This is a genomic window from Enterobacter sp. PTB, assembly GCF_051130085.1.
Lineage (GTDB): Bacteria > Pseudomonadota > Gammaproteobacteria > Enterobacterales > Enterobacteriaceae > Enterobacter > Enterobacter ludwigii.
Window position 1 is genome coordinate 284,236 of record NZ_JBDKEE010000003.1, and the last position, 57,030, is coordinate 341,265.

The 57,030-nt window shown below is 54.5% G+C and carries 60 protein-coding genes (2 of these 60 cut by a window edge); 20 read left to right on the forward strand and 40 right to left on the reverse strand.

Annotation, left to right across the window (positions count from 1 at the left end; genetic code table 11):
• The 5 genes in view from nagZ to hinT are tightly spaced (at most 11 nt apart) and all read right to left on the reverse strand, a layout consistent with a single transcriptional unit that may run on beyond the window.
• A protein-coding gene (nagZ, locus tag AAIR21_RS05560; protein WP_020884661.1) for a beta-N-acetylhexosaminidase crosses the window boundary here: on the reverse strand, positions 1–691 show its 5' portion. Its footprint begins 335 nt before the window's first position; only the first 691 of its 1,026 coding nucleotides appear in the window; its start codon is at positions 689–691; its stop codon lies beyond the left edge, outside the window.
• Between the two features lie 11 nt (positions 692–702).
• On the reverse strand, positions 703–1,527 hold the full coding sequence (thiK, locus tag AAIR21_RS05565; RefSeq protein ID WP_032677888.1) for a thiamine kinase: 825 nt from the start codon (positions 1,525–1,527) through the stop codon (positions 703–705).
• Positions 1,508–2,155, reverse strand: coding sequence for a penicillin-binding protein activator LpoB (lpoB, locus tag AAIR21_RS05570; RefSeq protein WP_032677887.1), 648 nt, complete (start codon positions 2,153–2,155; stop codon positions 1,508–1,510). The genes thiK and lpoB overlap by 20 nt, the downstream gene beginning before the upstream one ends.
• Before the next feature lie 10 nt (positions 2,156–2,165).
• Positions 2,166–2,540, reverse strand: a complete 375-nt coding sequence (locus tag AAIR21_RS05575) for a YcfL family protein (protein ID WP_014169585.1) — start codon at positions 2,538–2,540, stop codon at positions 2,166–2,168.
• A 1-nt stretch (position 2,541) separates the two neighbouring features.
• The gene (gene hinT / locus AAIR21_RS05580; RefSeq protein ID WP_032677886.1) at positions 2,542–2,901 is read right to left on the reverse strand and encodes a purine nucleoside phosphoramidase; all 360 of its coding nucleotides are present in this window, start codon (positions 2,899–2,901) and stop codon (positions 2,542–2,544) included.
• Positions 2,902–3,251: 350 nt separating this feature from the next.
• On the opposite strand from hinT, the gene fhuE reads away from it, so the two are divergent.
• Positions 3,252–5,441: a ferric-rhodotorulic acid/ferric-coprogen receptor FhuE gene (gene fhuE / locus AAIR21_RS05585; protein ID WP_183516452.1), complete on the forward strand. Its 2,190-nt coding sequence runs from the start codon at positions 3,252–3,254 to the stop codon at positions 5,439–5,441.
• A 57-nt stretch (positions 5,442–5,498) separates the two neighbouring features.
• On the opposite strand, the gene ptsG is transcribed toward fhuE, so the two are convergent.
• The 14 genes from ptsG to yceD all read right to left on the reverse strand — a co-directional run bounded on the left by ptsG (position 5,499) and on the right by yceD (position 17,823).
• Entirely contained in the window at positions 5,499–6,932 is a 1,434-nt protein-coding gene (ptsG, locus tag AAIR21_RS05590) for a PTS glucose transporter subunit IIBC (RefSeq protein WP_014169582.1), read from the reverse strand.
• Positions 6,933–7,229: 297 nt separating this feature from the next.
• Positions 7,230–8,024 carry a metal-dependent hydrolase gene (locus tag AAIR21_RS05595; RefSeq protein WP_032677884.1) on the reverse strand — a complete coding sequence of 265 codons (795 nt, stop codon included), beginning with the start codon at positions 8,022–8,024 and terminating at the stop codon, positions 7,230–7,232.
• A gap of 10 nt (positions 8,025–8,034) precedes the next feature.
• On the reverse strand, positions 8,035–9,039 hold the full coding sequence (gene holB, locus AAIR21_RS05600) for a DNA polymerase III subunit delta' (RefSeq protein WP_020884665.1): 1,005 nt from the start codon (positions 9,037–9,039) through the stop codon (positions 8,035–8,037).
• On the reverse strand, positions 9,036–9,677 hold the full coding sequence (gene tmk, locus AAIR21_RS05605; RefSeq protein ID WP_014169579.1) for a dTMP kinase: 642 nt from the start codon (positions 9,675–9,677) through the stop codon (positions 9,036–9,038). The genes holB and tmk overlap by 4 nt, the downstream gene beginning before the upstream one ends.
• Positions 9,667–10,689, reverse strand: coding sequence for a cell division protein YceG (gene yceG, locus AAIR21_RS05610; protein ID WP_020884666.1), 1,023 nt, complete (start codon positions 10,687–10,689; stop codon positions 9,667–9,669). Before yceG ends, tmk begins: the two co-directional genes overlap by 11 nt.
• Before the next feature lie 2 nt (positions 10,690–10,691).
• On the reverse strand, positions 10,692–11,501 hold the full coding sequence (gene pabC, locus AAIR21_RS05615) for an aminodeoxychorismate lyase (RefSeq protein WP_047357235.1): 810 nt from the start codon (positions 11,499–11,501) through the stop codon (positions 10,692–10,694).
• A gap of 121 nt (positions 11,502–11,622) precedes the next feature.
• Positions 11,623–12,864 (reverse strand): beta-ketoacyl-ACP synthase II, encoded by a 1,242-nt coding sequence (gene fabF, locus AAIR21_RS05620; RefSeq protein ID WP_014169576.1) that lies wholly within the window; start codon positions 12,862–12,864, stop codon positions 11,623–11,625.
• Positions 12,865–12,953: 89 nt separating this feature from the next.
• On the reverse strand, positions 12,954–13,190 hold the full coding sequence (gene acpP / locus AAIR21_RS05625) for an acyl carrier protein (RefSeq protein ID WP_003857954.1): 237 nt from the start codon (positions 13,188–13,190) through the stop codon (positions 12,954–12,956).
• Positions 13,191–13,344: 154 nt separating this feature from the next.
• Positions 13,345–14,079, reverse strand: a complete 735-nt coding sequence (gene fabG, locus AAIR21_RS05630) for a 3-oxoacyl-ACP reductase FabG (protein WP_014169575.1) — start codon at positions 14,077–14,079, stop codon at positions 13,345–13,347.
• A gap of 12 nt (positions 14,080–14,091) precedes the next feature.
• A complete protein-coding gene (fabD, locus tag AAIR21_RS05635) occupies positions 14,092–15,021 on the reverse strand; it encodes an ACP S-malonyltransferase (RefSeq protein WP_113656776.1) in 930 nt (309 codons plus the stop codon).
• Between the two features lie 15 nt (positions 15,022–15,036).
• Entirely contained in the window at positions 15,037–15,990 is a 954-nt protein-coding gene (locus tag AAIR21_RS05640; RefSeq protein WP_014169572.1) for a beta-ketoacyl-ACP synthase III, read from the reverse strand.
• A gap of 6 nt (positions 15,991–15,996) precedes the next feature.
• Entirely contained in the window at positions 15,997–17,031 is a 1,035-nt protein-coding gene (gene plsX / locus AAIR21_RS05645; protein ID WP_065240342.1) for a phosphate acyltransferase PlsX, read from the reverse strand.
• Between the two features lie 80 nt (positions 17,032–17,111).
• The gene (gene rpmF, locus AAIR21_RS05650) at positions 17,112–17,285 is read right to left on the reverse strand and encodes a 50S ribosomal protein L32 (protein ID WP_003857964.1); all 174 of its coding nucleotides are present in this window, start codon (positions 17,283–17,285) and stop codon (positions 17,112–17,114) included.
• A 16-nt stretch (positions 17,286–17,301) separates the two neighbouring features.
• On the reverse strand, positions 17,302–17,823 hold the full coding sequence (yceD, locus tag AAIR21_RS05655) for a 23S rRNA accumulation protein YceD (protein ID WP_183516453.1): 522 nt from the start codon (positions 17,821–17,823) through the stop codon (positions 17,302–17,304).
• Between the two features lie 140 nt (positions 17,824–17,963).
• On the opposite strand from yceD, the gene AAIR21_RS05660 reads away from it, so the two are divergent.
• Entirely contained in the window at positions 17,964–18,548 is a 585-nt protein-coding gene (locus tag AAIR21_RS05660) for a Maf family protein (RefSeq protein WP_020884671.1), read from the forward strand.
• 63 nt (positions 18,549–18,611) lie between these two features.
• Here the strand turns inward: AAIR21_RS05660 and rluC are convergent, their stop codons facing one another.
• Positions 18,612–19,559 (reverse strand): 23S rRNA pseudouridine(955/2504/2580) synthase RluC, encoded by a 948-nt coding sequence (gene rluC, locus AAIR21_RS05665; RefSeq protein WP_014169568.1) that lies wholly within the window; start codon positions 19,557–19,559, stop codon positions 18,612–18,614.
• 572 nt (positions 19,560–20,131) lie between these two features.
• Between rluC and rne the strand changes: the two genes are divergently transcribed.
• On the forward strand, positions 20,132–23,242 hold the full coding sequence (rne, locus tag AAIR21_RS05670) for a ribonuclease E (RefSeq protein ID WP_020884673.1): 3,111 nt from the start codon (positions 20,132–20,134) through the stop codon (positions 23,240–23,242).
• A gap of 40 nt (positions 23,243–23,282) precedes the next feature.
• Here rne and AAIR21_RS05675 read toward each other — a convergent pair whose 3' ends face one another.
• The gene (locus tag AAIR21_RS05675; protein ID WP_410379983.1) at positions 23,283–24,308 is read right to left on the reverse strand and encodes a LysR family transcriptional regulator; all 1,026 of its coding nucleotides are present in this window, start codon (positions 24,306–24,308) and stop codon (positions 23,283–23,285) included.
• Positions 24,309–24,327: 19 nt separating this feature from the next.
• Here AAIR21_RS05675 and AAIR21_RS05680 point away from each other — a divergent pair, with 19 nt between their 5' ends.
• Complete coding sequence (locus AAIR21_RS05680) at positions 24,328–25,542, forward strand: MFS transporter (protein ID WP_032681257.1); 1,215 nt, start codon at positions 24,328–24,330, stop codon at positions 25,540–25,542.
• A 75-nt stretch (positions 25,543–25,617) separates the two neighbouring features.
• On the opposite strand, the gene flgL is transcribed toward AAIR21_RS05680, so the two are convergent.
• From flgL to flgB, 11 genes are all read right to left on the reverse strand, one after another.
• Complete coding sequence (flgL, locus tag AAIR21_RS05685) at positions 25,618–26,571, reverse strand: flagellar hook-associated protein FlgL (RefSeq protein WP_014169564.1); 954 nt, start codon at positions 26,569–26,571, stop codon at positions 25,618–25,620.
• A 14-nt stretch (positions 26,572–26,585) separates the two neighbouring features.
• Positions 26,586–28,226, reverse strand: a complete 1,641-nt coding sequence (gene flgK, locus AAIR21_RS05690) for a flagellar hook-associated protein FlgK (RefSeq protein ID WP_020884676.1) — start codon at positions 28,224–28,226, stop codon at positions 26,586–26,588.
• 75 nt (positions 28,227–28,301) lie between these two features.
• Entirely contained in the window at positions 28,302–29,255 is a 954-nt protein-coding gene (gene flgJ / locus AAIR21_RS05695; protein ID WP_183516455.1) for a flagellar assembly peptidoglycan hydrolase FlgJ, read from the reverse strand.
• Positions 29,255–30,352 (reverse strand): flagellar basal body P-ring protein FlgI, encoded by a 1,098-nt coding sequence (locus tag AAIR21_RS05700; RefSeq protein ID WP_014169561.1) that lies wholly within the window; start codon positions 30,350–30,352, stop codon positions 29,255–29,257. Before AAIR21_RS05700 ends, flgJ begins: the two co-directional genes overlap by 1 nt.
• 12 nt (positions 30,353–30,364) lie before the next feature.
• Entirely contained in the window at positions 30,365–31,063 is a 699-nt protein-coding gene (gene flgH / locus AAIR21_RS05705; protein WP_023311139.1) for a flagellar basal body L-ring protein FlgH, read from the reverse strand.
• Positions 31,064–31,120: 57 nt separating this feature from the next.
• A complete protein-coding gene (gene flgG / locus AAIR21_RS05710) occupies positions 31,121–31,903 on the reverse strand; it encodes a flagellar basal-body rod protein FlgG (RefSeq protein WP_008500810.1) in 783 nt (260 codons plus the stop codon).
• A gap of 11 nt (positions 31,904–31,914) precedes the next feature.
• On the reverse strand, positions 31,915–32,670 hold the full coding sequence (locus AAIR21_RS05715) for a flagellar basal body rod protein FlgF (RefSeq protein ID WP_014169559.1): 756 nt from the start codon (positions 32,668–32,670) through the stop codon (positions 31,915–31,917).
• Between the two features lie 20 nt (positions 32,671–32,690).
• Entirely contained in the window at positions 32,691–33,899 is a 1,209-nt protein-coding gene (gene flgE, locus AAIR21_RS05720; protein WP_014169558.1) for a flagellar hook protein FlgE, read from the reverse strand.
• A 26-nt stretch (positions 33,900–33,925) separates the two neighbouring features.
• Positions 33,926–34,636 (reverse strand): flagellar hook assembly protein FlgD, encoded by a 711-nt coding sequence (gene flgD / locus AAIR21_RS05725; RefSeq protein WP_014169557.1) that lies wholly within the window; start codon positions 34,634–34,636, stop codon positions 33,926–33,928.
• 11 nt (positions 34,637–34,647) lie between these two features.
• Complete coding sequence (gene flgC, locus AAIR21_RS05730) at positions 34,648–35,052, reverse strand: flagellar basal body rod protein FlgC (protein WP_013097138.1); 405 nt, start codon at positions 35,050–35,052, stop codon at positions 34,648–34,650.
• Positions 35,053–35,055: 3 nt separating this feature from the next.
• A complete protein-coding gene (gene flgB / locus AAIR21_RS05735; RefSeq protein WP_014169556.1) occupies positions 35,056–35,472 on the reverse strand; it encodes a flagellar basal body rod protein FlgB in 417 nt (138 codons plus the stop codon).
• A gap of 157 nt (positions 35,473–35,629) precedes the next feature.
• Between flgB and flgA the strand changes: the two genes are divergently transcribed.
• The 3 genes from flgA (at position 35,630) to flgN (ending at position 37,106) form a co-directional block, all read left to right on the forward strand.
• Positions 35,630–36,289: a flagellar basal body P-ring formation chaperone FlgA gene (gene flgA, locus AAIR21_RS05740; protein WP_183516456.1), complete on the forward strand. Its 660-nt coding sequence runs from the start codon at positions 35,630–35,632 to the stop codon at positions 36,287–36,289.
• Positions 36,290–36,382: 93 nt separating this feature from the next.
• A complete protein-coding gene (gene flgM, locus AAIR21_RS05745; RefSeq protein WP_014169554.1) occupies positions 36,383–36,676 on the forward strand; it encodes a flagellar biosynthesis anti-sigma factor FlgM in 294 nt (97 codons plus the stop codon).
• A 4-nt stretch (positions 36,677–36,680) separates the two neighbouring features.
• Complete coding sequence (flgN, locus tag AAIR21_RS05750) at positions 36,681–37,106, forward strand: flagella biosynthesis chaperone FlgN (RefSeq protein ID WP_183516457.1); 426 nt, start codon at positions 36,681–36,683, stop codon at positions 37,104–37,106.
• Positions 37,107–37,165: 59 nt separating this feature from the next.
• On the opposite strand, the gene murJ is transcribed toward flgN, so the two are convergent.
• From murJ to rimJ, 4 genes are all read right to left on the reverse strand, one after another.
• Positions 37,166–38,701 (reverse strand): murein biosynthesis integral membrane protein MurJ, encoded by a 1,536-nt coding sequence (gene murJ, locus AAIR21_RS05755; protein WP_020884681.1) that lies wholly within the window; start codon positions 38,699–38,701, stop codon positions 37,166–37,168.
• 191 nt (positions 38,702–38,892) lie between these two features.
• Positions 38,893–39,816, reverse strand: a complete 924-nt coding sequence (locus AAIR21_RS05760) for a Gfo/Idh/MocA family protein (protein WP_183516458.1) — start codon at positions 39,814–39,816, stop codon at positions 38,893–38,895.
• 2 nt (positions 39,817–39,818) lie between these two features.
• A complete protein-coding gene (locus AAIR21_RS05765) occupies positions 39,819–40,469 on the reverse strand; it encodes a YceH family protein (RefSeq protein ID WP_020884684.1) in 651 nt (216 codons plus the stop codon).
• A 9-nt stretch (positions 40,470–40,478) separates the two neighbouring features.
• Entirely contained in the window at positions 40,479–41,063 is a 585-nt protein-coding gene (gene rimJ / locus AAIR21_RS05770) for a ribosomal protein S5-alanine N-acetyltransferase (protein WP_013097146.1), read from the reverse strand.
• 236 nt (positions 41,064–41,299) lie between these two features.
• On the opposite strand from rimJ, the gene mdtH reads away from it, so the two are divergent.
• From mdtH to AAIR21_RS05815, 9 genes are all read left to right on the forward strand, one after another.
• Positions 41,300–42,508, forward strand: a complete 1,209-nt coding sequence (gene mdtH, locus AAIR21_RS05775) for a multidrug efflux MFS transporter MdtH (RefSeq protein WP_014169547.1) — start codon at positions 41,300–41,302, stop codon at positions 42,506–42,508.
• Between the two features lie 124 nt (positions 42,509–42,632).
• Positions 42,633–43,193: a lipoprotein gene (locus AAIR21_RS05780; RefSeq protein ID WP_020884685.1), complete on the forward strand. Its 561-nt coding sequence runs from the start codon at positions 42,633–42,635 to the stop codon at positions 43,191–43,193.
• Positions 43,194–43,318: 125 nt separating this feature from the next.
• Positions 43,319–44,365, forward strand: a complete 1,047-nt coding sequence (pyrC, locus tag AAIR21_RS05785; protein WP_149376674.1) for a dihydroorotase — start codon at positions 43,319–43,321, stop codon at positions 44,363–44,365.
• Positions 44,366–44,439: 74 nt separating this feature from the next.
• The gene (dinI, locus tag AAIR21_RS05790; RefSeq protein ID WP_020884687.1) at positions 44,440–44,685 is read left to right on the forward strand and encodes a DNA damage-inducible protein I; all 246 of its coding nucleotides are present in this window, start codon (positions 44,440–44,442) and stop codon (positions 44,683–44,685) included.
• Positions 44,686–44,958: 273 nt separating this feature from the next.
• The gene (bssS, locus tag AAIR21_RS05795; RefSeq protein WP_008500827.1) at positions 44,959–45,213 is read left to right on the forward strand and encodes a biofilm formation regulator BssS; all 255 of its coding nucleotides are present in this window, start codon (positions 44,959–44,961) and stop codon (positions 45,211–45,213) included.
• Between the two features lie 116 nt (positions 45,214–45,329).
• Entirely contained in the window at positions 45,330–46,448 is a 1,119-nt protein-coding gene (gene solA, locus AAIR21_RS05800) for an N-methyl-L-tryptophan oxidase (RefSeq protein ID WP_020884688.1), read from the forward strand.
• 59 nt (positions 46,449–46,507) lie between these two features.
• Positions 46,508–46,621 (forward strand): DUF2770 family protein, encoded by a 114-nt coding sequence (locus AAIR21_RS05805; protein ID WP_032670549.1) that lies wholly within the window; start codon positions 46,508–46,510, stop codon positions 46,619–46,621.
• Positions 46,622–46,849: 228 nt separating this feature from the next.
• On the forward strand, positions 46,850–47,416 hold the full coding sequence (locus tag AAIR21_RS05810; protein ID WP_032670551.1) for a cytochrome b: 567 nt from the start codon (positions 46,850–46,852) through the stop codon (positions 47,414–47,416).
• Between the two features lies 1 nt (position 47,417).
• The gene (locus AAIR21_RS05815) at positions 47,418–47,996 is read left to right on the forward strand and encodes a YceI family protein (RefSeq protein WP_020884691.1); all 579 of its coding nucleotides are present in this window, start codon (positions 47,418–47,420) and stop codon (positions 47,994–47,996) included.
• Between the two features lie 41 nt (positions 47,997–48,037).
• Here AAIR21_RS05815 and AAIR21_RS05820 read toward each other — a convergent pair whose 3' ends face one another.
• A complete protein-coding gene (locus AAIR21_RS05820) occupies positions 48,038–49,087 on the reverse strand; it encodes a rhodanese-related sulfurtransferase (protein ID WP_020884692.1) in 1,050 nt (349 codons plus the stop codon).
• Between the two features lie 222 nt (positions 49,088–49,309).
• On the opposite strand from AAIR21_RS05820, the gene AAIR21_RS05825 reads away from it, so the two are divergent.
• The 3 genes from AAIR21_RS05825 (at position 49,310) to AAIR21_RS05835 (ending at position 52,066) form a co-directional block, all read left to right on the forward strand.
• Positions 49,310–50,236, forward strand: a complete 927-nt coding sequence (locus AAIR21_RS05825) for a Kdo(2)-lipid IV(A) acyltransferase (RefSeq protein ID WP_014169534.1) — start codon at positions 49,310–49,312, stop codon at positions 50,234–50,236.
• A 141-nt stretch (positions 50,237–50,377) separates the two neighbouring features.
• On the forward strand, positions 50,378–51,607 hold the full coding sequence (gene mdtG / locus AAIR21_RS05830; RefSeq protein ID WP_183516459.1) for a multidrug efflux MFS transporter MdtG: 1,230 nt from the start codon (positions 50,378–50,380) through the stop codon (positions 51,605–51,607).
• An 84-nt stretch (positions 51,608–51,691) separates the two neighbouring features.
• Complete coding sequence (locus AAIR21_RS05835) at positions 51,692–52,066, forward strand: MysB family protein (protein ID WP_020884694.1); 375 nt, start codon at positions 51,692–51,694, stop codon at positions 52,064–52,066.
• A gap of 6 nt (positions 52,067–52,072) precedes the next feature.
• Here the strand turns inward: AAIR21_RS05835 and AAIR21_RS05840 are convergent, their stop codons facing one another.
• The 3 genes from AAIR21_RS05840 to mdoG form a co-directional block, all read right to left on the reverse strand.
• A complete protein-coding gene (locus tag AAIR21_RS05840; RefSeq protein ID WP_020884695.1) occupies positions 52,073–52,300 on the reverse strand; it encodes a YceK/YidQ family lipoprotein in 228 nt (75 codons plus the stop codon).
• A gap of 81 nt (positions 52,301–52,381) precedes the next feature.
• Complete coding sequence (gene mdoH / locus AAIR21_RS05845; protein WP_032681268.1) at positions 52,382–54,910, reverse strand: glucans biosynthesis glucosyltransferase MdoH; 2,529 nt, start codon at positions 54,908–54,910, stop codon at positions 52,382–52,384.
• Complete coding sequence (mdoG, locus tag AAIR21_RS05850) at positions 54,903–56,456, reverse strand: glucans biosynthesis protein MdoG (protein ID WP_025204472.1); 1,554 nt, start codon at positions 56,454–56,456, stop codon at positions 54,903–54,905. The genes mdoH and mdoG overlap by 8 nt, the downstream gene beginning before the upstream one ends.
• A gap of 255 nt (positions 56,457–56,711) precedes the next feature.
• Here mdoG and mdoC point away from each other — a divergent pair, with 255 nt between their 5' ends.
• On the forward strand, positions 56,712–57,030 hold the 5' portion of the coding sequence (gene mdoC / locus AAIR21_RS05855; RefSeq protein ID WP_014169528.1) for a glucans biosynthesis protein MdoC. It continues 821 nt past the right edge of the window; only the first 319 of its 1,140 coding nucleotides appear in the window; the start codon lies at positions 56,712–56,714; the stop codon falls past the right edge of the window.

Below are 57,030 nucleotides of genomic sequence, written 5' to 3' on the forward strand. Positions count from 1 at the left end.
GCCAGTGCGCGGACCCGCTTGCAGGACGCGGGTCGACGTCGCTGTAAATCACGTGTGCTGGCATGATGGCGTCCAGCTTGTTATCGGTAATCAGGGAGCGGAACACCGACATATCTTTGGCACGAATGTCAGCTTCCGGACGCGGATCGCGCGGCGTCTCTTTGTGCGAGTCGGCGGTCACCGCACCGTGTCCCGGGAAATGTTTCCCGGTGGTTTTCATTCCCGCGTCGTGCATACCGTCAATGAAACAGCTCGCTATCGCCAGCGCAATACGCGGATCTTCATGGTATGAGCGTTCGCCAATGGCGGCGCTGATATGCCCCACGTCCAGAACCGGCGCAAAACTGATGTCGATATCCATGGCAATCATCTCGCTGGCCATCAGCCAGCCGGCCTCTTGCGCCAGTTTGCCACCCTCTTCCGTGCCCAGTAATGCCGCAAAAGATTGGGCGGCAGGCAGGCGAGTAAAGCCTTCGCGGAACCGCTGTACGCGTCCGCCTTCCTGATCGACGGCCACCACCAGATGATTGCGCGATGCAGCACGGATCTGGCGCACCAGTTCTCGCAGCTGCGCTGGATCGTGATAGTTGCGGGTGAACAGGATCAAGCCTCCCACCAGCGGGTGCGCCAGAATTTCACGCTCCTCCGCATCCAGCTCAAACCCTTCTACATCCAACATGACTGGACCCACACCAACCTCTCTTATCCTTTAGTTTGTAACTGACGCCAGGCATCATCTGCCAGCGCAATAAATTGTTTATCTCGGGATTGCTGAAAGCGCATTTCAAACCAGCCAGCCATCAGCATGACGACCCACGGTCGCCAGCGCCTCACCTGACGCCTCAGGGCGTCGGCATTCATGTGCGCTATCCGGGCGTAGTCGGTGATGAGCCGCTGCCGCGCAGCATCATCTTCCGACCAGACGGCCGCCAGCTCCAGCGCCACGTCTCCGTCACCGGCATACTCCCAGTCGATAAGCCTCGCACCGAGGGACGTATGAACAATATTTCCGGCATGAACATCCATATGCAGCGGCGAGAGCCGAAGCGGCTGCGGTTCGCCCGTTTTACGCAGCCGTTTTAGCTGTGCCAGCCAGAATGGGGTTCGCCTGTCGGCCGAAGCCTGCTGCCAGTATTGTTCAAGCAACGGCAGCAGCGTCACCCGCCACCCCAGGCGCGGTTGCCGGTGCAGATGACAGAGCATAGCCGCAAGCACTGCCGTTTCCGGTAGCGTGTTGCCGATCTCCCCTGCCAGATACTCCACGGCCATCCAGCCCTGGCGGTAAAAACGGGGCTTTGGCACCAGATCCGCCGGAAGGCGTTTCAGTGCCCGAAACTGACGGCGGAAATGGGATGAAGACGCTAAGGGATCGTGATTCTGCCGCAATACCAGACGTTGCTCGCCCTGCTCTATAATGCAACTCGCGCCGCCAAGCCCGGAAGGGGCCTGCGGCGCGATAAGGCGATACTGTGGAAAATAACGCGTCAGGATCTCTTCACGCGTACAGTCAGAGTTGCGTAACGGCACCTTTACCTGACCAGATAATCTCGCCTGTCTGAACCAGCATCAGCTGCATTTGCAGGGCTGGCGTATTCACGTTACCGGTGGCACTGGAGTAAAGCACATACTGCGCACCGACGTTACGGGCAATCCCAATCGCCTTGCTGCGTGAACCGAGGCTGTCCTGCGGTGACAGGCCCAACTGCTGCTTGGCTACCGCGAGCTGCTGTGCCGAGACCAGCGTAAACTTACCGTTATTGGCCAGGGCATTGCGCAGGGTTTCTGTCGCTTCGCCCGTGTTCAGCGAACCGTTGGTACGGTTATTCACGCTATCAACCAGCAATACGCTGCCCGCGGTCACACCCTGAGCCTGCAGCATTTTGCCGACCATCGGTTGCATCGCACCGTTCCAGTCGTAATGGCGAACGCGCGGCGCAGGCTGCGATGTCTGATCCGGATGTTCAATTGGACCAGGCTGCGACGGAATAGACGGCACAGTCGGTACGGTTGGCGGCGGCTGCGTTGGCTGTGTCGGCTGCTCGGTACCCGGTTTGGCCTCTTCCACAGGCGCAGGTTCTTCAGTTCGGGTCACACACCCTGCGAGGAACAGAGCGAAAGCAGTCACGAGCGCATAACGGCTCAAATTTTTAATCAAGGTTCACCCCTTACAAATAAAGATAAAGTCTCACCTTATGTGCACCCAGATAGTTGGCGCTGCCATAGAGCGTTACCGACGATCTTGCCGGAATAGTGACGCTGCGCGGCGCTTCCAGCGGATGCATTTCAAGACCTCGTACGTCATACCAGAAAAAACGGTAGTGCACCGTCACTGGTTCTTGTCTTTCATTAAAGAGCGTAGAGGAAGCAGAAGAGTTGATTTCACTGATCGACAACGCAGGTTGTTGCGCCGTGATGCCCGCAGCAAGTACGGAGGATTCCATCACCAGCGTCTGTTCATCGCTGACGGGGATCGCCGGACGCGTGCTGCACCCTACGATCAACATCGTCATTACCAGCGCTGCAATACGCCCTTTAAGCATGTCAAAGACCTTTATGTGCCAGCATCGGCCCCAGAGGACGTCCACCCAGCAGATGCATGTGAATATGATAAACTTCCTGACCACCGTGGCGATTACAGTTCATGATGAGACGGTAACCGTCTTCAGCAATCCCTTCCTGCTCAGCAATTTTTGCGGCCACTGTCAGCATACGACCTAACGCTACTTCATGCTCGGTTTTTACGTCGTTTATGGTCGGAATCAGAATATTAGGAATAATAAGGATATGTGTCGGAGCCTGAGGAGAAATGTCCCGGAAAGCCGTCACCAGCTCATCCTGATAAACGATATCCGAAGGGATTTCGCGGCGGATAATTTTACTAAAAATCGTTTCTTCAGCCATGACCTTTTCCTTTTTTGTTTAATCTGGCGTAGTGCGCCGCCATTAACACATTCTCAGTATTACTGTGTGACACAACACAAGAGTATGAGCGAGATTCTCCTGTCCTTTCAACCTTCTCCACCGATTTCTTTCCTGAATGTCCTCCAGCTGCCTGGAGAGTGAGCGCTGACGCGTCGCGATCGCCTGAAACATTATTTCAGTTCCTTTTGACACATCTGTTTACACCGTTAATCTCAATGCGTATATTTCGCATTTGCATTTTCATGCGCATTTTCAACATAGAAAACGACATTAGCCCGCACACGCGGGACTGATGCAGACCACCTTCACCATTCATTAAGGGTTTGATGATGTCTTTCATTACTCATACCAGGGATGGGCAACGCCAGCCTGTCGCAACACCTTCGTTGCTGACAGCCTGTATTGCTATGGCATTGATGCCAACCGTCAGTTTTGCCGCCTCCACGACCGAAGATACGGTAGTTGTGGAGGGTGGCTTTGATAACGCACAGGATCCCTCCAGCGGACAGGATCAGGACTACAGCGTAAAAACCACCACCACCGGGACCAAACTGTTACTTGTTCCCCGCGATATCCCCCAGTCCGTCAGCGTGATTAGCCAGCAGCGCATGGCAGATCAGAACCTGCAGTCAGTCGGCCAGGTGTTAACCAACACCACCGGCGTAACGGCCCAGGTGCAGGACAGCGACCGCACCGTATTTTACTCGCGCGGATTCTTCGTCAGTAACTATGCGTTCGATGACCTGCCGACCTCCATCAGCGAAGTATGGAACTTTGGCGACACCGCCGCCGACACCGCCATTTATGACCGTATAGAGGTGGTTCGCGGCGCTACCGGGCTGATGTCCGGCACCGGTAACCCATCCGCCTACGTCAATATGGTGCGCAAGCACGCAGACAGTAACGTATTCAAAGGGAACGTCTCCGCCAGCTACGGCAGCTGGGACAAGCAGCGCTATGTGCTGGATTTACAGGCCCCGCTGGTAGAATCCGGCAAGGTGCGCGGTCGTCTGATCACCGGTTACCAGGACAACGACAGCGCTGTGGATAACTACCACTACCGTAAAAAATTCCTCTATGGCGTGGTGGATGCCGACGTCACCGATAGCACGACCCTCTCCGTAGGCTATGAATACCAGGAAAGTCACACCGCCGATCCCACCTGGGGCGGTCTGCCAACCTGGTATAGCGACGGAAGCAAAACCCATTACGACCGCAGCCAGACCGTTGCGCCTGACTGGGCTTACTCGGATAAAGACAACACCCGTATCTTTGCCAACCTGACCCAACGTTTTGACAACGGCTGGGAAGCGCACATCAACGGCATGCATGCGGAAACCCATTTCGACAGCAAACTGATGTATATGTCAGGCTATCCGGATAAAGAGACCGGGGCGGGCATGGTCGGCTACGGCGGCTGGAACCGTGGTGAACGTAAGCAGGATGCCATCGACGCCTTCCTGCGTGGCGATTTCAGCCTTTTTGGTCGTCAGCATGAGATGATGTTTGGCGGGAGCTTCAGCCGCCAGCGTAACCATTACGATAACAGCATGCCGGATGCGTTATACGGTATGGTGGATGTGGGTAATTTTAAAAACTGGAATGGCACTATCGCCGACCCGCAGTGGACACCGTGGAAGCTCTATAGCCAGGACGACATTCGCCAGTCATCGGCGTATACCTCGGCCCGATTCTCGCTGGCCGACCCGCTGCACCTGATCCTTGGCGCGCGTTACACCAACTATAACATTCGCTACAACCCTGCAGGTTCCCCGGATACCCGTCTGGAAAGTTCCAAAGATGACGTAACGCCTTATGCAGGACTGGTTTATGACATCAATGAAGACTGGTCGACCTATGTCAGCTACACCTCTATTTTCCAGCCACAGGACAAGCGTGACGCGAGCGGCCGTTACCTCGACCCTACGACCGGGAAAAGCTACGAAGCGGGGGTGAAAGCGGACTGGTTCAACACCCGCCTGACCACCTCACTGGCCGTTTTCCGTATTGAACAGGATAACGTGGCGAGCAATACCTACACCTATATGCCGAGCGGCGAATCTATTTATGAATCACTGGATGGCGTGGTCAGCAAAGGGATTGAATTTGAGCTAAACGGTGCACTGACCGACAACTGGCAGTTAACCTTCGGGGCGACACGGTTTATTGCAGAAGATAAGCGCGGGAATGCCATCAGTTCCGATCAGCCACGTACGACCATGAAGCTGTTTACCCGTTATCAACTGCCTATGCTGCCGGAACTGGCGGTGGGCGGCGGGGTGAACTGGCAGAATAAAGTGTGGACGGATGTAGAGGGTGGCCCGGCAGGCCAGTCCCGTGCAGAACAGGGCAGCTATGCGCTGGTGAATCTCTTCAGCCGTTATCAGGTCACCAGGGATCTGGCCTTGCAGGCCAACGTTAACAACCTGTTTGATAAAAAATACTACGACTACGTCGGGTCATACGTTGTCTATGGCGCGCCGCTGAACGTCTCCGTCAGCGCGAATTACTCTTTTTAAGTTTCTACCCATAAAAAAGGCAGCCATTCGGCTGCCTTAGTCTCCCCAGGTCACAGCTTAGCTGTTGCGGATGTACTCATCCATTTCGGTTTTCAGGTTATCGGATTTAGTCCCGAAGATTGCCTGAACGCCCGAACCAGCAACAACAACCCCTGCTGCACCCAGTTTTTTCAGACCCGGCTGGTCTACTTTCGCGACGTCGGCAACGCTAACACGCAGACGAGTAATGCACGCGTCCAGGTTAGTGATGTTCTCTTTCCCGCCGAATGCGGCAACCAGAGCCGGAGCCATTTCGCTTGTCGCGGTGGCTTTGCTGTCTTCTGACGCATCTTCACGACCTGGTGTTTTCAGGTCCAGTGCTTTGATCAGCACGCGGAAGATGGTGTAGTAAACAACGGCATAGCACGCACCAACGATTGGGAACAGCCACAGTTTGCTGCTGTTACCGGACAGAACGATGAAGTCGATCAGGCCGTGAGAGAAGGACGTACCGTCACGCATACCCAGCAGGATACAGATTGGGAACGCCAGACCCGCCAGAACCGCGTGAATGATGTACAGGATCGGCGCAACGAACATGAAGGAGAACTCGATCGGCTCGGTGATACCGGTCAGGAACGAGGTCAACGCTGCGGAGATCATGATACCGCCCACTTTTGCACGGTTCTCTGGTTTAGCAGAGTGCCAGATAGCAATTGCCGCTGCCGGCAGACCGTACATTTTGAACAGGAAGCCACCAGACAGTTTACCTGCAGTTGGGTCACCCGCCATGTAACGTGGGATATCACCGTGGAATACCTGACCTGCTGCGTTGGTGAATTCACCAATCTGCATCTGGAATGGAACGTTCCAGATGTGGTGCAGACCAAATGGTACCAGGCAACGCTCGATGAAGCCGTAGATACCAAACGCCACAACCGGGTTCTGATAAGCAGCCCACTGAGAGAAGGTCTGGATAGCGGAACCGATTGGTGGCCAGATGAAGGACAGGATCACGCCAGTGAAAATCGCTGCCAGACCAGAAATAATCGGAACAAAACGCTTGCCCGCGAAGAAGCCCAGATACTCAGGCAGCTTGATGCGATAGAAGCGGTTGAACATGTACGCTGCAATCGCACCGGAGATGATACCGCCCAGAACACCGGTGTCTGCCAGGTGTTTCGCAGCGATCTCTTCTGCCGGTAAATGCAGAACCAGTGGCGCAACCACTGCCATGGTTTTCACCATGATGCCGTAGGCAACAACTGCAGCCAGCGCAGAAACGCCGTCGTTATTGGTGAAGCCCAGCGCCACACCGATAGCGAAGATCAGAGGCATGTTAGCAAAGACGGAACCGCCTGCTTCGGCCATCACGTGGGAAACTACGGCTGGCAGCCAGCTGAAGTTAGCAGAACCGACACCCAGCAGGATACCTGCGATAGGCAGTACGGATACTGGCAGCATCAGCGATTTACCGACCTTTTGCAGGTTAGCAAATGCATTCTTAAACATAATTGAGAGTGCTCCTGAGTATTTGTGCTTTTTTTACGCTTTCACGCATTGGCCCGGGGGGAGTACCGTGCCGTGGACAGGACATCTAAGCGCCCTTTATTTATTACACAGAGTAAAATAATTCCCTCTGAGTTTGTTTGACGGCTATCACGTTTCAGCTTAAGACGGTCGAAAAACTTTCAGTTATTTACAAAAAGCGTTTCTGGATGTGTCTAAATACACCTTCACCGCCCCAAATGAGGCGGTGAACTTTACTCGTTTTATGTATTAATTACGAGCCTAAAAAAAACAGGCGTATCAAACAGATTGCAGGCGGGCGGGGTCGATATGGAACAGCGTAGAGAAGTTGTCCGTCGTGACGCGGGCCAGCTCTTCAATGCTGACGCCTTTAAGCACGGCCATGTACTCGGCTACGTCTCTCGTCATGGCTGGCTGATTTTCTTTACCGCGATGCGGCACCGGTGCCAGATACGGAGAGTCTGTTTCCACGAGGATGCGATCGAGCGGAACATAGCGCGCAGCCTCGCGGAGTTGCTCAGCGTTACGGAACGTCACGATCCCCGAAAACGAGATATAAAACCCTAAATCAAGCAGTTTACCCGCTGTTTCTCTGTCTTCTGTGAAACAGTGTAGTACGCCACCGCAATCCGTCACCTTTTCTTCCTTCAGGATCGCCAGCGTATCGGCGCGCGCATCACGGGTATGGACAATCACCGGCTTGTTGAGCTCGCGACCAATGCGAATATGATGGCGGAACGACGCTTGCTGGCGCGGTTTCGTTTCCGGCGTGTAGTAGTAATCCAGCCCGGTTTCCCCCATCGCCACGACGCCCTCTTCTGCGGCCAGCCGGCGCAGTTCCTCAACGTCGTACTCTTCATCCTGATTGAGCGGATGCACGCCACAGGAGAAAACAACGTTCTCACGCTCGCCCACCAGCTCACGCATGCCGCGATACCCCGGTAACGTTGTCGCCACGGCAAGGCAAAACTTCACATCACGGGCAGCGGCTTTGGCCAGCACGTCGTCCACGTTTTTATGCAGGGATTGATAATCCAGGCCATCAAGATGGCAGTGTGAGTCGACTAAAAACATAATGTCTCTCTCAGAGATGGGAAACAGGCGGTGTCACGCCTGGTTGCAGGTAATGTTCGATACGCAGCAACTGGTCGGTCAGTAAAAGCTCGCGATTAAGACCGGTCACTGTTAAAAGTTGTTCACGACTCTGACAGATATCGTGAAGGATAGCGTGTAATGATGCGCCTGACAGGCTGTTCGCCAGCGTGTTAACCAGCGGCCAGACGTCCGGGTTGGTCAGTAGCGTTGCCTCTTGCTGGAGTTTGAGCGCATCCAGAAGCAAGGAAGCCAGCCAGTGCAGACGTTCCGCGGCCTGCTCGCCGTTAAGCGCAGGCAATAAACTTAGCCAGTCGCGGCTGGTGATGGAAGACTCAACGGCCCGGCAGAGCGCGTCTCGCTGTGACCAGACCTCTGGCTGCAGTAATGCCAGCGCCGCCGCAGGCGCACCGCTGCTCAGGCGCAACGCAGAGAGCGCCCCTTCCTGTGACGTTGTCACCTCTCGCTCAAGCCAGCTCAGCGCCCATGATTCCTGAGGCACCGCGAGGTGATGAAGACGACAACGGCTACGCAGCGTTGCCAGCAAACGCCCCGGGTCACGACAGGAGAGAAGGAACCACGTTTTCTCCGGCGGTTCTTCCAGCGTTTTAAGCAGCGCATTCGCCGCCGCCTCGGTAAGCTGTGCTGCGTCTTTGAGCCAGACGACTTTAGCGCCGCTGAGCCGCGCATGTTCGTACAATTTTTCACTGACTTCACGCACGGCATCAATACCGAGCGCGCTTTTGCCCTTCTCAGGCTCGAGCGTGTAATAGTCAGGGTGCGTGCCCGCCTGCATTAACTGGCAACCACGACATTTACCACAGCTTTTATGGCCTTCCGGCTGCTGACACATCAGGAAGCGGGTGATGGCGTAAATCAATGCATCATCCCCCATTCCCGGCAGTGCCTGAATCAGTAACGCATGATGCCCCCGACCAGCCTGATAGCTTTCGATCAGCTTTTCAAAATGCGGGCGCAACCATGGGTACCATTTCATGCCTGTTGCTCCTGTAGCCACTGCGTAACCGTCTTCTGAATTGCGCGGGTGACCTCTTCCAGGGATTGCGTCGCATCAATGGTGCGAATACTGCCATCCTGATCCGCCAGTTCCAGATAGCGCGCGCGGGTACGGTTAAAGAAATCAAGGGACTCCTGCTCAATGCGGTCCAGCTCACCGCGAGCACGGGCGCGCTTGAGACCCACTTCCGGCGTCACATCCAGATAGAGCGTCAGGTCAGGGCGAAAATCACCCAGCACCGCATCGCGCAGCGTGGCCAGCATCGTCTGGTCAATACCACGCCCACCGCCCTGATAAGCCTGGGTCGACAGGTCATGACGATCGCCAATTACCCACTTGCCATTAGCCAGGGCCGGTTTAATGACCGTCTCCACCAGCTGCACGCGCGCCGCGTAGAACATCAATACTTCGGCTTTATCTGTGATGACCTCGTCACCAACGGATTTGATATCCAGCACCAGGCTCCGCAGCTTTTCAGCCAGTTGCGTACCGCCGGGCTCGCGGGTAAATACCATGTCCGCAACGCCAAGCGATTTGAGCGTATCCACCACCACGTTGCGGGCCGTGGTTTTACCCGCCCCTTCGAGTCCCTCAATGACAATGTATTTACTGCGCATTTTTTTCCTTAAGTGCCTTCAGATAGTCCTGAACGGAGCGATTATGGCTGGCAAGGTTGGTGTTAAAGGTATGCCCCCCTTTTCCATCAGCCACAAAATAGAGATACGGTGTTTTAGCAGGATGCGCAGCCGCACGCAGGGAAGCCTCGCTCGGCGTGGCAATCGGGCCCGGCGGCAGACCGCTAATCACGTAGGTATTATACGCCGTTGGCGTCTCCAGATCTTTTCTTGAAATCTTACCGGTATAACTCTCGCCCATTCCGTAGATGACGGTGGGGTCCGTTTGCAGACGCATGCCGATACGCAGACGGTTAATGAAGACCGATGCCACCTGATCGCGTTCGGCGGCGACGGCCGTCTCTTTCTCAATAATTGAGGCCATCGTGACAAACTGGTTTTGATCTTTGTATGGCAGACCGTCCATGCGCCCTTCCCAGGCGGAATCGACGGCTGCCACCATCTTTTTATGCGCCCGTTTGAGGATAGCCACATCGGTCGTGCCTGCGGTGTACATCCAGGTGTCTGGCCAGAACCAGCCTTCCACCCACTCAGGATGTTCAAATTTCAGTACCTCGGCCACCGTCTGATAGCGGTCATCTTTCAGAGTATGCTTAATGTACGGAGCATCGCGCAGCTGTTCGAGATAATCGCTCAGGCGCATCCCCTCAACAAAACGCAGCGGGAACTGCGCTTCTTTACCGCTTTCCAGCAGCTGCAGCATCTCTTTGACGGTCATCCCCGGCGTAAAGCGATAGGTACCGGCTTTGAAATGAGACAGTTCAGGCTCGATACGTAACAGCCACTGAAACACGCGCGGACGGTTAATGATCTTGTCGCCATAAAGCTGTTCGCCAAGCGCCAGGCGGCCCGTCCCCGCTTTCAGGGTAAAAATCGTCTCGTCTTTAATCAGGATCTTACTGTTCGCCAGCTGACGAACTTTCCACACTCCCGCTCCGCCGGCAAGACCCAGCGCAACGATAAGGAGGAGGACAAAGCGCAACATTTTCTTCATGACTATCGGGTTTGCTCACATATCGGGGCTAAAAACTGAAACAGCTCGCGCGAGGACAAGCTGTATTGACCATACGCGCGGACGGGTACAACCGGCATCAGCGCATTACAAATGATAATTTCATCAGCCTGGTGCAGCGCCTCTTCTCTCGCGCTCACTTCGACAACGCGAAAGCCAGAGTGTGCCAGCTGCTGCAAACAAAACTGACGCATAATCCCGTTGACGCCGGCCTGCTCGAGCGACGGCGTATAAACATCGTTCCCCTGCCGCCAGAGTAAATTAGCCGCACAGCATTCCGTAATAAACCCTTCGCTGTCAAGAACCAGCGCCTCATCAGCGTCCGTCTGTTCAAGATGAGTGCGAATCAGTACCTGTTCAAGGCGGTTGAGGTGTTTTATACCGGCAAGCATAGGGTTTCGCCCCAGACGTACCGGGCTGAGCGTTAGCGTAACGCCCTCTTCACGCCAGCGCAGATAATGAGCAGGACAGGCAGACACCGAAAGGATCCGCGTTGGGTGCTGGCAAGCTGTACCGCTGTATCCCCGGCCACCGCTGCCGCGGCTGATAATCACCTTCAAAACACCGCTTTGCTTCCCGGCCGCCAACTGGCACATCTCCTGACGCAATGTGTCCCAGTGCGTGAAGGGGATCATCAAGGCTTCACAACCCTGCTGAAGACGACGAAGGTGCGCCTTGAGCAGGCAGACATTGCCGTCGAGAATGCGCGCTGTCGTAAAGCAGCCATCACCAAACTGAGTTGCCCTGTCACCAGCAGGCAGCGTGTTTTGCTCAAGGCCATTGATTAAAAACATGGTGGCTCCTTATGCGTGGGCATTTAGTCTGGCAGGATGCCATGCAGCCGACAAGAAGATTAGGCTTAATAAAAAAGGCCCGACAAGCGGACCTTTTTTAATCGCCATGATGCAGTCAGGCTCAGATCTTTTTGAAGATCAGTGAACCGTTAGTACCACCAAAGCCGAAGGAGTTACACAGGGTGTACTCCATACCACTTACCTGACGCGCTTCGTGAGGAACGAAGTCCAGGTCACAACCTTCATCCGGATTATCCAGGTTGATGGTTGGCGGAACAGCCTGATCGCGCAGCGCAAGGATAGAGTAGATAGACTCTACTGCACCCGCCGCACCCAACAGGTGACCGGTCATGGATTTTGTGGAGCTCACCAGCACGCGGCTGGCGTATTCGCCGAAGATAGACTTAACAGCCTGAGCTTCTGCTTTATCGCCTGCAGGCGTAGAAGTACCGTGCGCGTTAACGTAACCGATGTGCTCCGGGGTAAGACCCGCGTCGCGAATCGCGTTGGCCATTGCCTGCGCGGCGCCCGCACCATTTTCTGGTGGTGACGTCATGTGGTATGCATCGCTGCTCATCCCGAAGCCGACAACTTCAGCATAAATCTTCGCGCCACGTTTTTTAGCATGTTCGTACTCTTCAAGTACGATCATACCCGCACCGTCACCCAGCACGAAACCGTCACGGTCTTTGTCCCACGGACGGCTTGCCGCCTGCGGGTTATCGTTGCGGGTAGACAGCGCACGCGCTGCACCAAAGCCACCCACTCCCAGCGGAGTACTGGCTTTTTCCGCACCGCCCGCAACCATAGCATCTGCATCGCCGTACGCAATCATGCGCGCGGCCTGGCCGATGTTATGCACGCCAGAGGTACATGCGGTAGCGATAGAAATGCTTGGCCCACGCAGGCCGAACATGATGGTCAGATGACCTGCCACCATATTAACAATCGTGGACGGAACGAAGAACGGGCTGATTTTACGCGGGCCGCCATTCATCAGAGATGTATGGTTTTCCTCGATCAGACCCAGACCGCCAATCCCGGAACCGATAGCGGCACCGATACGGGTTGCGTTCTCTTCCGTAATTTCAAGGCCAGAATCCTGCATGGCCTGAACGCCAGCGACAATTCCATATTGAATGAAGGCATCCATCTTGCGCTGTTCTTTGCGCGAGATGATCTCTTCACAGTTAAAATCCTTTACTAAGCCAGCAAATTTCGTTGCATAGGCGCTAGTATCGAAATGGTCGATTAGGCTGATGCCGCTCTGACCGGCAAGGAGAGCTTTCCAGGTGGACTCTACGGTATTGCCGACAGGAGACAACATGCCAAGTCCGGTCACAACTACACGACGCTTAGACACGTTTGTCCTCCAGGGAGGGATAAAAAAGGGATTCGTGGGACAAAAAAGATAAAACTCAGGCGGTCGAATGACCGCCTGGAGATGTTCACTTACGCCTGGTGACCGTTGATGTAATCAATGGCAGCCTGAACGGTGGTGATCTTCTCAGCTTCTTCGTCCGGAATCTCAGTATCAAACTCTTCTTCCAGAGCCATTACCAGCTCAACGGTGTCAAGAGAATCTGCGCCCAGGTCTTCAACGAAGGAAGCGGAGTTCACAACTTCTTCCTGCTTAACGCCCAGCTGTTCGCCGATAATTTTCTTAACGCGTTCTTCGATAGTGCTCATACTCTTAAATTTCCTATCAAAACTCGCTTTCGCGATGGTTTTCGTAGTGTATAAAATGTTGAAAAATTTGCAACTAAATCCCGGCAGTTCTTACCACGATTTTACGTTATTTTGAGGCCATTCGCCCTAATAACGCAAATATTTTTCATCGTGATTAAACCATGTACATCCCGCCGTTGACGTGGAGGGTCTCACCAGTGATGTAACCCGCTTCGTCAGAGGCTAAAAATGCAACCGCGCTGGCAATTTCTTTAGGGTCGCCTAAGCGGCCCGCTGGAACAGCTGCCAGCGTACCCGCACGCTGCTCATCAGTTAGCGCACGCGTCATGTCCGTTTCAATAAAGCCCGGAGCAACAACGTTTACAGTAATACCGCGGGACGCAACTTCACGTGCCAGCGACTTACTGAAACCGATCAGACCTGCTTTCGCCGCAGCGTAGTTAGCCTGACCAGCATTTCCCATGGTACCAACCACAGAACCGACAGTGATAATACGACCATGACGCTTTTTCATCATAGCGCGCATTACCGCTTTTGACAGACGGAATACAGATGACAGGTTGGTTTCGATGATATCGTTCCACTCGTCGTCTTTCATTCGCATTAACAGGTTATCACGAGTGATCCCGGCATTATTTACCAGAATATCCACTTCGCCAAATTCTGCGCGAATATTTTCCAGAACAGATTCGATAGATGCAGGTTCGGTCACATTCAGAACCAGACCTTTACCGTTCGCACCCAGATACTCGCTGATGGCCTTAGCGCCATTCTCGCTGGTTGCTGTACCAATCACTTTCGCGCCGCGCGCAACCAGTGTTTCAGCAATTGCACGCCCGATACCGCGGCTTGCGCCAGTGACCAGGGCAATTTTTCCTTCAAAACTCATGGTATTCCTCTTTTATTGCGAGAGTGCCGCTGACATCGCGTCCGGCTCGTTAATTGCCGAAGCAGTCAGGGTGTCAACAATACGTTTTGTCAGACCGGTGAGGACTTTACCTGGGCCGACTTCATACAGATGCCCAACGCCCTGAGAGGCCATAAACTCAACGGTTTTGGTCCACTGTACCGGGCTGTAGAGCTGGCGAACCAGCGCATCACGGATAGCGTCCGGCGAGGTTTCGCATTTCACATCGACGTTGTTCACAACGGAGATTGTCGGTGTGTTAAAAGTAATTTTTTCAAGCTCAACGGCCAGTTTATCGGCAGCAGGTTTCATCAGTGCGCAGTGGGACGGTACGCTGACGGGCAGCGGCAGAGCGCGTTTCGCGCCTGCAGCTTTACAGGCTGCACCAGCACGTTCAACCGCGTCTTTATGACCGGCGATAACCACCTGGCCTGGCGAGTTGAAGTTAACGGGAGACACCACCTGACCTTCAGCGGATTCTTCACACGCTTTTGCAATCGCAGCGTCATCGAGGCCGATGATAGCAGACATGCCACCGGTGCCTTCAGGTACTGCTTCCTGCATGAACTTACCGCGCAGTTCAACCAGACGCACCGCGTCAGCAAACGCGATAACACCGGCACACACCAGCGCAGAGTATTCACCCAGGCTATGGCCCGCGAGCAGCGCTGGCGCTTTACCGCCCTGCTGCTGCCAGACACGCCACAGCGCAACGGACGCCGTCAACAGCGCTGGCTGAGTCTGCCAGGTTTTGTTCAGCTCTTCGGCTGGCCCCTGTTGGGTCAGCGCCCACAAATCATAACCCAGCGCAGCGGAAGCTTCACGGAAAGTCTCTTCGATAACCGGATACTTTGCTGCCATTTCAGACAACATCCCAACGGCCTGAGAACCCTGGCCCGGGAACACAAAAGCAAATTGCGTCATTATTTAATCCTTATACTAGAAACGAACCAGCGCGGAACCCCAGGTGAACCCGCCACCAAAGGCTTCAAGCAAGACCAACTGGCCCCGTTTGATTCGTCCGTCACGTACCGCTTCATCAAATGCGCACGGTACTGACGCCGCAGAGGTATTGCCGTGACGATCCAGCGTCACCACAACGTTATCCATCGACATGCCCAGCTTTTTAGCGGTCGCGCTGATGATGCGCAGGTTCGCCTGATGCGGCACCAGCCAGTCGAGTGCGGAGCGGTCAAGGTTATTCGCTTCCAGCGTTTCATCGACAATGTGCGCAAGCTCAGTCACCGCCACCTTGAACACCTCATTACCGGCCATCGTCAGGTAAATAGCGTTATCCGGATTAACGCGATCGGCGTTAGGCAGGGTCAGTAATTCGCCGTAGCTGCCATCGGCATGCAGATGCGTAGAGATGATGCCCGGCTCTTCGGACTGACCGAGCAGTACCGCGCCCGCACCATCACCAAAAATAATGATCGTCCCACGATCGGTTGGATCGCAGGTACGTGCCAGCACGTCAGCACCGATGACCAGCGCATATTTCACGGCACCGGATTTAACATACTGATCGGCAACGCTCAGCGCATAGGTGAACCCTGCGCACGCTGCGGCAACGTCAAATGCCGGGCAGCCTTTAATCCCGAGCATGTTTTGCACCTGGCACGCTGCGCTTGGGAAGGCATGCGTGGCAGAGGTCGTGGCAACCACGATCAAGCCAATCTGATCTTTATCAATGCCCGCCATTTCGATAGCACGTTGCGCGGCTTCGTAACCCATGGTCGAAACGGTTTCGTCTGGCGCGGCAATACGACGTTCACGGATACCTGTGCGCGTGACAATCCACTCGTCAGACGTATCTACCATTTTTTCAAGATCGGCGTTGGTACGCACGTGTTTTGGCAGGTAGCTGCCGGTACCTAAAATCTTCGTATACATGTACGCTCAGTCACTTTTAGCTAATACAGATTCCAGGCGAGCGGCAATCCGCTGAGGGACTTGTCGCTGCACCGCCTGCACTGCCTGTTCAATGGCGACAGTAAATGCTCGCTGATTGGCGGCACCATGACTCTTAATCACGATGCCGCGCAATCCTAACAGACAGGCGCCATTATACTGGTCGGGGTTGAGGTGACTGAATCGCCGCGTCAGGCTTTTTTGTAACCAACGCTTTAATAAAATCAACCACCAGGCGCTTTTTTTGCCTTCTCCCTGCGATTTAAGCAGTGAGAGAAACATTCGCACGACCCCTTCCATGGTCTTCAACGTTACGTTCCCGGTGAAGCCATCACACACCAGAACATCCGTTTTCCCCGTCAGCAACTCATTGGCTTCGAGATAACCAATATAGTTGATGGAGGGAACCTGTTTGAGCAATTCGGCAGCTTCGCGAATACTGTCCAGGCCTTTGGTCTCTTCTTCACCGATGTTCAATAACGCAACACGGGGATTGTTTATCCCGACCACTTCTTCTGCCAGCACCGACCCCATCACGGCAAACTGAGCCAGCATTGTACTATCACAATCGACGTTAGCACCCAAATCGAGCACCACCGTCTTGCCCTTCTGCTGATGCGGTAATACCGTCACCAGCGCCGGACGCTCAATACCTTCAATAGGTTTGAGCAACAATTTCGACAGCCCCATCAGCGCGCCGGTATTTCCCGCACTGACGCAAGCCTCCGCGCGTCCTTCCTTCACCAGCTCCAGCGCCATTCGCATAGAACTGTCCCGGCTATTGCGAATCGCCTGCGATGGACGTGCATCACTGGCAATAACTGACTGCGCAGGAATAATCTGCAGACGCGAACGTTGTTCGAAGTCAGCTTTTGCAAGTAATGGCGTGATTGTGTCGGGATTGCCGACTAAAAGAAGTGTGAGTTGCGAATTAGAATTCAGTGCCTGCAAAGCTGCAGGCACTGTCACGGAAGGGCCAAAATCCCCTCCCATGACATCTAACGCCAGGGTTAGACGTGTCAAGGTATCGTCACAGCCTGGTTCGGTAAATTCCCCGTTTGCACGGGGAAATCCTCACTAAGCCTAATCACGCTGACGCGTGATTACTTAGTGATAACCTTGCGGCCGCGGTAGAAACCGTCAGCGGTGATGTGGTGACGCAGGTGTTTCTCACCAGAAGTCTTGTCTACAGACAGGCTGGTAACTGCAGTCAGCGCGTCATGGGAACGACGCATGCCACGTTTGGAACGGGTTGGTTTATTCTGTTGTACGGCCATGGACCTTACTCCTCAATTACTTACGCTTTAAGCTGGCTAATACGGCAAATGGGTTTGGTTTTTGCGCTTCATCAGGCAGTTCCCCAAAGACCATGTCCGCCACGGACACTTCACAGTGTTCAGATTCATGCACCGGAACGACTGGCAAGGAGAGGATGATTTCATCTTCAACCAGAGCCAGAAGATCGATTTCACCGAATTCATTAACTTCAATCGGTTCATACGCTTCCGGGAGTGCTTCAGCCTGTTCGTCAGAACGGACCGGACTGAAACAATACGTTGTGTGAACATGCTGTACAAACGGTTTCCCGCAACGCTGACATTCGAGGGTTACCGTCACCTTTGCATCACCGGTTAAAACGGCGAGACGCTGGTTATCGATAGCGAACGACATGGAGCATTCTACATCACTGTCCACACTGACTACGGATTCGGCGACACGCTCAGCCTGATCGGAAGTATAAATACCTTCGTAATCGAGGCGTTTTTGAGCCGTGCGAACCGGATCAAGAGTCAGGGGTAATTTTACCTTTTGCATAGGGCGCGCATATTAACTTTGTAACGTCATATAGTCAAAGAAAAAGGCAACCACAGCTGCCTTTTGCCAATTATTCGCACACATTGCGGCCTGTAGTTTAAAATGGCTGGCATCGATACGCTATATCTGGTGATAAAAATATGCCAAATCTCGTTCTTGCCTCCACCTCACCCTACCGCCGAATGTTGCTGGAAAAGCTCGGGATCCCGTTTGAATGCGCGGCGCCGGAAGTTGACGAGACGCCGCAGCCGGGCGAATCACCGCGTCACCTGGTCACCCGTCTTGCGAAGGAGAAAGCGCAATCACTTACCGCACGCTACCCTTCGCATTTGATTATAGGCTCCGATCAGGTTTGTGTGCTGGACGGTGTTATCACCGGAAAGCCGCACACTGAAGCGAATGCCTGCCAGCAGCTTATGCAAGCGCGGGGCAATATCGTCACCTTTTATACGGGTCTGGCACTCTACAACTCCGCCTCGGGTCACCTGCAAACCGAATGCGAACCTTTCGACGTCCATTTTCGCCATCTTAGCGAGCAGGAAATCGCCGACTATGTGCGTCGGGAGCGACCGCTCAATTGCGCCGGAAGCTTCAAAAGTGAAGGTCTGGGGATTGCCCTGTTCGACAAGCTGGACGGACGTGACCCGAACACGCTGGTCGGGTTGCCGCTGATAGCATTGTGCCAGATGCTCAGACGCGAGGAGTGTAATCCACTGAAGATGTGAGTATTACGGGTGATGCATCACTTACCGGCCAGGGAGACCTCAGGCCGGTAAGTGCCAGCCAAATCAGCCGCGCAGCACCTTCAGGCAGCGTTTTAACTGCTCATCAAGGGGGGCTTCAATGCGAATTGTTTCGCCGGTATTCGGGTGAGTGAACGTCAGTGCCGCCGCATGCAGGAACAGGCGTGACAACCCGGTGCCCGCCAGTTGCTTATCAAACTCCCTGTCGCCATAGCGGTCATCAAATGCGATCGGATGACCGGCATACTGCGTATGTACGCGGATCTGGTGGGTACGGCCGGTTACCGGGCTGCAGCGCACCAGCGTGGCGAACGCATAGCGCTCTTCCACTTTGAAACGCGTTTCAGACGGCTTCCCTTCCTGATTCACACGGACAATGCGCTCACCGCTTTGCAAAATATTCTTCAGCAAAGGTGCCTGCACCGCCTTAACGTGGGACTGCCAGTGGCCGCGAACCAGCGCCAGATAATCCTTCTGCATCCCTTTTTCACGCAGCTGCTCATGCAGGGAACGCAGGGCAGAACGTTTTTTTGCGACCAGCAGCACGCCGGAGGTATCGCGATCGAGACGGTGAACCAGTTCAAGGAAACGGGCTTCAGGGCGCAGCGCACGCAGGCCTTCAATCACGCCAAAGCTCAGACCACTCCCGCCATGGACAGCGGTACCTGACGGTTTATTCAGCACCAGGATATGATCATCCTCATAAAGGATAACGTCACTCAGGGCGGCCACTTTCTGCAACCTGGGTGAAACGACCTCTTCTTCGCGTTCCGCAACACGGACCGGTGGGATACGCACTTCATCACCGGCTTCGAGTTTGTACTCAGGCTTTACGCGTTTTTTGTTAACCCGCACTTCACCCTTGCGCAGGATGCGGTAAATCATGCTCTTTGGCACGCCTTTGAGTTGGGTGCGCAAAAAGTTATCGATACGTTGCCCCGCGTCGTCTTCCGCGATGGCAACCATTTTTACGGCTGGAGTCTCTGTTTTCATGGTTGGCGATTCTAAATATCGTCAGCCATTAGCGCCACTCATTTTTCTATGCTTATATTTACTTTTATCCGGCCTGTCCCCTGTTTCACGCAATCGATTTGGTGGTTATTAAACCAATCACCACCTTGAAGTGAAGAAACTGTGAGTAACCGGGTGATAATTGGTAAAAGTCATCTTGCTATAACCCGGCGAGCAGTGGAATAATGAACTCGTTTTCCGTGTTAAATCCTGGTTAAGTAAGGATCTCGACGGAATGACCAATTTTGTCTGACCGATCATCCACGCAGCAATGGCGTAAGACGTATTGATCTTTCAGGCAGTTAGCGGGCTGCGGGTTGCAGTACTTCCCGGTATAAGGATTGTTCTCTGGAGAGTTCTACCCAGGCAATTCCCCTGATAATTGCGCTGTGTTTCCGTATGAAATACAGGCAACCGACACTCTGCGCCTCTTAAGCGAGCGACAACCGTGAGGTTGGCGACGTGAATAGACACGAGGCCATCGGTTCATACCCCGGAAAGCGTCACCTTGCCCGCAGCTTTGTCGTCAATGTAAGAATAACGAGTAAGTTACGATGAAAAGAATGTTAATCAACGCAACTCAGCAAGAAGAGTTGCGTGTCGCCCTTGTGGATGGGCAGCGCCTGTACGATCTGGATATCGAAAGTCCTGGACACGAACAGAAAAAAGCGAACATTTACAAAGGTAAAATCACCCGCATTGAACCAAGCCTTGAAGCTGCATTTGTCGATTACGGTGCTGAGCGTCACGGTTTCCTCCCTCTGAAAGAAATCGCCCGCGAATATTTCCCTGCAAACTATAACTCCCATGGCCGCCCAAACATCAAAGATGTGCTGCGTGAAGGTCAGGAAGTCATTGTTCAGATTGATAAAGAAGAGCGTGGCAACAAAGGTGCCGCACTGACCACCTTTATCAGTCTTGCGGGAAGTTACCTGGTCCTGATGCCAAACAACCCGCGTGCCGGTGGTATCTCTCGCCGCATCGAAGGTGATGACCGTACCGAGCTGAAAGAAGCGCTGGCAAGTCTTGAGCTGCCTGACGGCATGGGGCTTATCGTGCGTACCGCAGGCGTCGGCAAATCTGCCGAAGCGCTGCAGTGGGACTTAAGCTTCCGTCTGAAGCACTGGGAAGCAATCCAGAAAGCGGCAGAAAGCCGCGCAGCGCCGTTCCTGATTCACCAGGAAAGCAACGTGATTGTGCGTGCCTTCCGTGACTACCTGCGTCAGGACATCGGTGAGATTCTGATCGATAACCCGAAAGTGCTTGAGCTGGCGCGCCAGCACATCGCTGCGCTGGGTCGTCCTGATTTCACCAGCAAAATCAAACTGTACACCGGTGAAATCCCGCTGTTCAGCCATTATCAGATCGAATCGCAGATTGAATCCGCTTTCCAGCGTGAAGTGCGTCTGCCATCCGGTGGTTCTATCGTTATTGATACGACCGAAGCGCTCACCGCCATCGACATCAACTCCGCACGTGCTACGCGCGGCGGTGATATCGAAGAGACCGCCTTCAACACCAACCTTGAAGCCGCTGATGAAATCGCCCGCCAGCTCCGCCTGCGTGACCTGGGTGGTCTGATTGTTATCGACTTTATCGACATGACCCCTGTTCGCCACCAGCGTGCGGTTGAAAACCGTCTGCGCGAAGCGGTACGTCAGGATCGTGCTCGTATCCAGATTAGCCATATCTCACGCTTCGGCTTGCTGGAGATGTCCCGTCAGCGTCTGAGCCCTTCACTCGGTGAATCCAGCCATCACGTCTGTCCGCGCTGCTCCGGTACCGGTACCGTTCGTGATAACGAATCTCTGTCCCTCTCTATTCTGCGTCTGATTGAAGAAGAAGCGCTGAAAGAGAACACCAAAGAGGTTCATGCCATTGTTCCCGTGCCAATTGCGTCCTACCTGCTGAACGAAAAACGTGCGGCCGTCAGCGCAATTGAATCACGCCAGGGCGATGTTCGCTGCATCATCGTGCCTAACGATCAGATGGAAACCCCGCACTACCACGTGCTGCGTGTCCGTAAGGGTGAAGAGACCAGCACGCTCAGCTATCTGCTGCCTAAGCTGCATGAAGAAGAGATGGCGCTGCCTTCCGATGAAGAACCTGCCGAGCGCAAACTGCCAGAGCAGCCAGCCTTAGCGACCTTCATCATGCCTGAAGCTCCGCCAGAAACGGCACTGGAAAAACCTGTGACCAAACCGGTTGCGCAAAAACCAGAAGCCGTTGCGGTCAAAGCCCAGCCAGAACAACCGGGTCTGCTGAGCCGCCTCTTCGGTGCGCTGAAAAAGATGTTTGCAGGCGAAGAAGTCCAGCAGCCTGAGCAACCGAAAGAAGCACCGAAAGAAGCGAAACCTGAACGTCAGCAGGACCGTCGTAAACGTCAGAACAACCGCCGTGACCGTAACGATCGTAATGACCGTAACGAACGCCGTGACAACCGTTCGGACAATAATGAGGGTCGTGAGCAACGCGAAGACAACCGTCGCAACCGTCGCGAGAAGCAACCGCAGAATGTTGAAGATCGTGAAATTCGCCAGCAGGCGGGCGATGAGTCTGAGAAGAGCAAACAGCGCGACGAGCAGCAGCCACGCCGTGAGCGTAGCCGTCGTCGTAACGACGAGAAGCGCCAGGCGCAGCAGGAAGTCAAAAACCTGAACCGCGAAGAGCCTGTTGAACAACAGGAAAGCGAGCAGGAAGAACGTACTCAGGTTATGCCGCGTCGTAAGCAGCGCCAGCTGTCACAGAAAGTACGTGTAGGTGCTCTGCAGGTGGAAGAGACCGTCATCGTCCCTGCAGAAGCAAGTGACACTGCACCAGGCACTCAACTGGCGAAAGTGGATCTGCCGGCCGTCGTCGAAAACAACGCTGAGCAAGACGATAACGGTGAAGGCCGTGATAACGCGGGTATGCCACGTCGTTCACGCCGTTCTCCGCGTCACCTGCGCGTCAGCGGTCAACGTCGTCGTCGTTATCGCGATGAGCGTTACCCGACACAGTCGCCAATGCCATTAACCGTAGCGTGCGCGTCTCCTGAAATGGCATCCGGTAAAGTCTGGATCCGCTACCCGGTTGCTCGTCAGGAACAGGTTGTGGAAGAACAGGCTGTCACCGAAGAGGTGATTGCCCCGGTAGCCGCAACTGAAGAAGCGGTAAATGAAGCCGCTATCGTGGTTGAGCCACAGGCCGTTGAGTCAGAAGCGCCTCATGCAGTAGACGTTGAAACCACGCACCCAGAAGTGATTGCCGCGCCGGTTGACGCCGCACCGCAGCTTATTGCTGAAGAAGACACCGTGGTCGCTGAAGACGTTGTTGCTGAGGTTCAGCCAGCAGCAACGGTAGAAGAGACCCCGGACGTGGTTGTTGAAACCGTGACTGAAGACGTGGTTCAGGACGTTGAAATTGACGTCGAACCGGTGCGTGAAGCCGCGAAAGCAGAAGAGCCAGAAGTGAAAGCCGAGCCGGTAATCACAGCGCCGGCCCCTGCTCACGTTGCGACAGCCCCGATGACTCGCGCACCTGCGCCGGAATATGTGCCGGAAGCGCCGCGTCACAGTGACTGGGTCCGCCCTGCGTTCAACTTTGACGGTAAAGGCTCTGCCGGTGGCCACAGTGCAACGCATCAGGCGACGGCACCGGCTACCCGTCCGCAGTCTGTTGAGTAACGACACATAGCGTAAAAAGCCGACCTTCGGGTCGGCTTTTTTATTGCTCGCGTGCCGGCTTTCTCATACCCGCAATGTCCGGCATCACCCTCTTCATCATCTCCAGAAAACGGCGTAAACGCGCCGGATAATAACGCGACCACGGATAAACCAGATGAACCGGGAGCGCGGCGGGCTGCCACTGTGGAAGCAAATGCACTAAGCGCCCTTCCTGGATATCCTGCTTGACCGTCCAGCTTGAAACCATCGCCACCCCTAACCCTGTCAGGGCGGTATTGCGCGCAACATGCAGGCTATCCGTGCTTAGTCGTGGCGCAATGGAAATACGTTTTACCTGCGCAAGATCATCCCACAACTCCACATGTCGCTGATAGAACGTGCTGATGGCAATCCAGGGAAGCGCCTGCAGATCCTCCGGTGTGTGAACCGGCGCAAACTGGTCCAGCAGCGCAGGCGAAGCTACCACACAGCGTGGCACTTCCGCCAACAGCACGGAGACGGTTGCCGGATCCACCTCTCCGCCAACTCGAATAGCACAATCCAGATTGTCGCTCAGAAAATCCACCGACTTATCGTTGAGCATCCACTCCACCGACAGCTGAGGATAACGCTGCAAAAACTCCGTTAACGGCCTCAGAAGCTGATCCTGCCCAAAGGCGTGCGGTGCACGTACCCGTAACACGCCGACCGGCTCGTCCTCCGTCTGGCCGATTTCATCTTCCAGTGCCAGCCAGCTATCAATGACCCGCCGGGCATGTTGATAGCAGCGCTCGCCGTCATCGGTAAGTTTTGTTGCATGGGTGGTTCGCAATAAAAGCCGTACCCCCAGCAGCGTTTCCAGAGACTGAAGGCGGCGGCTCACCGTAGCCTGGCTCGTCGCAAGCAGTCTTGCCGCCCCGGATAGCGATCCGCTTTCCACAATACGAACAAATGTGCGCATGAGTTCCACCCTGTCTATACGCTCAACTCGCTTCATTATTTTCTCTGCTATACGCCAAACGTATAAGCGTTTTACCACCAGGCCCTCTACCGTCGCAAGGCGTAGTGATAAAAAATAGCGGCACATTATGAGTGAGGAACGTCTTATGAACACAACAACTGCTCCCCATGCCGCCAGTCGCTGGGTGATTTTTATGCTGGCTCTGGGGGCTGGCTTTAGCGTCGCATCCATTTACTACGCGCAACCGCTGCTGCCGCTGATAGGCGCCGACCTTCATCTTAGTATTGAAGGGATGGGGCTGGTCCCGACGCTGACCCAGGCAGGCTACGCGCTCGGTATTCTTTTTCTGTTGCCGCTTGGCGATCGTCACGACCGCAGGACGTTAATCCTGATAAAAAGCGCCGCCCTGGCACTGTTTCTGCTGGGCTGCAGCCTGACCGGGCAGCAGCACTCACTGCTGCTGGCAAGCCTGCTGATTGGCATGGCCGCGACCATGGCACAAGATATCGTTCCCGCAGCGGCTATCCTCGCCCCCGAAGGGAAACAGGGAAAAACCGTGGGAACCGTGATGACAGGGTTGCTGATGGGTATCTTGCTGTCGCGAACCGTCAGCGGTGTGGTGGGTGAAGCTTTTGGCTGGCGCGTCATGTATCAGTTGGCCGCTGTAAGCATCGCATTTATTGGGGCGGTGATGTGGCGGGTACTCCCGCGTTTTGCCATTCACTCCACGCTGAGTTATCCCGCCCTGATGCGCTCAATGGAACATCTGTGGCGTCGTTACCCGGCTCTGCGTCGTGCAGCACTGGCACAAGGTTTTCTCTCGATTGCCTTTAGCGCCTTTTGGTCAACGCTGGCGGTCATGCTGCTGGAGCGCTATCATCTGGGGAGCGCCGTCGCGGGTGGTTTTGGTATTGCCGGGGCCGCGGGGGCCTTAGCCGCCCCGCTGGCGGGAGGTCTGGCGGACAAGCTGGGCGCCGGAAAAGTCACGCAGCTTGGCGCAGCACTGGTTACCGTCTCGTTTGCCCTGATGTTCCTGATGCCCGCGCTGGGTCTTCATGGACAACTGATTCTGATTGCAGTCTCAGCCATCGGGTTTGATCTGGGCCTGCAGTCCAGTCTGGTGGCGCACCAGAATCTGGTCTATAGCCTTGAGCCTCAGGCCAGGGGGCGTCTTAACGCCCTGCTCTTTACGGTGGTGTTTATCGGCATGGCGTTAGGTTCGGCTGCGGGGAGTAAAATCTACACGCTGGCTGGCTGGACGGGCGTGGTTGCCCTGGCAACGGTATGCGGTGTCATTGCGCTGGCAATACGTCTGATTGAAAGTGCACGCGTCGCCTCCGCACCGGCAGAGATCGCGTAAAAAAAATGCCCAATCCACACGGATTGGGCAGTAAAACATGCCCAGTTTCAAGACATGTTCCAAGAGGTCAAGATGTTATCTGTTCAGCTGGAACAGGGACATGCCCTGCATATCGCTAAACGCTTTATAAGATGCCTGCAGCGCGGCCTGCTGCATGGTGTAAGAGGAGATCGCTGCGTTCCAGTCCACATCAACCAGGTCGCTCATCTGCTTAGTCTGGCCCAGTGCACGATCGTCACCAAGGTTATCCAGCTTTTCAAGCTCGTTCATCTTGGTACCTACATCAGCAGCGACAGTAAGAATGTTGTTCTGGGTATTTGTGATGCCGGTTTGAGCATCAGAAATGATTTTCCCCTGTGCTTCAGCTGCAGCAGAGTCGGTATCGACGGGAACCTTAAGCGCGGTAATCGCCGTATCGAGGATCTTGAACATGTTCGTCTCGCCATATCCGCCACCTGGCAGTTCTTTGGCGTTACTGGTGATGCTTTCGAAGATCTGCTGACCCGTGTGGCTAATGACCATATTACGCGCGGTATCAACCTGCTGCGAAATAGCCTCAGTACCGCCTTTGTAGTCACCGGTAACGGAATCAAACGGTGGCACTTCAGTCTTAAAGCCGGCAAAGATAAACCGACCATTACCATCCGCGGTGTTTGCAAGGTTCATCAATTGGTCGCGAATACCTTGCAAATCGCTCGCCAGCGACAGGCGATCGTCATCACTTAAGGTTGCGTTTCCGGCATAGACTAATTTCTCTTTAGCACTGGTGATAGCGGCAGTAACCTGGTTAAGCACATTATCTTCGAGAGAAACTTTTTGTGATGCGAACGATCTGGCCAACGCAAACTGGCTATTTTGTGACTGTGATTGTGACAGAACAATAGCCTGCGACGCCGCGATAGGATCGTCCGACGGACGATTGACACGCTTGCCGGTGGACATTTGTTCACCATAACTCAACCACTTGCTCTGGGAATCGGTGATCCCGCGCATGTTTTGGTCGTACATCATCTGGGTGCTAATACGCATGTTTCACCTCAGCCTTAGCGAATATTAATGATTGCATCAAAGAGCGAGCTGGCAGTTTGTAGAACCTGCGCATTAGCGAGGTAATACTGCTGATAGCGCTGCAAATTGCCATACTCTTCGTCAAGGTTTACCCCTGAGATCGACTGCTGCTGTTTGGTTAACTGCGTCGCCACATTCGCTTTCGTTTCGCTGCTGGTTTTCAGTGCCGCTGTTGAGCTACCAACGGTACTGACGAGGGAAGCATAAGCATCATTGAAAGACTTATTCCCGCCGACAAGCTTGCTATTTTGCAGATCCAGCAATTTTTGACCGTTGCGGTTGTCACTTTCGCCACCGGCGCTTGTCGATGCCATCGCCAGTTTGGACTCATCATTAAACTTGAGTTCCATGTTTACGATGACATCAGAAACGGGCTTCACAACAAAACTGTCTTTGTTATTCGCGGTACCGCTCACGTTGACATTCAGGCCGTCGAAAGACAGATTGCCGCTCGCATCCGGACTCATCGTGAAACTGGTCTTATCCGACGTACGCGTAATGGTCCAGTCGGTTCCGTTGAACTGCAACTTATAATCGGTTGCCTGGACTTTAGTACTGTCAGCCACGGAGGCTGTCAGCGCGGCGGTACCTGAATTCTTGCTGTTGGACACAACCGCAGGCGAGCCAAAGTCAAAGAGCTTGCCGCCAGCATCGCCGTTAGCATCAAAACCCGCTTCATGCTGCTTGTTCATCGCGTCAGCAAAGGCCAGCGCCATCTGGTTAAGGCTATTACGCGCTTTATCCAGATCTTCAGAGCGGAAGGTGAGTAAACCGCCAAGGGTGCCGGTGGTAATCAGCTTCTCAGGAATTTCGATATTCCCGGAAACGTCATCGGTATAGGCCAGCGTTGTACGGGTTGGGTCTGCGCTGGAATTCACCGCAGCCAGCTGGTTCGCTTTGCTCCCCTGTACCAGGCTGTAACCGGTGCCAAATGAGACGTTATACGTGCCGCCATCCTGCACAGAAACTTCAACACCGACAATTTTATTCAGTTCGCTCACCAGCTGATCGCGTTGATCGAGCAGGTCGTTTGGTGATGAGCCAGCACCCACGCCGGTCAGACGGGAAATCTGATCGTTCAGGTTCGCAATCTGTTTGGCGTAGTTATTAATTTGATCGACGCTGGCAGAAATCGCGGTATTCACCTGAGAATCCTGATCGCGAAGATACTGATCGTTGGTTTTAAACTGATTGACCAGGCCATCCGCTTTGCCCAGCACCGTCTGGCGCGCAGCCGGATCTTCCGCGTTGCTCACCAGCGTCTGCAGACTTTTGAAGAAGTCCTGCAGCGTGGTAGAGAGCGAATTGGTGGTATCCGAGAGCACATCGTCGATTTTTGACATCTGCTGATAGCGCGTAGTCAGGCCGCTGCTCTGGGTCTGCGCGGCGCGCAGCTGGTTGGTAATGAATGCATCATACTCACGCTGGACACCGGAGACATAAACCCCGTTACCTACCCAGCCACCGCCGGTCAGCGTGCTGTTCGACGCGCCCAGCACTGTCGTCTGGCGGGTATAACCTGCCACGTTATAGCTTGAAATATTATTACTGACGGTATTGAGTGCCGACTGCGCAGCACTGAGGCCACTCATGGCACTGTTAATCAAACTGGACATGGGGGTTCCTTTTATACGTTCAGACACGAGTCCTGATGAAGGTTATCGGCAGCCTCCACCGGGACTTGAGAACTTTCAGAACAGATTTTCGATATCTGTGCTATAGGCTTTGCTGACCTTCTCGCCCATCGATTTCAGCTGCTGAATCATACTGGTGAGCTTACGCGCATAGTTCGGATCGGTGGCGTAGCCCGCATTCTGCAGTGCCTGAGCGCCCTGCTCCGCGGTTGCCGCCTGTGTAACGGCGGTGTAACGCGGATTTCGGCTCAACAGGCCCACATAGTCGGATAAGGCTTCCAGATAGGAGCTATAGACACGGAATTTGGCTTTAAACTTCACCGCCGCACCGTTTTCATATTCAGTGGTGGTGATCTCGGTGGTCGGCCCCTTCCAGCTCGACGTGGCCTTCACGCCGAAGATGTTAAAGCTCGGATCGCCGTTTTCTTTACGGATCTGCCGCTGACCCCAGCCGGACTCCAGCGCCGCCTGCGCGAGGATCAGGTGGTGAGGCACGCCGCTCTGTTCACTGGCAAGACGTGCCGGCAGCGAGAGCTGCGCCAGGAAGTCTTTGCTGTCGCCAGAAAGTGGCTCATCGCTGGTACTCGTGGCCTTCGGTACGGCTTTGCGCACCATCTGCGTCAGAGCCTGATTCTGATAACTGGTCACCGTTTGCAGGTCGAACTTCATCGGCACCTGCTGTGGCTTATCATCCGGCTGGATGCCCTGCGCGGCTTCGGTCTGTTTGACAATCATATCAGCCAGACCGAGTCCTTTCCCGGCGGTCATCTGCTGCGCAATCTGCTGGTCATACATGCTGGTGTAAAGACGGGTTGAATCACTGCTGAACATCCCGTCTTTCGGCAGGGTTTCACGCATGCTTTTCAGCATCATCTGTACAAACATCCCTTCCACCTGGCGGGCGACCGGGCGGATATTCGCCGCCGGGTCCTTACCTGCTTTGGTTTTCAGTTCGTTGAGCGACTGGGCATCCCAGGCAGCACCGGTCAACAGCTTGCTATCGGTCAGCATCAGATGATTTCCAGTTTGGCGCGCAGACAACCCGCGCTTTGCATGGATTGCAGAATCGACATCAGATCCATCGGCGTCGCCCCCAGGGCATTCAGGGCCCGAACCACGCTATTGAGGTTCGCGCTGGAGCGTACGCTCTGCAGCGATCCACCGCTCTGGCGCAAATCAATCTGCGTTTGTGGCGTCACCACGGTCTGGCCACCCCCGAACGGGGTATCAGGCTGACTGACGTTGGCGGAGCGGTTGACCGTCACGGAGAGGTTACCCTGCGCCACGGCACAGCTGTCGAGCGACACTTCGCGGTTCATTACGACCGAACCGGTGCGCGAGTTGATAATCACTTTGGCATCCTGAACCGGAACATTCACTTCCATATTCTGGATATCAGCCAGCATACGGACCTGGTTGCTGCTGCCGGTAGAGGTGCGGATCTGCACGGTACGGGCATCCAGTGCCGTGGCGCTGCCGTAGCCGCGGCTACGGTTGATGGTGTCGGCAATCTGCTGCGCCATCGTGAAGTCTTCATTATTCAGTTGCAGGTTAATGGTGTTGCCTGCGCCAAACTGGGTCGGCAGTTCACGCTCAATGATCGCACCATTGGTGATACGCCCGCCGTTCAGCTGGTTCACCTGCACACTGCTGCCGCCCGCAGACGCGCCGGCACCGCCGACCAGAATGTTCCCCTGCGCCAGCGCATAAACCTGGCTGTCGACCCCTTTCAGCGGAGTCATCAGCAGCGTGCCGCCACGCAGGCTTTTGGCGTTACCCATTGACGAGACCACGACATCAATTGTCTGCCCCTGGCGCGCGAACGCCGGGTAGGAGGCGGTGACCATGACCGCGGCCACGTTTTTCAGCTGCATATTGGTTCCCGCCGGGACGGTAATACCGAGCTGGGAAAGCATGTTGTTCAAACTTTGAGTCGTGAATGGCGTCTGGGTGGTCTGGTCGCCCGTTCCGTCCAGCCCCACCACCAGGCCATAGCCAATCAGCGAGTTTTCGCGTACGCCCTGAACGCTGGTGAGATCGCGAATACGGTCAGCCTGGGCAAACGTTGCCACCAGCGCCAGCGCCACGGCGAAGATCGATTTAAACATGGGTCACCTCGCTTACATCGGCGATAAGTTAAGGAAGAAACGCTGCAGCCAACCCATATTTTGCGCTTCATTGATGTAGCCGTTACCGACGTACTCGATGCGCGCATCCGCCACCTGGGTGGACGGAACGGTGTTGGTGCCGCTGATGGTGCGAGGATTAACCACGCCCGAGAAACGAATGAACTCAGTGCCCTGATTGATGGCGATCTGTTTTTCACCCACAACGTGTAAATTGCCGTTAACCAGCACCTGGTCAACCGTCACCGTCAGCGTGCCGCTAAAGGTATTGCTGGCATTCGCGCCACCTTTACCGTTAAAGGTATTGCCGCCAGAGGCCTCGACATCAGCACGCGCATTGCCGAACAGGCCCTGCAGATAGCGTGGAACGGTATCGAAACCGAAATTGGTTTTGCCATCGCGGCTGGCATTCGCCGACGAGCTCTTGCTCGCGCTGACGTTTTCCTGCAGCACAATGGTCAACGTATCGCCGACATTACGCGGGCGGCGATCTTCAAACAGCGGTTGATAGCCATAATTGATTGGCTGCGCGGTCTGGAAAATGGAGCCGTTCACCACTGGCGCCGGGCCAGGAACGGGTTGGGCGGTAGTCGCACCCTGCACTAAAGGTTTAGACGGGATCAAGGCACACCCGCTGAGGGTGACAGCCAGAACAGTCAGTATCGGATAACGAAACGCCGCGTTTTTTTGCATTGCCTTCATCTTCGAAAACAGGGAGCCGGCGCGGCGTTGACCGCACCGGGCTACACCTTAGAGTTGCGTCAGTTTCTGCAGCATCTGGTCGGTCGTCGACACTGCTTTACTGTTAATTTCATACGCGCGCTGGACCTGGATCATATTCACCAGCTCTTCCGCAACGTTCACGTTCGAGGTTTCCACATAACCCTGATACAACAGACCCGCACCGTTGAGGCCCGGGGTGCTTTCATTTGGCGTACCGGAGGATTGCGTTTCGGTGTAGAGGTTCTCACCAATGCTTTCCAGACCGGTGTCGTTCATGAAGGTGGTCAGGTTTAGTTGTCCAACCTGAACAGGTGCGGCCTGCCCCTGCTGCGTCACACTCACCACACCGTCACGCCCGATAGTGATACTCAGGGCATTCGCCGGGATGGTAATCGCAGGCTGAACCTGGAAACCACCCGCCGTCACCAGCTGACCATTCTGATCGACCTGGAACGATCCGTCGCGGGTATAGGCAGAAGTACCGTCAGGCAGCTGCACCTGGAAGAACCCCTGGCCTTTGATTGCCACGTCTTTGCTGTTGTTGGTCTGAGACAGGTTGCCCTGGCTATGCAGACGCTCGGTGGCTACCGGACGAACACCGGTACCAATCTGCAGACCGGATGGCAGCGTCGTTTGTTCAGAAGACTGCGCTCCCGGCTGGCGGATGGTTTGATAAAGCAAATCTTCGAAAACGGCACGCTGACGCTTGAAACCATTGGTGCTGACGTTTGCCAGGTTGTTGGCAATCACATCCATGTTGGTTTGCTGCGCGTCCAGGCCAGTTTTCGCGATCCATAAAGAACTGATCATAAGGAGTCCTGTTAACTCATAGCCAGAAGTTGGTTAGCCTTGCCCGCGTTTTCATCAACGCTGCTGATAATCTTCATCTGCATTTCAAAACGACGGGCACTGGCGATCATGTCGGTCATCGCTTCGACCGGCTTGACGTTACTGCCTTCCAGAACGCCGGACATCACGCGGATGCTCGGATCGGCCTGTAACGTGGCACCCCGAGTGGCCTGGGTCGCCTGGGTCAGACGGAACATCCCGTCATCACCACGCTGCACCTCTTTGCCTTCCGCCTTCACCAGCTTCAGACGCCCGACGGGCGCAACGGTATTGGCCGGATCGCCCGGGTTCAATGCCGAAATGGTCCCGTCGGCCGCGATAGTCAGCTCAGACCCTTCCGGCACCGTCAGCGGACCCGCTTCACCCATTACCGGATGACCCTGAATCGTCAGCTGGCCCGTGGCACTCACCTGGATGTTACCGTTACGGGTATATCCTTCACCGCCGTCAGCGGTCTGCACCGCCAGCCAGCCGTCCTGTTGCAGGGCAACGTCCAGCGGGCGTGAGGTGTAATCCATCTGGCCTGGCGTCATATCCGCACCCGGCGTAGAGGCCGTAACCAGCGTACGCGTCGGCAGGGAGAGCCCTTCCACCGGGACCGCACGCAGCGCATTAAGCTGCGCACGAAAGCCCGGTGTAGAGGCGTTTGCCAGGTTGCTGGCAGTAACAGCCTGCTGATTGAGCGTCTGGCTTGCCGCGCCCATCGCGGTATATATTGCGTGATCCATTGCGCTTTCCTGTCAGCCGCTTAACGCAGGTTAACCAGCGTGTTGAGGATCTGATCCTGGGTTTTGATGGTCTGCGCGTTCGACTGATAGTTACGTTGCGCGACGATCATGTTCACCAGTTCTTTACTCAGATCCACGTTAGACGCTTCCAGCGCACCGTTGGTCAGCGTACCGAAGTTACCGGAGCCCGCGGTACCCAGCAGCGCCACGCCAGAAGACTGGGTGGCAGACCAGACGTTATCGCCTTCAGACTTCAGACCTTCGTTGTTAGCGAAGTTAGCCAGCACGATCTGGCCCAGGGCCTGGGTCTGTTCGTTGGAGTAGTTACCCACCACGGTGCCGTCGTCGTTGATCTGGTAGCTCACCAGGTCACCCGGTTTGTAACCGTTCTGGTTGGTTGCCACGATGTTATTGGCGCCGGTGTTCTGCTGCATGGAATTGGCGAAGCTCATCGCAAACGTGGCTGGCGTTGCACCTGGAACGGTGCCGGTAGTGATATTGATGCTGCCGCCGCCGGTCAGTACGCCGCTGGTGTTGAAGGTCAGCGTGGTCGCCAGGGATGGCGTGCTTCCTGCAACGCTGCCGTCCTGGGCATAGACTTTCCAGGAGTTTGCCGGAGTCGCGTCTTTAACGTAAAACAGGTTCATGTTGTGCGCATTACCCTGGCTGTCAAAGACCGTCACCGTCCCTTTTTTGTTGTAGCTGTCAGGGTTGGTCGGATCAAAGGCAGTGGTTGGCGCGGTGTCAGTAGAGTTCAGGTTGATCTGCTGGGACGCGGTGGTGGTGGATTTCGCCGCCATCAAGGTCGTTGGGATATTGATCGCCTGCGGGTTAGCGCCGGTCTGAACCGTTGGCGGGGTACCCGCAACAGGATAACCGGTTAATTGCAGACCCTGCATGTTCACCAGGTTACGGTTTTCGTCCAGTTTGAACTGACCGTTACGGCTGTAGAACACAGAGCCGTTGGAATCGACCATACGGAAGAAACCGTTCTGGCTGATGGCGACGTCCAGACCACGACCGGTGTTGGTCGTCGTACCGTCGGTAAAGTCCTGAGTGATGCCCGCAACTTTCACGCCCAGACCCACTTTGGAACCGGCAAACATATCTGCAAATGAGGCAGAACCGGATTTAAAACCATAGGTCGCGGAGTTGGCGATGTTGTTGCCAATGACATCCAGGTTGGTGGCCGCAGCATTCAGGCCGCTGACCGCTTGAGAAAAGGCCATGACTTACTCCTGATAAGTGTTAAGGCTTAGATAATCTGCCGAACTTCGTCGAGCGTGGTGGTACCTGAGGTACCCAAATCCAGTTTGTTACCGCCAGCGCCTTTAATCACGCCCTGAACCAGCGCGAACTGCAACGGCTGCGCCACCAGTTGGGTGGTTCCGTTGCTGGCGCTGATCGCCACTTTGTAAGAACCGTTTGGTGCTTTCGTGCCGTCGGTCAGGCTGCCGTCCCAGGTAAAGGTGTGTACGCCTGCCTTCAGCTCACCAATCTCAATGGTGCGTACCACTGCCCCGCTCGCATCGCTGATTGTCGCAGTCACTTTGTCAGCCGGCTGCTGCAGCTCAACGCCAAACGGTGTGGTGGTCGTGGTTGACGTCCCCTCGGTAGTACTGGTGCCGGCAAGGATCGTGGTCCCCGGGATCATCACCCCATGACCAATGAGATTCGCAGCCTGCAGAGACTGGCTGTTGTCAATCTGACCGGAAACGGAGCCAAGGGTGGTGTTGAGTTTTTCAATGCCGCTGACGGTACTGATCTGCGCCAGTTGCGTGGTCAGCTCGTTGTTCTGCATCGGATTGGTGGGATCCTGGTTCTTCAGCTGCGCCACCAGCAGCGTCAGAAAGCTGCTCTGCAGATCGGACGCGTTACTGCCCGTCAGGGCGTTGGAACCCGTCGAACTTTTGGCGCCATTAACACCTGAGTTCGTGGGATCATTCACATTTACGGCAATGGACATGCATGTCTCCTTTACTGGCCGAGAGTGAGTGTTTTGAGCATCATGCTCTTCACGGTATTAAGCACTTCGACGTTTGCCTGGTAACTGCGTGACGCCGACATGGAGTTCACCATCTCACCCACCACATCCACGTTAGGCATTTTTACGTAACCGTTCGCATCCGCCAGCGGGTTGCCAGGCTCATACACCAGCTTGTCCGGTGCCTGGCTCTCAACCACATCAGAGACTTTCACACCGCCGGTGGCCGCACCTGGCGCCGCATCGACCTGAAAGACGACCTGTTTCGCACGATAAGGCTGACCGTCTGGTCCGGTCACGCTGTCGGCGTTCGCCAGGTTACTGGCGGCTACGTTCAGACGTTTGGACTGCGCGGTAAGCGCCGAGCCGGCGATATCAAAAATATTCAGCAAGGCCATTTATCAGTTGCCCCCCTGCAGGACGTTCATCATGCCTTTGATTTGTCCGCCGAGGACGGTCAGGCCTGTCTGGTATTTCAGGCTGTTATCGGCAAACTGTGTACGCTCCCGGTCCATGTCCACGGTATTACCGTCGAGTGAAGGCTGGTCGGGAATGCGATAAAGCAAATCGGTCGTTGGTGCGGTCATCGTCTGAGCGGGAATATGACGTGAGGAGGTCAGCGCGAGCGCGACACCGCTCCCTTCTGCGCGTCCACGCTCCATCACTTTTTTAAGCTCACTGGAAAAATCAATATCGCGCGCCTGATACCCTGGCGTATCGGCGTTAGCGATATTGGCGGCTAAAATTTCCTGCCGCTGGGCACGTAAATTGAGCGCTTCCTGCTGAAAACGTAACGCGGCGTCGAGTTTATCGAGCATGTCTCCTCCGCTGATGGCAAAATTTCAGTTCACAGCTTAAATCTCAACCCATCCGCCTTATCGACGGAATAAGCGCAAAATGCGTCGCTATTTATTGCGTTGATGAAAAACCACTGCAGGTAGAATTCACTCAATTCTGGAAACGGTGGAACTTGCGATGCAAACGTTAAAACGTGGCCTGATGGCAACTTTCTTGCTTTTTAGCCCCCTGGTGCAGGCGGATGGTTTACAGGATCAGCTAAACACCTTTTTTGCCCAGAAGCTGGCGGGCTTTAGCGATGAAGTTGTCGTCACGGTACGCACGCCACCAAATCTGTATCCCTCCTGTGAGCAGCCGTCATTTACCGTGACCGGCACCACCAGACTGTGGGGGAACGTGAACGTGCTGGCACGCTGCGCCAACGAAAAACGGTATTTACAGGTTGCAGTCCAGGCGACAGGCAATTATGTTGTCGCCGCTGTCCCCATTGCCCGGGGCTCCGCACTGCAGGCCAACAGCGTGACGTTGAAACGCGGCCGTCTGGATCAGCTGCCGCCACGGACAATGCTTGAAATTAACCAGGCGCAGGACGCCGTCAGCCTGCGTGATGTCGCACCGGGCCAGCCGATACAGCTGTCGATGCTGCGCCAGGCGTGGCGCGTCAAGGCGGGTCAACAGGTGATGGTGGTGGCCAATGGAGATGGCTTCAGTATCAACAGTGAAGGGAAAGCGTTAAACAATGCCGCGGTGGCGCAAAATGCCCGCGTCAGAATGTCTTCAGGGCAGGTGGTTAGCGGAACCGTCGATTCTGATGGGAATATTCTGATTAACCTATAATCTTTTTAAAGATTTCGCTGCAGCTGCCGATAAATATTCAACTATTGATGATGTCAGGCGCCAACGCCGCGAACCCTCGATGAGGACAACACTATGAGCATTGATCGTACATCAGCCCTGAAGCCGGTAAGCGCTGTACAACCTCGCGAAACGAATGACGCTACGCCGCAGAAAACGCGTCTGGAAAAACCGTCAACGTCTAACAGCACCAGCGTAACCCTGAGCGATGCCCAGGCAAAACTGATGCAGCCAGGCGGCAACGATATCAACATGGAACGCGTTGAAGCGCTGAAAACGGCTATTCGTAACGGCGAGCTGAAAATGGACACCAGCAAAATTGCTGACGCCCTGATTCAGGAAGCGCAGAGTTTCTTACAGAGTAACTAACCGTATGAGTCGACTGTCAGAAATACTGGATCAAATGACGGTTGTCCTGAACGACCTGAAAATGGTAATGGACGCTGAGCAACAGCACCTCTCTTCCGGTCACATCAACGGCAGCGCGTTGCAGCGTATTACTGAAGACAAAAGCTCGCTTCTGGCGACGCTGGATTACCTTGAGCAGCAACGTCGCGCTGAGCAGGATCCTAAGCGCAGTGCTAACGACGATATCGTTGAGCGCTGGCAGACTATTACAGAAAAAACCCAGCACCTTCGCGATCTCAACCAGCATAACGGCTGGCTGCTTGAAGGTCAGATAGAGCGTAATCAGCAAGCGCTTGAGGTGTTAAAGCCGCATAAAGAAACCGGGCTGTACGGTGCGGATGGTCAGACAGCGACGGCACGTATTACGGGCGGGAAAAAGATTTCGATTTGAAGCATAAGCGACAAATCAAGCAGTGGGGAGCACCATAAGGTGAACTCCCCTTTTGGCGTTTATGCCGTACGGCGGGCAAACTCTTTCACTTTGAAGCCCAACACGGCGAGGGTGGCAAAGTAAGCCACAACCCCAACACCCACCACGGCCATCAGTCGCAGCAGACGATAAGGCATGGTGCCGAGCGACCACTCCGGCATCACGTGCATCATGCCGAGCAACGCCGCTGCCATCACCAGCACCGCAATAACCAGTCGCACAAGGAAACTCGCCCAGCCCGGCTGCGGCGTGAAGATATCCTGCTTACGCAGCTGCCAGTACAACAGCCCGGCATTCAGACAGGCCGCCAGACCAATAGACAGAGCCAGACCCGCGTGCTTCAGCGGGCCAATAAACGCCAGGTTCATCAACTGGGTCATTACCAGCGTCACCAGGGCAATCTTCACCGGGGTTTTAATGTTCTGACGGGAGTAGAACCCTGGCGCCAGCACTTTAACAACAATCAGCCCCATCAATCCCACCGAGTACGCCACCAGCGCCTGCTGAGTCATGGACGCATCATGGGCTGAAAATTTACCGTACTGGAACAGCGAGACGGTCAGCGGTTTCGCGAGGATCCCCAGCGCCACCGCGCTTGGCAGTGCCAGCAGGAAACAGAGGCGTAAGCCCCAGTCCATCAGGCGGCAATACTCATCATGGTTGCCGCTGGCAAAGCTTTTAGAGAGCGACGGCAGCAGAATCGTCCCCAGCGCGACGCCCAGTACGCCAGAAGGAAACTCCATCAGACGGTCAGCGTAGTACATCCATGAGACCGAACCGGACACCAGGAAAGAGGCAAAGATGGTATTGATGATAAGTGAGATCTGGCTGACAGAAACCCCGAGGATTGCAGGTCCCATCTGCTTCATGACGCGCATTGCGCCGGCATCACGGAAATTAATGCGCGGCAGAACCAGCATGCCAATTTTCTTCAGATGCGGCAGCTGATATGCCAGCTGCAGGACGCCGCCCACGGTCACCGCCCAGGCCAGCGCCAGTACCGGCGGGTTGAAATGCGGTGCGGCAAACAGGGCAAAACCGATCATGCTGACATTCAAAAACGTCGGCGCAAACGCCGGAACGGAGAAGCGGTTCCAGGTATTGAGGATTGCCCCCACCAGCGAGGCCAGCGAGATCAACAGGATATAAGGAAAGGTAATGCGCAGCAGCTGGGTGGTGAGCGCAAATTTATCAGCGGTGTCGGCAAACCCCGGCGCGGTCACCATAATCACCCAGGGCGCAGCCAGCATCCCCAGGACTGTCACTATAGCCAGCGCCAGCGTCAGCAGCCCGGAGACATAGGCGACAAACACCCGTGTAGCATCTTCGCCCTGCTTGCTTTTATATTCCGCCAGAATTGGAACGAAGGCCTGCGAGAAAGCCCCCTCAGCAAAAATACGGCGCAATAAATTCGGCAGTTTGAACGCGACGAAAAAGGCGTCCGTTGCCATCCCAGCACCAAAAACCCTTGCCACAATGGCATCGCGCGCAAAACCCAGTACGCGAGAAAACATGGTCATCGAGCTGACGGCTGCCAGCGATTTTAATAAGTTCATTAATGTGAATTTCCACAACCATACGGCAAAACGCCTGCAGAGCAGGCGTAATGAATGCCCGACGGCGTTGCGCTTGCGCAGGCCTTCGGATTTGCAGGCCGGGTAGGCGAAACGCCTCCCGGCGAAACCAACAATCGGCGCTTAGTCTACCCGGATTTAAGGGAATTACTATCGGCAGATGTTACAGAGGGTTATTCACTCATGGCCTCTCGCCAGAGCCGTTCCACGATGCGTTGCGCCATGATGGCCTGTTCACCGGCGGTTTCCGGAACCGTCTGATTTTGCACGCAGCTAATGAAGTGACGGGCGCATCCCGCGAAGCCGCGTTGCTCCAGAGTGCTCTGCCAGCCCGGCGTCGGAAGCGTGACCACACCGTTGCCCTTCTCTTCACGCCACTCCCGCATGTCGGTGATGTCATACAGCGCACCGTCAGTGACGGCCTGGACAAACTCCCGCTGACTGCCCGCACGCCGATGCATGCTGGTGGTCACCTGCAGATGTTCCAGCGCAAAGTGGTGCTCGGCGTAGACCATCTCGCCCAGATCGTTGGTCATCAGGGTCCCGCTTTTCAACTGAGCCTGGCCGTTCGTCAGCCAGAGCGCCGTGTCCACCACGTGCAGATAATCATCGAGAAGCGTAAAGCGCAGATCGTTTGGCCCGACGCTGTCGGTACGGTGTTTATCCATCCTCAGAGAGGCCAGCGCGCCCGGCTGTGCCTTCAGTTGCTGATAAAGCGGAGCGAAGCGGCGGTTAAAGCCCACCATCAGCGTCAGGTTCTTGCGTGCCGCCAGCTCTATCAGTCGCTCGGCATCCTGAACGTTCTCCGCCAGGGGCTTATCCACACAGACGTGAACACCGGCATTCAGCAGTTCGCTGACCACCTGATAGTGCGTTGCCGTTGAGGTATGCACAAATACCGCATCGCACTCGCGGGCAAGATCAGACAGCGAAGCGGCGTATGGTATCCGCCAGGTTGCGCAGATGCGTTCAGCCTTCTCGCGGGTAGGTGACCACGCGCCCTGAAGCGTCCAGTCCGTTGCCGCGCCTAATACCGGTAACCAGGCTTTTTGTGCAATACCGCCAAGCCCCACCACGCCTACACGTAATTTTTTCACTGTTAATCTCCCAAATGTGCCAGCAGTGCGTCCAGGCGCTGTTTCAGCCCAGCGACCTCCTCTTCCAGCGCGTCCACGCGCGCCGTCAGGCTGCCGCTGACAACAGTGGACTCTTGTTCCGTTGCCAGCGTCGCGGTATCCACCTCGCCACTGAAGAGATGCATATAGCGGCTCTCACGCTTGCCCGGTTCGCGCGCCAGACGCACCACGTAAGGGCCATCCTCGCGGGTTGCAAGCCCTTCCAGGGTTTGTTCCACTTCCTGCATATCCGCAAACTCATGCATACGGGAAGCCCGTGTGCGCAGCTCGCCGGGAGTCTGTGCCCCGCGCAGTAAAAGGGTCGTAATCACCGCCACTTCCGCGGCGCTCAACTTCAGGTCGCCGAATTCGGAATTACAAAAACGTTGTTCGTACTTGGTGACGCGGTTTCCGAAGCCGCTGACGGTGCGCAGATAATGGCGTTTCACCAGTTCATCCAGCACATCCTGAACGTCATGCTCGCTGAGGTTCATTACCGGCTCGCGGTTGGTCTTTTGGTTGCAGGCCATCATGACGGCGTTGACAGAGAGCGGATATTGCTCCGGCGTCGTGACCTGTTTTTCCAGCAGGCATCCGACGACGCGCGCTTCTGCACCGCTTAACTGATATTTCATCTCTTCTCCTTAACGACCCGCTGTCCAGTCCCGGGTAGTTAATGCCGTGAGGACATGGTCGCGCCATTCTCCATCTATCAGCAGATAGTCTTTGGCGTAACCCTCTTTCTCAAACCCTAAACGCGCCAGCAAATTACCGCTGCGCTGATTATGCGGCATATAGTTCGCCATAATACGATGGATATGTTGCGTGCGTTGCATATAACGGATTGCCACCGTTAATGCTTCATACATCAGCCCCTGCCCCTGCCATTTCTGACCGATGGAGTAGCCGAGGTAGCAGGCGTGAAACGATCCGCGCACGACGTTTGAAAAGTTGGCGATGCCGATGATCTCTTTTTCTTCAGGATCCAGCAGCGCAAAATAAAACGCACTTCCCTGCTTATGAAATTCCGCAATCATACTGAGGCGCGCCTGCCAGCCGGATGGGTAACAATGGCTCTCATCCCGAACGGGTTCCCAGGGTTTTAAAAACTGGCGATTCTCGGCGTAATAATCCGCCAGACGCCAGGCATCACGCTCATGCACCAGACGAACGACCAGCCTGTCCGTTGTCAGACGCACTTTTGGCACATTACTGCGATAGCCAAACATCGATACCACTCCTTCCCGTCACTTCTGCTGACCCATTAGCTTTACTATACCTGTGCCTGCGCCGTCTGTGAAAACAGTGACATACCATTTTGACCTCTTTTCACATTTTTCGATGAGAACTCTCTATCAAAGCGCTCTTTTGATAAAAAAATATTGTCACGCCCAGGGGTGGGAAAACGCGCAGTAACCCCGCAGAATGTTAGCGTGCTCACCATCCTGTTTTCCCTGGAGGGAAAATGTCCCGCGTATCACAGGCGAGGAGCCTGGGTAAATATTTCCTGCTAGTCGATAACATGCTGGTCGTGCTCGGCTTTTTTGTCGTGTTTCCTCTTATCTCGATCCGCTTTGTCGATCAGATGGGCTGGGCGGCGCTGATGGTTGGCATCGCGCTGGGTTTACGCCAGTTTGTCCAGCAAGGCCTTGGGGTGTTTGGCGGTGCCATTGCTGACCGCTTCGGCGCGAAACCGATGATTGTGACCGGTATGCTGCTTCGTGCGGCAGGCTTTGCCACGATGGCGGTGGCCCATGAGCCCTGGCTTCTGTGGTTCTCCTGCTTTCTCTCCGGGATCGGCGGAACCCTGTTTGACCCGCCGCGTACCGCGCTGGTGGTGAAGTTAATTCGCCCGCAGCACCGCGGACGTTTCTTCTCGATTTTGATGATGCAGGACAGCGCGGGCGCGGTAATTGGCGCGCTTCTGGGGAGCTGGTTGCTGCAGTACGATTTCCGTCTGGTCTGCGCGGCTGGCGCGGTGCTCTTTATTCTGTGCGCCCTCTTTAATGGCCTGTATCTGCCAGCATGGAAATTGTCGACGGTGAAAGCGCCGGTACGCGAAGGGCTGGGCCGCGTCCTGCACGACAAACGTTTTGTCACCTACGTATTGACCCTGACGGGTTACTACATGCTTGCCGTGCAGGTGATGCTGATGCTGCCTATCATGGTCAATGATATTGCGGGAACCCCGGCCGCCGTGAAATGGATGTACGCCATCGAAGCCGCGCTTTCGCTGACGCTGCTCTATCCGATTGCCCGCTGGAGCGAACGGCGTTTTCGCCTGGAGCATCGTCTGATGGCCGGGCTGTTTTTAATGACGCTGAGCATGATGCCCATCGGTCTGGTGAATTCTCTCCAGCAGCTGTTTACGCTGATTTGCACCTTCTATATCGGCTCTATCATCGCCGAGCCGGCTCGTGAGACGCTGAGCGCCTCGCTTGCAGATGCGCGTGCCCGCGGCAGCTATATGGGGTTCAGCCGACTCGGTCTGGCCTTTGGTGGGGCTTTGGGTTACGCCGGCGGCGGCTGGCTGTTTGATGCAGGCAAAGCGCTGAATCAACCGGAACTGCCGTGGATGATGCTCGGCGCGGTGGGCTTTATGACGCTGCTGGCCCTCTGGTGGCAGTTCAGCCAGAAACGCAGCGCAAGCGGTATGCTCGAACCGGGCGCATAGCCCTTCCCTCTGGCGGGAGGTCCCTCCCGCCTCACTTCTCAGTTTTTTCTGCTGGTTTCTGCCATTTCACACTGACATACTGACGTAACAGGACAGAAGCGCCGATTTTTCGTTGAGGAACACTATGAAGAAAATTGTCATTGCCGCTGCATTCATTGTCAGCGGTCTGCTGGTGGGCTGTAACCAGCTTACGCAATACACCGTCAGTGAACAGGAAATTAATCAGGCGCTGGAAAAACATAACAACTTTTCAAAAGACATCGGCGTGCCCGGGCTTGCCGATGCGCATATCGTCCTCAGCAACCTGACCAGCCAGATAGGACGTGAAGAGCCAAACAAAGTGACGCTGAACGGGGATGCAAACCTCGATATGACCTCCCTCTTCGGCAACCAGAAAGCCAATATCAAGCTGAAGCTGAAAGCGCTGCCGGTCTTTAACAAAGAGAAAGGGGCTATTTACCTGCAGGAGATGGAAGTCGTCGATGCGGAAGTCACGCCGGACAAGATGAAATCTGTGCTGCAAACCCTGATGCCTTATCTGAATCAGTCGCTGCGTAACTATTTTAATCAGCAGCCAGCCTATGTCTTAAGTGAAGACAAGAGCAAGGGTGAAGCGCTTGCGAAAAAGTATGCTAAAGGGATAGAGGTGAAACCGGGAGAAATCATTATTCCCTTCACTGATTAACCCGTAGGGCGCCGAGGCGCCCTTTTTTTACGGAAAAGTGTGCAAACGAAAACGTTTCCGCTTATGATTTGTGTCCGGCAAAAACAGCCATCCGAATGACTGATTCCTGACAAGCCGGAGCTTCCATGACTGCACAACCCCAGGTTCTTAAAATCCGCCGCCCTGACGACTGGCATATCCATCTGCGCGATGGCGATATGCTCAAAACCGTCGTGCCTTATACCAGCGAAATTTATGGCCGCGCGATTGTCATGCCTAACCTGGTGCCACCAGTCACCACCGTCGATGCCGCAATTGCGTATCGCCAGCGCATTCTGGATGCCGTCCCGGCGGGCCATGATTTCACCCCGCTGATGACCTGCTACCTGACCGATTCCCTGGATCCAAACGAAGTGGAGCGCGGGTTTAACGAAGGCGTATTCACCGCTGCGAAACTTTACCCGGCCAATGCCACCACCAACTCCAGCCACGGCGTTACCAGCATTGATGCCATCATGCCGGTGCTGGAGCGCATGCAGAAACTGGGTATGCCGCTGCTGGTTCACGGTGAAGTCACGCATGCCGAGATCGACATCTTCGACCGTGAAGCCCGTTTTATCGACACCGTGATGGAGCCCCTGCGTCAGCGCCTTCCCGCGCTCAAAGTGGTCTTCGAGCACATCACCACCAAAGATGCCGCGGAGTATGTCCGCGACGGTAACGAGCTTATCGCCGCCACCATCACGCCACAGCATTTGATGTTTAACCGTAACCACATGCTGGTTGGCGGTGTACGTCCGCATCTGTACTGCCTGCCGATCCTCAAGCGTAACATTCACCAGCAGGCGCTGCGCGAACTGGTTGCCAGCGGTTTCTCCCGCGCGTTTCTGGGCACGGATTCCGCACCTCATGCGCGTCATCGCAAAGAAGCAAGCTGCGGCTGTGCGGGCTGCTTTAATGCCCCAACCGCTCTCGCCAGCTATGCAACCGTGTTTGAAGAGATGAATGCCCTGCCGCATTTCGAGGCGTTCTGCTCACTCAATGGCCCCCGTTTTTATGGGCTGCCGGTCAATGAGACCTTCATTGAGCTGGAACGTAAAGAGAGCCAGGTTGAGGAAGCCATTCCACTGACCGATGACACGCTGATCCCATTCCTGGCAGGTGAAACCGTTCGCTGGACGGTAAAACGCTAAAAAATCAGTGCCCCTTGTTGTCAAACTGATAATATACCTGTATAAATAAACAGTATATTACACAGGGGGCATTTATGCGTATTGAAGTCACCATAGCCAAAACTACCGTTCTGCCTGCCGGCGCGCTTGATGCGCTTGCAGGCGAATTATCCCGTCGTATTAACAACACCTTTCCCGAAAACGATGGTGCCGTAACGGTGCGTTACGCGGCCGCAAACAACCTCTCCGTCATTGGCGGCGCGAAAGAAGATAAAGCGCGTATCACCGAAATCCTGCAGGAAACGTGGGAAAGCGCCGACGACTGGTTCATCACAGATTAACACTGCTCCCTCATTGTGTTTTTTTGCCGGGTCGCCCCGGCTTTTTTTTCGCCTGAAAATCCAGAAAGTTCAAATTAATTCGGCAACTTCTTTAAAAATCGTGAACAACATGGTGTTTTATTGTTCGAACAATCCTAAAAAGCAGAAAAATGTGTTGCTAGCTGTTTATTTTTCCCTTAGGAACCCTTATTACTTGTATACTGAAGTTGCTTCAGAAAAACATGCATTGAACCTCGAAGTCGTTGTCTTCTAACACGCATTATGGGGGTTATAATGGAAAAGAATAGCGAAGTCATCCAGACCCACCCACTCGTTGGCTGGGATATCAGTACCGTAGACAGCTACGATGCACTGATGCTGCGTTTGCACTACCAGACCCCAAATCAGCTGAACCGTGAAGAAGCGGAAGTTGGACAGACGCTGTGGCTTACGACAGACGTCGCCCGTCAGTTTATTTCTATTTTGGAAGCAGGCATCGCAAAAATAGAATCTGGCGACTACCAGGAAAATGAGTATAAACGGCATTAGCGTTTAGCCCACTTTTCACTCTACAGGCACCCTCGGGGTGCCTTATTTATTTCTCCCTTGTATAAGCCCCCGATGTTAATTACTCTGCTAACAAAGCGTTAGTTTAAGAGATGCCCATGAAATATGATCTGATTATTATTGGTAGCGGCTCCGTTGGTTCTGCCGCCGGATATTATGCCACCCAGGCTGGCCTCAAGGTTCTGATGATAGATGCCCATCTTCCCCCTCATTCAGAGGGAAGTCATCATGGCGATACTCGCCTCATTCGTCACGCCTATGGTGAAGGCGAGCGCTATGTCCCGCTGGTACTTCGCGCGCAAGCGCTCTGGGACGAACTGGCTAAACAGACTGAGGAGCGCATTTTCGAACGCACGGGCATCATTAACCTTGGTCCTGCCCGCTCTGATTTTCTCGCCAGCGTCGAACGCAGCGCGAAGACATTTAACCTGGACGTTGAGAAGCTCGACGCGGCGGGGATCATGTCACGCTGGCCGGAAATCACCGTCCCGGACGATTATGTTGGTCTCTTTGAAGCCCATTCCGGCGTGCTGCATTGCGAAACAGCAATAAAAACCTGGATAGCGCTGGCCGCGAAAGCAGGCTGCGCCCAGCTTTTCAATTGTCCGGTCGAGGCCATTAAGCATGACGCTGACGGCGTCACGGTGACAACCCTGGACGGAGAGTACACGGCCTCCCGATTGCTCATCAGTGCGGGTACCTGGGTAACCCGTCTGCTGCCAGACCTGCCCGTACAGCCGGTGCGCAAGGTCTTCTCCTGGTTCCAGTCTGATGGCCGTTACAGTACGCAGAATAAATTCCCGGCGTTCACCGGCGAGTTACCCAACGGCGATCAGTTCTACGGCTTCCCTTCGGATAAAGACGCGCTCAAAATCGGGAAACACAATGGGGGACAAATTATCTCCTCTCCTGAAGAACGTAAACCGTTTGGCGCCTACCCACAGGATGGCTCTGAAGCCTTCTCGTTCCTGCGAAATATTTTGCCGGGCGTCGGTGGCTTACTCTATGGCGCGGCATGCACCTACGACAACACGCCGGACGAAGACTTTATTATCGATACGCTGCCCGGGCATGAGAACACATTGCTCATCACCGGTCTGAGCGGTCACGGCTTTAAGTTCGCGTCGGTGCTGGGTGAAATTGCCGCGCAGTTTGCCCAGGGTATTACACCGCAGTTTGATCTGACGCCCTTCTCTCTTTCACGTTTTAACGGATAATCCACCACGGGCTTCGGACGTTCCGGAGCCCGTTCTCTTGTTACGGTTTGCGGGGCGCTATGCGCAAAGTTGTGGGTTTTCTCATCAATAATATTCGTGAGCATTTGATGCTCTATATCTTATTGTGGGCGCTGCTGGCCATCATTGATTTTATTTACATTGTATTTTACTGAAAGTCTGCCTGACATTTATTGACATTACTTTATATTTACTTAAGTTAGAACAATTCCTCAATTAGCCCTTTGTTAAGTCTTGCACGAAGACATTGAATTACCTTTGCGGATCATTTTCAAAACCGCTGAAATAAATAAAATAAAAATCAATATCGACTTATTTCAGTTGCAATATCATTCCTTCCCGTTCATTTTTACTGCTCTGTTTATTTGATAATGGTAATCCTGATGCAATTGCGTAACACCTCCCGGCGCTATGGAATAATATCCATAAGCTTGCACTGGATATTTGCTATTGCGGTCTATGCCATGTTCGGACTTGGCCTCTGGATGGTGACGCTCAGCTATTACGATGGCTGGTATCACCAGGCCCCGGAGCTGCATAAGAGCATCGGCGTGCTGCTGATGATGGGGCTGGTTATTCGCGTGATCTGGCGACACATTTCACCGCCGCCTGCCGCGCCAAAGACCCACAGTAAATTTACCCGTATCAGCGCTGTTGCCGCGCATATTACGCTTTATGCGCTGCTCTTCGCGCTTCTGATCAGCGGCTATCTCATCTCGACAGCAGAGGGTAAGCCAATAAGCGTTTTTGGCATTTTTGATGTCCCGGCAACGCTTGCCGATGCGGGATCACAGGCCGATATTGCCGGGGTGATTCACCTCTGGCTGGCATGGAGCGTGGTTATCCTGTCCGTGCTGCACGGGCTTGCCGCCCTTAAACATCATTTCATCGATAAAGACGATACGCTAAAGCGCATGCTTGGCCGCTCGTCAGTTGACTCTGGAGCTTAAAATGAAAAAACACCTGCTGGGTATCGCACTGGGTTCTCTGTTATTTACCACCGGCTCAGCCGTTGCTGCTGACTATAAAATTGATAAAGAGGGCCAACATGCTTTCGTCAATTTCCGTATTCAGCATCTCGGGTATAGCTGGCTGTATGGCACCTTTAATGATTTTGACGGCACATTCAGCTTTGACGAAAAAAATCCTGCCGCCGATAAAGTCAACGTGACCATTAATACCAACAGCGTCGACACCAATCATGCAGAACGCGATAAACATTTGCGCAGTGCGGAATTCCTGAACGTGTCTAAATTCCCACAGGCCACCTTCACCTCCACGGAAGTGAAAAAAGATGGCGATAAGCTGGATATTACCGGCAACCTGACGCTCAACGGCGTGACAAAACCGGTTACGCTGAATGCAAAATTAATGGGCCAGGGTGACGATCCGTGGGGGGGTAAACGTGCCGGATTTGAAGCCGCAGGTAAAATTCACCTGAAAGACTTTAATATTACTACCGATTTGGGCCCGGCTTCTCAGGATGTCGAACTGATTATTTCCGTTGAAGGCGTTCAGCAGAAGTCATAATAGCTACGCCCGGCAGGCTTTCACGCTGCCGGGCATCAGCCTTATTCAGGGTCGGGAATACCCAGTTTGGTGTTCAGACGGCCACGGGATTTATTAAAAATCTTGTTACCGTTTTCCCGTCCTGCACGACGACGGCGCTGCTCCTCTTCCGGCAGCATACTCTCTTCACTGCACAGTTCGCTGCAGCATCCGTTAAATTTCTCGGCACAGGCCGGACACTGAATAAACAGCAAATGACATCCGTCATTTTTGCAGTTGGTATGAGTATCACACGGCGTACCGCACTGGTGACAATGGGCAATCACATCCTCTGAAATACGCTCGCCCATTCGTTCGTCAAAGACAAAGTTCTTACCGATAAAACGCACCGGTAAACCCTGCTCACGGGCACGACGGGCGTACTCAATAATGCCGCCTTCAATGTGCCAGACCTTATTAAACCCGTTGTGCTTCATCCAGGCGCTGGCCTTCTCACAGCGGATCCCACCGGTGCAGTACATCACGATCTTTTTATCTTTATGTTCCTGCATCATCTCAACCGCTTTTGGCAGTTGCTCGCGGAAGGTATCAGCCGGAATTTCCATCGCGTTTTCGAAATGCCCCACTTCATACTCATAGTGGTTACGCATATCGATGAACACCGCATCCGGATCGTCCAGCATCGCATTCACTTCCGCCGCTTTCAGGTATTCCCCGACATCAGCGGCGTTAAACGCCGGATCGTCAATACCATCCGCGACAATGCGTTCACGCACTTTCATGCGCAGCACCCAGAATGATTTACCGTCATCATCCAGGGCAATGTTCAGGCGTACACCGTTGAGAGCCGGATCGAACCCGTAAAGCAGGTCGCGGAAGGCGTTCACTTTGCTTTCCGGTACGCTGATCTGGGCATTGATGCCTTCACGGGCAAGATAGACGCGCCCGAAAACATTCAGCGTCGTGAAGGCCTGATAAAGCGCATCGCGGGTCGCTTGTGGATCGTTGATGGTGAAGTATTTGTAGAATGAGATTGTCGTGCGCGGTTCGGTTTCAGCCAACATACGCGCCTTTAACATCTCATTCGAAACGCGGTTGTGTAACACTGGCATGGTGTACAAGTCCTGCAATCGTTAGAGAGAATGAAAAATCGGTCGGCATCATATAGCAAACAATGACAATTTACATCCACACAATTTACGCTACATTTCACACACCCTAGTTAGTCAGACTTAACAATTGCTGCATTCGTACACGTTTCGAAGACAGACATTTTGGCTACGCCTCAAAAAATGAGACAATAGCTAAACAGGACGTTAGAACACAGGAAAGACATGACCCAGTTACCGAAATTTACTGTCGCCCTTTTGCATCCCCGCTATTGGTTGACCTGGCTTGGCATTGGTTTTTTATGGCTGATGGTCCAACTCCCTTACCCTGTGATTTTCCGTGTGGGCAAATGTGTGGGCCGTATTGGTCAAAAATTCATGAAACGCCGCGCCAGGATTGCCTACCGCAACCTTGAGCTGTGCTTCCCGCAGATGAGCGAGGCGGAACGTCATGAGATGGTGACCAGGAATTTCGAATCCGTTGGCATGGGGCTGATGGAAACCGGTATGGCGTGGTTCTGGCCAGACAAACGGATGGCCCGCTGGAGTGAAGTCACCGGGACGGGTATGGAGCCTGTGCATACGCTTCAGGCCAATAAGACAGGCGTACTGCTGATTGGCGTGCATTTTCTGACGCTGGAGATCGGTGCGCGTATGTTTGGCATGCAGGCACCTGGTATTGGTGTTTATCGCCCTAACGATAACCCGGTGATCGATTTAATCCAGACCAATGGCCGTATGCGCTCCAACAAAAGTATGATCGACCGTAAAGACCTGAAGGGGATGATCCGCGCGCTGAAATCAGGTGAAGTGATCTGGTATGCCCCTGACCACGATTATGGCCCACAATCCAGCGTATTTGTCCCGTTCTTCGCCGTTGAAGAGGCGGCCACAACCACCGGTACCTGGATGCTGGCGAAAATGTCCAAAGCAGCAATCGTCCCGTTTGTCCCGCGTCGCAAGCCGGATGGCTCCGGCTACGAGTTAATGATGCTCGAGCCAGAACTCGCGCCGCCGCTGGACGATGCGGAAACGACCGCTCGCTGGATGAACAGAGTGGTTGAGAAATGCATCATGCTCGCGCCGGAGCAGTATATGTGGCTCCATCGTCGCTTCAAAACACGGCCAGAGGGTATGCCGTCGCGCTATTAATTTTCCGTGCGGCCATCAGGGCCGCACGCTCATTTAGCTTTAAAAGCTCCTCCGCATTGCAGCGATCATAACCCAGGCGCATACTTAGCAGGCTTATTACTTCAGGCCTATGGTGCGCTGCACCTCATTATGCGGATTGTTATGTCACCCTCAGATGCCCCCATAAACTGGAAGCGTAACCTCACGGTTGCGTGGCTTGGCTGTTTTCTCACCGGTGCGGCGTTTAGCCTGGTGATGCCCTTCCTGCCGCTTTACGTTGAACAACTTGGCGTCACCGGTCACAGTGCGCTCAATATGTGGTCTGGCCTGCTCTTCAGTATCACCTTTCTCTTTTCCGCGATTGCTTCGCCCTTCTGGGGTGGCCTTGCCGATCGCAAAGGACGAAAGATCATGCTGCTGCGTTCGGCACTGGGGATGGCCATCATCATGGCGCTGATGGGCCTTGCGCAGAACGTCTGGCAATTTCTGATTTTGCGCGCGTTACTGGGCCTGCTGGGGGGCTTTATTCCTAACGCAAATGCGCTCATCGCCACCCAAATTCCGCGACACAAAAGCGGCTGGGCGCTCGGAACGCTCTCCACCGGAGGCGTGAGCGGCGCATTGCTGGGACCGCTGGCAGGCGGGCTGCTGGCGGATAACTACGGCCTGCGTCCGGTCTTTTTCATTACTGCCAGCGTCCTTTTTCTCTGCTTTATCGTCACGCTGCTCTGTATCCGTGAACGTTTCACCCCGGTCACTCGAAAAGAGATGCTCCACGCACGGGATGTGCTGACCTCGCTTAAAAATCCCAGGCTGGTGCTAAGCCTGTTCGTCACGACCCTGATTATTCAGGTAGCAACCGGGTCGATTGCCCCTATTCTGACGCTCTACGTTCGCGATCTGGCCGGTGACGTCAGTAATATTGCGTTTATCAGTGGGCTTATCGCGTCGGTGCCCGGCGTGGCGGCGCTGCTCAGCGCCCCGAGGCTGGGAAAACTGGGGGACCGCGTGGGCCCGGAAAAAATCCTGATATGCGCCCTGGTGATTTCCGTTCTGCTCCTTATTCCGATGTCGATGGTACAAGCACCGTGGCAGCTTGGCCTGCTGCGCTTCTTACTGGGAGCGGCAGACGGCGCGTTACTGCCTGCGGTTCAGACCCTGCTGGTTTACAACTCAACGAACCAGATAGCCGGCCGCATTTTTAGCTATAACCAGTCATTTCGCGATATCGGCAACGTCACCGGACCGCTTGTCGGAGCCGGGATTTCCGCCAGTTTTGGTTTCCGCGCCGTGTTTATCGTCACCGCGGGCGTGGTGTTGTTTAATGCGATTTATTCGTGGCTCAGTTTATCGAGGGCTTTACGACCGGTCGTTAATAAGACGAACGCGTGACAGCTTATTTTTGTATTCATACTTGCAGAACCCGATATTCAGCTATTCTTTCCCTGAAACCTTCAGGAAAACAGGGAGACACCAATGACCATGTACGCCACACTGGAAGAAGCTATTGATGCCGCTCGTGAAGAGTTCCTCGCCGATAATCCCGGCGTTGAGGAAGAAAATGCTGACGTGCAACAACTTAATATCCAGAAATACGTTCTGCAGGACGGGGATATTATGTGGCAGGCCGAATTCTTTGCTGATGATGGCGAGGAAGGAGAATGTTTGCCGGTCCTGAGCGGAGAAGGTGCGCAGGCCGTCTTTGATGGCGACTATGACGAAATCGAACTACGGCAGGAATGGCTTGAAGAAAACACCCTGCACGAGTGGGATGAGGGCGAATTTCAGCTCGAGCCGCCGCTGGATACGGAAGAAGGACAGACCGCAGCCGATGAGTGGGATGAGCGTTAATTTCCCCTATTCATAAGGGCCGTGCTGAGCGTCGATCGGCAGCAATAGCGTATCGAATACCAGTGAAAACGGTAAATCGAGCACGGTGAGATAGCGCCACGCTGAGTCACGTACATCCCATTTTACCCCGGGGTAGTACTGATTACCGTGGCCTTGCCCTGGAATGGTGCGGCTGATGATGCTGCCACAGCCGCTGAGTAAACACGCCATCATCACGGCGAGGATTATTTTCATCAATGACCTCTAAAAAAATACCGGCTTTTCAGCCGGTATTTTTATTTGCCGGGTAGCGTAACGCCGCCGGGCACAGAAGGCTTACTTCGCCTTCAGCGCGAGTGGATTAATTTTAATCTCTTTATAGTGGCTGACCCACGAAGAGTATTTTTCCGGCGCTGACCACACACGGTAGTGAAGGCGTGCCATCGTAACCGGATCGCTCAACAGCACCAGACGACGGTCGCGGTTGAGTTTTTCCGGCGTATCGTTCAGCGCCTGCTCAACGTGACGATCGCGGGCAATCTCCAGTACCTGGCTTGCACGGTGACGCGCTGTCGCCATGGCCGTCGCCAGAGCGTTAAATGACGGGTTAAACACCGCGTGCATAAAACCATCTTCCAACGAACGTTTGCGGTTCTGCTCAAGATACGTGTCGGTATCCACCAGCACCTGTGGCGGCGAATACTCTTCCGGGATCAGGAACAGTTTCCAGCGTTTGGTACGCAGCCCCACCGTTGAGCGGCTCGAAATCACTGACACAAACGGTGACAGGATCAGCGAGAAGACAATCGGTGCCAGCCAGAACAGGAAGCGCAGATCCAGCCAGGCCATACCTGCCGCCCATACCAGACCCAGCAGCAGCTGCGAGCCATGACGCATGAAGGCTTCCCCCCACGGCGTGGAGTCATCATCACGCTGCGGAGAATTCCAGACCACTTCCCAGCCGAGGAACGCGCTGACCACAAACACGGTATGGAACAGCATACGCACCGGCGCCAGCAGCACCGAGAACAGCACTTCCAGCAGAAGCGAGAGCGTCACGCGGCAGAAACCACCGTACTCTTTCGAGCCTTTGCACCAGATCAGAATGATACTGAGCAGCTTAGGCAGGAACAGCAGCACCATAGTGGAGGCAAACAGCGCAATCGCCAGCTCCGGACGCCACTGCGGCCACACCGGGAACAGCTGGCGCGGTTGCAGGAAGTATTGCGGTTCCGTCAGAGCATGCACCACCTGTAGCGCAGTAGAGAGCGCAAGGAACATAAACCACAGCGGTGCGGAGAGATAAGACATTACGCCAGTCAGGAACACAGCACGGTGAACCGGGTGCATCCCTTTTACGAGGAACAGGCGGAAGTTCATCAGGTTACCGTGACACCAGCGGCGGTCACGCTTGAGCTCATCCAGCAGGTTCGGCGGCAGCTCTTCGTAAGATCCCGGCAGGTCGTAGGCGATCCAGACGCCCCAGCCAGCACGACGCATCAACGCCGCTTCCACGAAGTCGTGCGACAGAATAGACCCCGCAAACGAACCTTCACCCGGCAGCGGAGCCAGCGCACAGTGCTCAATGAACGGCTTCACGCGGATAATGGCGTTGTGACCCCAGTAGTGAGACTCACCCAGTTGCCAGAAGTGCAGACCAGCGGTAAAGAGCGGCCCGTAGACGCGGGTTGCAAACTGCTGGCAGCGCGCATAAAGCGTGTCCATACCGGACGCTTTTGGCGAAGACTGGATAATCCCCGCGTTCGGGTTGGCTTCCATCAGACGCACCAGACCGCTCAGGCAGTCGCCGCTCATTACGGAGTCAGCATCGAGCACGACCATGTAGCTGTACTGATTCCCCCAGCGACGGCAGAAGTCATCGATGTTCCCGCTTTTACGTTTCACGCGACGACGACGACGGCGGTAGAAGATCTGGCCTTCACCCTGTACTTCCGCGATCAGTTCCATCCAGGCTTTTTGCTCGGCAACGCAGATGTCCGGGTTGTAGCTGTCACTGAGGATATAGACGTCAAAATGCGCCGCGTTACCGGTTGCCTTTACGGACTCCCAGGTCGCACGCAGACCCGCAAATACTCGGTCAACGTCTTCGTTACAGATAGGCATGATCAGCGCCGTACGGTGCTCAGGATTAAGGGGTTCATCCCCGACCGTTGAGGCTGAAATGCTGTATTTGTCCCGCCCCATCAGCAGCTGCAGGAAGCCCATCAGCGCGGTCCAGAAACCGGCTGACACCCAGCAGAAGAGAACGGCAAACAGCAGAAGAATGCCGCTCTGCAGGATATACGGCAGCAGCTGCATGAAGGAGACCCAGATATCCTGGCCCATCATGTCTGCAGGGTTGATAAGCGCCCAGCCCTGGTAAGGCAGAATGGTTTTCATGTACCAGGTAGCGACCACGGTCTGCGCCAGCGTCAGTAACAGCAGAATGTAACGACGAATGGTCCCCACGGTCCGCCATTTCTGTTCGGAGGCCTGCTCTTCTTTCGTCAGGCGCGACAGATAGCGCGGCGTAACATCACGCCCACGCAGGCGATCCCAGAAGCGGCCAACCGGGTTGGTGCGCCACGGGTCAGGGAACATCGAGGAACGCGTGGCTTTCGGCATTGCCTGAAGCTGATCGCGTCCTTCGTCGTCTTTAATCAACTGCCCTTCTGCCAGCGAGTCTGGCCATGCCTGCTCCAGACGCGCCTTTACTGACCCCAGCGGCGTATCATCGTCACGTGAAAACGGACGGTGTTCGCCATCCAGCGCGGTATGCACCGCGCGGATGTCGCTTTTAGGCAGCGCCGCTTTTTCAATGTCCGTCAGCGGCATGGCATCAATATATTCAGATGTATTATTCATTGGCAGGTAGCTGATAGCTCCAGGTTTCACTCAGCGGCTGATCGTTACTGACCAGCGCAGCACGCATTTCAGTGGTCTGTTTCGGATCTTTCACTTTCACGCGCAGCGTCAGACGCCAGCCTTTCGTTACCGGGTTATAGCGTACGGTGTTCTCAACGATTTCACCGTTATCACCGATGCTGGCCTGAGCCGCAACGGCAGTATCCGGGGACAGTTTTTTCATATCCTGGCCCGCGAAGTCCACAACAAAGGCCACGGTGCCATCAGGCTGACGGATCAGGTTAGACTGCTTCACATCACCCGTAGAACGGCGAGTCTGCATGACGTATGCGTTATCCGGCGCATGCAGTTTGTCTTCGTCGCGGCTAAAGGTAATGGTGTATTTGAAGTTCATCTCTTTACCGGCTTCCGGCAGCTGATCCGGCGTCCAGTAAGCAACGATGTTATCGTTGGTTTCGTCATTGGTTGGAATTTCAACCAGCTCAACTTTACCTTTACCCCAGTCACCTTTCGGCGTGACCCAGGCGCTTGGGCGCAGGTCATAGCGGTCATCCAGATCTTCAAATCGGGAGAACTGACGGCCACGCTGCAGGAGGCCGAAACCTTGCGGGTTTTCCATCGCAAAACTGCTAACAGCCAGATGTTTCGGGTTATTCAGCGGACGCCAGATCCACTCACCATTACCTGCATGAATAGAAAGACCGTTGGAATCGTGCAGTTCCGGGCGGAAGTTCGTCGCCGGTGACGGCTGATTCGGCCCAAACAGGAACATACTGGTCAGCGGTGCAACGCCCAGTTTGCCGACTTTATCGCGCAGGTAAACTTTGGACTGCACGTCAACGACCGTGTCACGGCCAGGCATAATCACAAAGCGATAAGCACCGGTCGCACGCGGGGAATCCAACAGTGCATAAATAGTCAGGCGTTTGTCGGTTGGTTTTGGACGTTCAATCCAGAACTCGCGGAAACGCGGGAACTCTTCACCTGATGGCAGCGCGGTATCAATGGCGAGGCCACGCGCAGAAAGCCCGTACACCTGCCCTGCCCCGATCACGCGGAAGTAGCTGGCACCGAGCATGCTGACGATTTCGTCGTTTTTATCTTTGCTGTTGATCGGGTAAAGCACCTTGAAGCCAGCGAAGCCCAGGTCTTTAACCGTATCTTTATCGTGCTGAACATTGCCAAAATTGAAGTAATCCGGGCTGTACTTGATTTTACGTACCGCGGTCGCCGTCACTTCATTAATGGCAACAGGCGTGTCGAAGTACATTCCCTGATGATAAAACTCAAGCTTGAACGGGGTTTTAATGTTGTTCCAGTACGCTTTGTCATGGTTGAACTGGATCTGCTGATAGTCCGCATACTTCATGTCGCGGAAAACGGAGGGCAAGTTACTTTTTGGCGCTTCGTAGCTCTTGCCTGCCATCGATTTTGCCTGTTTTGCGACATCGTCGATGTTAAAGGCCAGTGCCGATGAGGTATACAGAGATAACACCACTGCAGCACCCAACCAACGCATTTTCATCATCTGTGGTTTATGTTTCATAATAAGTAAGCACTTCCCCCTTTGTGTGCTTATATCGATCCGATCCATTTTAATGGAAACTCAGGCAATCCGACAACATTATCACTGCTTTGTTCAGCTCGCTGGCTCATGGATTAAGCAAATGAAAGAACCCGCTTTTCACTTTGCGTGCTTATCCTGGAGACAGGGTGTCGGTCTTGGTGTAGGGTTGGCTTCGAATGTAACCATTATGAGTCTTAGGGATAAGGCGAAAAGTCTGAGAATGCACAAAGTTATATGAGCTCAACACCTGTAGAACGTGAATATTTCCTCGACTCGATCCGGGCATGGCTGATGCTGTTGGGGATCCCCTTTCACATTTCACTGATTTACTCCAGCCACACCTGGCATGTGAATAGCCAGATGCCTTCCTGGTGGCTCACGCTGTTTAATGACTTTATCCATGCCTTTCGTATGCAGGTGTTTTTTGTCATATCCGGCTATTTCTCCTACATGCTGTTCTTACGCTACCCGGTAAAACGCTGGTGGAAAGTGCGCGTGGAGCGTGTGGGCATTCCGATGTTGACCGCCATTCCCCTGCTGACGTTGCCGCAGT

Coding starts and splice junctions, on each gene's coding strand:
- AAIR21_RS05575 (WP_014169585.1), bottom strand. CDS start 2,540: ATGCTTAAAGGGCGTATTGCAGCGCTGGTAATGACGATGTTGATCGTA.
- hinT (WP_032677886.1), bottom strand. CDS start 2,901: ATGGCTGAAGAAACGATTTTTAGTAAAATTATCCGCCGCGAAATCCCT.
- fhuE (WP_183516452.1), top strand. CDS start 3,252: ATGTCTTTCATTACTCATACCAGGGATGGGCAACGCCAGCCTGTCGCA.
- ptsG (WP_014169582.1), bottom strand. CDS start 6,932: ATGTTTAAGAATGCATTTGCTAACCTGCAAAAGGTCGGTAAATCGCTG.
- AAIR21_RS05595 (WP_032677884.1), bottom strand. CDS start 8,024: ATGTTTTTAGTCGACTCACACTGCCATCTTGATGGCCTGGATTATCAA.
- holB (WP_020884665.1), bottom strand. CDS start 9,039: ATGAAATGGTACCCATGGTTGCGCCCGCATTTTGAAAAGCTGATCGAA.
- tmk (WP_014169579.1), bottom strand. CDS start 9,677: ATGCGCAGTAAATACATTGTCATTGAGGGACTCGAAGGGGCGGGTAAA.
- yceG (WP_020884666.1), bottom strand. CDS start 10,689: ATGAAGAAAATGTTGCGCTTTGTCCTCCTCCTTATCGTTGCGCTGGGT.
- pabC (WP_047357235.1), bottom strand. CDS start 11,501: ATGTTTTTAATCAATGGCCTTGAGCAAAACACGCTGCCTGCTGGTGAC.
- acpP (WP_003857954.1), bottom strand. CDS start 13,190: ATGAGCACTATCGAAGAACGCGTTAAGAAAATTATCGGCGAACAGCTG.
- fabG (WP_014169575.1), bottom strand. CDS start 14,079: ATGAGTTTTGAAGGAAAAATTGCCCTGGTCACTGGCGCAAGCCGCGGT.
- fabD (WP_113656776.1), bottom strand. CDS start 15,021: ATGACGCAATTTGCTTTTGTGTTCCCGGGCCAGGGTTCTCAGGCCGTT.
- AAIR21_RS05640 (WP_014169572.1), bottom strand. CDS start 15,990: ATGTATACGAAGATTTTAGGTACCGGCAGCTACCTGCCAAAACACGTG.
- rpmF (WP_003857964.1), bottom strand. CDS start 17,285: ATGGCCGTACAACAGAATAAACCAACCCGTTCCAAACGTGGCATGCGT.
- yceD (WP_183516453.1), bottom strand. CDS start 17,823: ATGCAAAAGGTAAAATTACCCCTGACTCTTGATCCGGTTCGCACGGCT.
- AAIR21_RS05660 (WP_020884671.1), top strand. CDS start 17,964: ATGCCAAATCTCGTTCTTGCCTCCACCTCACCCTACCGCCGAATGTTG.
- rluC (WP_014169568.1), bottom strand. CDS start 19,559: ATGAAAACAGAGACTCCAGCCGTAAAAATGGTTGCCATCGCGGAAGAC.
- rne (WP_020884673.1), top strand. CDS start 20,132: ATGAAAAGAATGTTAATCAACGCAACTCAGCAAGAAGAGTTGCGTGTC.
- AAIR21_RS05675 (WP_410379983.1), bottom strand. CDS start 24,308: ATGTGCCGCTATTTTTTATCACTACGCCTTGCGACGGTAGAGGGCCTG.
- AAIR21_RS05680 (WP_032681257.1), top strand. CDS start 24,328: ATGAACACAACAACTGCTCCCCATGCCGCCAGTCGCTGGGTGATTTTT.
- flgL (WP_014169564.1), bottom strand. CDS start 26,571: ATGCGTATTAGCACCCAGATGATGTACGACCAAAACATGCGCGGGATC.
- flgK (WP_020884676.1), bottom strand. CDS start 28,226: ATGTCCAGTTTGATTAACAGTGCCATGAGTGGCCTCAGTGCTGCGCAG.
- flgJ (WP_183516455.1), bottom strand. CDS start 29,255: ATGCTGACCGATAGCAAGCTGTTGACCGGTGCTGCCTGGGATGCCCAG.
- AAIR21_RS05700 (WP_014169561.1), bottom strand. CDS start 30,352: ATGTTTAAATCGATCTTCGCCGTGGCGCTGGCGCTGGTGGCAACGTTT.
- flgH (WP_023311139.1), bottom strand. CDS start 31,063: ATGCAAAAAAACGCGGCGTTTCGTTATCCGATACTGACTGTTCTGGCT.
- flgG (WP_008500810.1), bottom strand. CDS start 31,903: ATGATCAGTTCTTTATGGATCGCGAAAACTGGCCTGGACGCGCAGCAA.
- AAIR21_RS05715 (WP_014169559.1), bottom strand. CDS start 32,670: ATGGATCACGCAATATATACCGCGATGGGCGCGGCAAGCCAGACGCTC.
- flgE (WP_014169558.1), bottom strand. CDS start 33,899: ATGGCCTTTTCTCAAGCGGTCAGCGGCCTGAATGCTGCGGCCACCAAC.
- flgD (WP_014169557.1), bottom strand. CDS start 34,636: ATGTCCATTGCCGTAAATGTGAATGATCCCACGAACTCAGGTGTTAAT.
- flgC (WP_013097138.1), bottom strand. CDS start 35,052: ATGGCCTTGCTGAATATTTTTGATATCGCCGGCTCGGCGCTTACCGCG.
- flgB (WP_014169556.1), bottom strand. CDS start 35,472: ATGCTCGATAAACTCGACGCCGCGTTACGTTTTCAGCAGGAAGCGCTC.
- flgA (WP_183516456.1), top strand. CDS start 35,630: ATGCAAACGTTAAAACGTGGCCTGATGGCAACTTTCTTGCTTTTTAGC.
- flgM (WP_014169554.1), top strand. CDS start 36,383: ATGAGCATTGATCGTACATCAGCCCTGAAGCCGGTAAGCGCTGTACAA.
- flgN (WP_183516457.1), top strand. CDS start 36,681: ATGAGTCGACTGTCAGAAATACTGGATCAAATGACGGTTGTCCTGAAC.
- murJ (WP_020884681.1), bottom strand. CDS start 38,701: ATGAACTTATTAAAATCGCTGGCAGCCGTCAGCTCGATGACCATGTTT.
- AAIR21_RS05765 (WP_020884684.1), bottom strand. CDS start 40,469: ATGAAATATCAGTTAAGCGGTGCAGAAGCGCGCGTCGTCGGATGCCTG.
- rimJ (WP_013097146.1), bottom strand. CDS start 41,063: ATGTTTGGCTATCGCAGTAATGTGCCAAAAGTGCGTCTGACAACGGAC.
- mdtH (WP_014169547.1), top strand. CDS start 41,300: ATGTCCCGCGTATCACAGGCGAGGAGCCTGGGTAAATATTTCCTGCTA.
- AAIR21_RS05780 (WP_020884685.1), top strand. CDS start 42,633: ATGAAGAAAATTGTCATTGCCGCTGCATTCATTGTCAGCGGTCTGCTG.
- pyrC (WP_149376674.1), top strand. CDS start 43,319: ATGACTGCACAACCCCAGGTTCTTAAAATCCGCCGCCCTGACGACTGG.
- dinI (WP_020884687.1), top strand. CDS start 44,440: ATGCGTATTGAAGTCACCATAGCCAAAACTACCGTTCTGCCTGCCGGC.
- bssS (WP_008500827.1), top strand. CDS start 44,959: ATGGAAAAGAATAGCGAAGTCATCCAGACCCACCCACTCGTTGGCTGG.
- solA (WP_020884688.1), top strand. CDS start 45,330: ATGAAATATGATCTGATTATTATTGGTAGCGGCTCCGTTGGTTCTGCC.
- AAIR21_RS05805 (WP_032670549.1), top strand. CDS start 46,508: ATGCGCAAAGTTGTGGGTTTTCTCATCAATAATATTCGTGAGCATTTG.
- AAIR21_RS05810 (WP_032670551.1), top strand. CDS start 46,850: ATGCAATTGCGTAACACCTCCCGGCGCTATGGAATAATATCCATAAGC.
- AAIR21_RS05815 (WP_020884691.1), top strand. CDS start 47,418: ATGAAAAAACACCTGCTGGGTATCGCACTGGGTTCTCTGTTATTTACC.
- AAIR21_RS05820 (WP_020884692.1), bottom strand. CDS start 49,087: ATGCCAGTGTTACACAACCGCGTTTCGAATGAGATGTTAAAGGCGCGT.
- AAIR21_RS05825 (WP_014169534.1), top strand. CDS start 49,310: ATGACCCAGTTACCGAAATTTACTGTCGCCCTTTTGCATCCCCGCTAT.
- mdtG (WP_183516459.1), top strand. CDS start 50,378: ATGTCACCCTCAGATGCCCCCATAAACTGGAAGCGTAACCTCACGGTT.
- AAIR21_RS05835 (WP_020884694.1), top strand. CDS start 51,692: ATGACCATGTACGCCACACTGGAAGAAGCTATTGATGCCGCTCGTGAA.
- AAIR21_RS05840 (WP_020884695.1), bottom strand. CDS start 52,300: ATGAAAATAATCCTCGCCGTGATGATGGCGTGTTTACTCAGCGGCTGT.
- mdoH (WP_032681268.1), bottom strand. CDS start 54,910: ATGAATAATACATCTGAATATATTGATGCCATGCCGCTGACGGACATT.
- mdoG (WP_025204472.1), bottom strand. CDS start 56,456: ATGAAACATAAACCACAGATGATGAAAATGCGTTGGTTGGGTGCTGCA.